We start from the raw sequence: 57,228 nt of genomic DNA on the forward strand, positions 1-57,228 counted from the left end.
TGAAAATTTCGTACCAATCAAATCTAGAGATAATGGCTCCTCAGCTCAGACGAGGAGTTGGTATGAAGAAGAGCCGGCTCCGCGATGATGCCGTCCCCCACTTCATCTGCGCGCGCGAACCCCATGTCTTAGGTATCGTCGAGTACCCCCTTGATCTATTTTTAACCTGAATGTCATTTTTCCCTCATTTTCAGACAAATGTCAGGATACGCTTTTTCCCTTACAATGAGACGCTCCATGGTTTCCGGTTGAGTACCTCATCATGCATCGAATTGGATTCTTTGTTTGCCGTGGCTACGATGCACTTGACCTCGCTGGGCCACTTTCGACCTTCAACCAGGTGGCTACGGCCGCCGGCCAAACTCCCTACGATCTCCATGTGATCTCGCAAGCGGGTGGGTTGGTTCGTAGCAATGCAGGGCTTCCAATTGAGACGAAGTCTGTCGGGCGGCGCGCATTTGACACCGTCATTTTCGTGGGTGGTGATATAGAGCCGATGCAGACAACGGAAAACGTGACTGTTGCCACGAAATTGGGCAAGAGAGCCTCGCGGGTGGCAAGCGTGTGTACCGGAGCGTTTTTGCTTGCGGAAACGGCCTTGCTGGACAATCGGAGAGCAACAACGCATTGGCGATATATCGCTCAATTACAGTCACGCTTCCCTCGCATCAGAGTCGAAGGCGATAGTATCTATATCGCGGACGATCACATTTGGACCTCGGCGGGCATCGCTTCTGGAATAGATCTGGCACTAGCAATGATCGAAACAGATATGGGTGCAGAAACTGCGCGCACTGTCTCTAGGCTTTTGGTCGTGGCGTATCGCCGACCAGGAGGGCAGTCTCAATTCTCGGCCATGTCACAAATGGAACCGGAATCGGACCGCATCCGCATTGCTCTGAACTTTGCCAGGGAACATTTAGCTGAAGCTCTACCTGTTGAGCGGCTCGCAGAGGCTGCAAGATTAAGTCCGCGGCAATTCGGACGGGCGTTTCGTCGAGAAACCGGTGAAACGCCCGCCAAGGCAGTTGAGCGCTTACGCGTTGAAGCAGCACGACTGCGCTTGCAAGATGGTAGCGAGCCGATCGAACAGATTGCCCTAGCCGTGGGATTCACTGATCCGGAGCGGATGCGGAGGGCTTTTGTCAAACTCCATGGACATCCGCCACAATCGATCCGTCGCGAGAGCCGATTCTTCGGCAGACGATAATCATTCGTTGGTCTGCGCCGAACAGTGCCCTTTCTGGAGGGGGGCGGCGAGAAACGTCGACGGTATCAAACGACACTGAGTCGTTATAGGGAATCCAATACTCTCTCCGCGTATCTGCGAGCGCTAGCAAGGCGTTGCTCAGTGATTACTAGTGCTCGCGCACGAACGTTACTCAAAACATCGGCAGATGCCCTCGCAGGAGAACCCGAAGCAAAAGGCGGCTGCGGGTCGTAGGCCATGTAGAGTTGCAGCTCTTTTGCTACCTGATCACCACGAAGAACTGCAGCTAGAATAAGCGACCCATCGATGCCTGATGTAACCCCCGCCGCACTCACATAATTACCGTCGATGACGACACGGTCGTCACAAGGGATGGCGCCATAGAACGGTAACGCTCCCATCGCCGTCCAGTGAGTCGTCGCCTTTCGGCCGTGCAGCAAACCAGCAGCGCCGCAGATGAGAGCTCCCGTACACACCGGGTAAACATACAAGGCGTGCTCGGCTTGCGCACGAATAAAAGCCAGAACCTCCTCGTCGACTTCGACTTCTTCCTGGCCATAACCTCCCGGAACGATTAGCACATCGAGTTGAGGGGCTTCCTTGAGTGACGTGTCGGGAACCAATTGCATACCTCGCATATCCCGCACAATGCATTTGTCTTTCCACAGTGTGAGGAACGTCGAGTTGGGAATGCCCGACAGCGCCTCAAAAGGACCAGTGAAATCACATTGATCCATATCGGGGAAGATCAGTCCGCCAATCATCAAGTGTCGTTCCTGAAAAATTTCCTGCCTGTCATTTCAATCGGTGAGCTATTTCGATAAAGGAATCAATATCGTCAAGCGGATGGCGCACGGTATCTGTAATGATCGAGACGTTCGCTTTGAAAGCTGAGCGACTGTTCGGGGAATAGCGATGCACTTCATACCCTTACGGGGCATAACTGCTCCACATATCACGATGCAACTTCCAGACGCCACCTTGCCTCAGGAAGATAAGCGTTTGCTTGGCATGGATTTGGAGCTTTCCACTATGATCGCGAACTTCGGCGTCCGAGACCTCAGCCACGGCCTGATCGTCGCCATAGAATTCATCGTTGCTGAATGATACTGAACCTGGCTGGGATCCGGCGTAGGCCTTGGCGAAGTATTCGGTAATCGCAAGCCTTCCCGTGACTCTGTCTCCCCCGGGCGGTAAGAGTGCACCATTTTCTGTATAGAGATGGCCTATCGCGTCGTAGTCCCCCCGGCCAAAGGCTTCCGCCCATCGTACATTCTCAGCCTTAATGGCCGCTTCGGTTTGAGGTGTCAGGCCATTCGCCGACGCGGACATGGAAAAAACGAAAGGAGAAAAGCAAACTGCAACGGCAGCAGCAAAAAAGCGAATCGGTCGCATCTTTTAGTTTCCTGTCAAATCATCTGGTGATGGAGGGGTACATCAGACTGGGCCAGTTCGCGCAGGCAACGCAGGTTGCGGCCTCATCGCAACCTGTTGATATTCTTTGCGCGTTGCCTGTGATCATTTCAGTGAAGGCCCGGAATCAAGGCGAGGCCTTTCGATGCGCCAGGCAATCTTTTGTCAACCATTGCGATGATTTCTGGCGGCGCGTCGCTAGGATCGCCGCAATGGAAGGGCGGCGCCGGGTCATAGGCGATCAAGAGTTGTGTGAATTCAGCAGCCTTGCGGCCGCGGAGCTTTTCTGCAACGCGTAGCGCGAAGTCGATTCCGGCAGTTACTCCACCTCCGCTCATGAATCGTCCATTGTCATCCTCTACGAAGCGCTCCGCGACAGGGATCGCACCGTATTTAGGCAACTCGTTAAGAAAGGCCCAATGGCACCCGCTGCGTTTGCCCTTGAGCACTCCCGTTGCGGCAAGCACAAGCGACCCATTACAAACTGACGTCACATACTTGGCGTTCTCAGCCAGTCGACGGATTTGCGCCTGATATGCCGGTCCCATCGGCGCAGTCAAGTCAGATCCACCGGGCACCAAGATCAAATCAGTTTTCTCAATATCGGCTAATCTTTCGGTATTCCCGTAGACGACCCCGAATTCGAGGGTTACGTTGCCACCATTGAGACTCGCATAGCGTATATTAGTATTCGGAAGCCGGTGAAAAATCTCGCTGGGTCCGGCGAAATCAAGGAGTGTGCCTCCGTCGTAATTCACGATCAAAATATTGAGCGGATCATTTTGATCCAGACTGCCCACCTTACTGCTGGTCTGCGCAAAGGCAGGAGTGGCGTGGCTAAGCAAAGCCCCACCTCCCACAACGGCTGCAAGAGCGGCGACACCTCCAAGCTTGATGGCATCGCGACGTGAATGACCGGCTTTGCTGAGCTGTTCGCCGTCATCGTCATTTTTTGGGTCGACCAAGATAAATTCTCCTTACACTTTGGCCCTCTACAAAAACAGCTAGATTGGGCCGAATTAAAGATCCACCACGCCGAAAAGCCTGATGATCTTTTTAGATATTGAATTACTAGCGGTTGAAATCCGGCGCCAATAACTTAAAGCTGTGAAGCTCCACCATCGACGATTATTTCAGTGCCGATAACATAAGAGGATTCGTCGCTCGCGAGATAAAGCGCTGCGTAGGCGATGTCCTCTGCCTTACCCATGTAACCCACCGGAATTGTTTTCGCCATTGCCTGCTTGCGCTCTCGAACAACTTCATCTGACAACCCCCACTTGCTTATCAAGGGGGTATCCATCGCGCCGGGAGCGATGGCGTTAAATCGGATTTTTCGGTCGAGAAACTCGTAAGACCAGCTTCGAGCAAGTGAACGCACAGCAGCCTTTGCGGCTGCTGTCAGTGAGATACCGTGCTTACCGGTTTGATCGACGAATGACGTATTGAGAATGACTGAGGCGCCCTCTCGCAAGTCCGCCAGCACCGCTTGAAGTGTGAACACTACGCCCTTGACGTTGATGTCCATGATCTCGTCATAAAGTTCGTCGTTGATGTCGTTGAGTGCAGTTGGGAAAGCCCAACCGGCGTTAGCGAACACGACGTCCAAGCCACCGAACTTCTCTTTTACTTTGGCGGAAATCGCCCGCATGTCTTTGATCGAACGCACGTCACCCTTGAGGACGAGCGCATTCTCTCCAAGCTCGGCCTTGACACGCTCGAACACGGCTTCATCGCGACCAGTTACCGCCACCTGAGCGCCTTCTGCAATGAAGAGCTTGGCAGTGGCAAGACCAATGCCACTTGTGCCTCCCGTGATCAACGCCGATTTGTTCTTAAGCCTCATTTCTATACTCCTATCTCTGCTTCACCATTGATCGAGTCAATGAATCAATGAACCAATGAACCAATGAACCAATGAACCAATGAACCAAGTGCGACCACACTTGACTCGACTTGACTTCGTCGGCAAATTATCGAGCATGCTGTAGGTGTCTCAAAGGACATATAACCCTTAAAAAACGTCACGCATCTCAGATCAACGAGCAAGGTATGCTCAGCGCTCTGAATCGCCCCGGAGTTGAACTGACCCCCGAGAGTTGGACACGACCTTGGAGGTTCCGTGAGGAAATTCGATGCAAAGTTTAAGGAGAAGGTGGTTCGCGAGTACCTTGCTGGCAAAGGGGGCTATAAGCTCCTTGCGGCGAAATTCGGTATTGCAGAAAGCATGGTGAGGCGATGGGTCGCGGCATATCGTCACCATGGTAACGCTGGGCTCGTCCGGCAGCGTGGTGCTTACACCATTGAGTTCAAGCTTGAGGTGGTGCACCGGGGCGTGGCCGAGAACCTTTCCTGTCGAGAGCTGGCTGCCATTTACAATATCGGCAATCCGCACAGCATCACGATGTGGCAACAACAGAAAGCACGGGGAGAGCTCCGTTCGCTAAAGAGCATGCGCCCGTCGGGACGGGATGTTTCGGTGCCAGCAAAGAAAAAGACCTCGAACGAGTCGTTGGAAGCTCCGCGATCTGATGAGTCGGACCAACTGCTGCGTGAGAATCAGCAGTTACGCGCGGAGGTCGCGTACCTAAAAAAATTCAATGCCTTGGTTCTAGCAAAGAAGTTGGCGCGGCAGAAATAGCCAAAATAGTGCTTGAACTGAGGCAGGAATTCCCCTTGACCGATCTTCTCCAGGCGGCGAGGTTGCCACGCAGTACGTACTACTATCGGGTCAAAACGTTGGCCACCCCAGACCGGCATGGTGGGCTCAAGGCGAAGATTCAGGCTGTCTATGCTGCACATCGCGGCTTGTATGGCTATCGACGCATCACCTTGACTATCCGCAGTGATGGCGAGCTAGTTAATCACAAGAAGGTGCAGCGCCTCATGAGCGAATTGGGAATCAGGTCGAGGGTGCGCCGGAAGAAGTTCCGGTCGTACCAGGGCGAGGTCGGCGAGGCCGCGCCGAACCTGCTCAATCGCGAATTCACCGCGTCGGGCCCAAACGAGAAGTGGGTTACCGATGTGACCGAGTTCCGGGTCGCGGGGAAAAAGCTGTACCTTTCTCCGGTCATGGACCTCTACAATGGGGAAATTGTTGCCTACGAGTCGAGCCATCGCCCCGACTTCCCGATGGTCATGGGCATGCTCAGGAAAGCTGTCAAGAAGCGCGGAAATGCGGCTACACCGATGCTTCATTCAGACCAGGGTTGGCACTATCGCATGCAACCGTACCGAGCGGCACTGGCGCGCTATGGAATGAAGCAAAGTATGTCGAGAAAAGAAAATTGCTTCGATAACGCGGCCATGGAGAGCTTCTTCGGCACTCTGAAGGCCGAGTACTTCCATCTCACGGACTTCGAAGACGTCGATGCATTACGGGTAGGCCTGAAGGGCTACATCGACTACTACAACCGGCACCGCATCAAATCGAAACTTGGTGGACTGAGTCCCGTGGAATATCGAATGCGAGCGGGAAAAAACTAACGCTTCAACGTCCAACTCTCGGGGGTCAGTTCAAGTTTGAGGAGGCTCCAACTCTTGAGAGAAATGGTATGGACGCATCCCTCCCGCATCGTGAGGCCCAGGCCTTCGACATGAGCGAGCGCATAGCGCAAGATGACATGGATCTTCACGGCGAAGCGGAGGCTAGCGATGAATCTGACACCAGTTGAAATCGACATTGCAAAGACTGCTTTCCAGGTGCATTACGTAGACCATGACACTGGCGAGGTCGTGAACAAGCCAATCAGACGCGCTGCGTTTCTCGAACATTTCGCGAACTTGTCCCCTTGCCTTATCGGAATGGAAGCGTGCGGCGGAGCGCATCACTGGGCACGCAAGCTGGTGCAGATGGGGCATCAGGTCAAGCTGATGCCAGGGGAATTCGTGAAGGCGTTCAACATCCGCAACAAGAACGACGCGGCGGATGCTCGAGCGATCTGGCTTGCTGTGCAGCAGCCCGGCAAGGCAGTCGCGGTAAAGACCGAAATGCAGCAAGCAATGCTGGCGCTGCATCGGGCACGGGCGCAACTGGTGAAGTTCCGGACAATGCAGATCAACGGCTTGCGCGGATTGTTAGCCGAGTATGGCGAAGTGTCGGCCAAGGGACGGGCTTCGCTTGACAAAGCGATACCCGAAATTCTTGCGCGAGTTGCGGAGCGTTTGCCCGCAGTGCTCATCGACACATTGCGTGAGCAGTGGGCCGGGCTGACGAAGCTTGATGAGCAGATCGCGGCGATCGAACGCCGAATGCGTGAATGGAAGAAAGATGACCATGCTGTGAAAGCGATCAGTGAGATTCCCGGCGTGGGATTGCTGACCGCGACTGCGGCAGTCGCAATGATGGGCGACGCAAAAGCGTTCAGATCTGGGCGCGAATTTGCAGCGTGGGCGGGACTGGTGCCAAGGCAGACTGGTTCGGGGGGCAAGGTGAATCTTCATGGCATCAGCAAGCGCGGTGACACCTATCTGCGCACACTACTGATTCACGGTGCCCGTAGTGTCTTGATTCATGCGAACGCCTCGGGTCCGTGGGTCGAGCAGTTGAAGAAGCGACGGCATCCGAACGTGGTCATCGTCGCGCTGGCAAACAAGATCGCACGCACAATTTGGGCGGTGCTTGCTCATGATCGACCGTACCAGAAGGGATACGTAAGCGTGAATCCAGTCGGAACGGCAAACATCTCCTGAGAGACTGGTTCTGTAAAGGTGGCACGTCGAAGGTTGCGTTGGGATCGAGAGTGGTGGCAACACAGGTCGGACCGTGGTCTGCGAAACCTGAATGGCTCCGAGAGCTACGAGCTCGTGAGAGAAATGAGGCGCGGATCAGCGGATTCCATAGTGGCCCGCAGCGAAACAACCGGCTGCAACAAGGCCGGATATAAAGCTGCGACCGTTCCTGTCACGTCAGAGTTCGAAATCCCTTGCAAACGGGAGGCGTCCATATAAATGGAGCCATGAACAAGAAATCGAGCAAGTTTTCCCCGGAAGTCCGGGAGCGCGCAGTGCGCCTGGTGCGCGAGCAGCGTAGCGAGCATCCTTCGCTGTGGGCGGCAGTCGAGTCGATTGCGCCGGTGATCGGCTGCACGCCGCAAACGCTGAACGATTGGGTCAAGCGCGACGAGATCGATAACGGCGAACGTGCCGGCCTGACCACGAGCGAGCGTGAGCGCCTGAAGGCGCTGGAGCGCGAGAACAAGGAATTGCGCAAGACCAACGAGATTCTCAAACTGGCCAGCGCGTTTTTCGCCCAGGCGGAGCTCGACCGCCGTATCAAGTCCTGAAAGCCTTCATCGATCAGCATCGCGACACCTTCGGGGTCGAGTCGATCTGCAAGGTTCTGCGGATTGCCCCGTCGGGTTACTGGCACCATGCTGCCCAGCTTCGCGATCCATCGAAGCGCTGCGCCCGAGTCAAGCGTGATGACGTGCTGTACCCGGAAATCCAGCGTGTCTGGCACGCCAACATGCGGGTCTACGGCGCAGACAAGGTCTGGAGGCAGATGAACCGGGAGCAAATCCGGGTGGCCCGCTGCACGATCGAGCGATTGATGCGGCGGCTGGGATTGCAAGGCGCGGTTCGCGGCAAACGGGTTCGCACGACGATTCCCGATGTCTCGGCACCCCGCCCGCTGGACCGGGTCAATCGCCAATTCAAAGCCGACCGGCCAAATCAGCTCTGGGTTTCCGATTTCACCTACGTTTCGACGTGTGGCAGGGCTGGCTGTACGTGGCGTTCGTCATCGACGTGTTTGCACGGCGCATCGTTGGCTGGCGGGTGAGTCGTACTATGCGCACCGACTTCGTACTCGATGCGCTTGAACAGGCGCTGTATGCCCGCCAACCGGGCGACGACGGGACGCTGATCCATCATTCCGACAGAGGATCGCAATATGTTTCCATTCGGTACCCCGACCGACTTGCCGAAGCGGGCATCGAACCATCGGTCGGCAGCCGCGGCGACAGTTATGACAACGCCCTGGCGGAAACGATCAACGGCCTGTACAAAACGGAACTGATTCACCGGCGCGCGCCTTGGAAAACAAGGGAATCCGTCGAGCTTGCAACTCTGGAATGGGGCGCTTGGTACAACCATCATCGGCTGATGGAACCGCTGGGCTTTATCCCGCCAGCCGAGGCTGAGGCAGATTACTACGGGCAACTCAGAATTACTGCTGAAGCGCCTGCATTAACTTAAACCAACCGGCCTCCACGATTCCCAGTGCGATTCAGATCCGCGTCTTCACGCGCTCTTTCTTCAGGCTACTAAAAAAACACAATGGCTGCGGCTTCTCTCTCTGGCGCGACAGACGGCTCACCGCCCGCCGGGCTCCGCAAGGTACGGCCCAATGCCCGTCGGATAACTTCCCGGGATGAGCATCGACGTGTCGAGACGCTCGATGCTCGTGCGACCGGTCAGCGCCATCGTCACGTCCATCTCCTTGGCAATGACCTCCAGCGCGCGACGCACGCCCGCCTCGCCCATCGCCCCCAGCCCGTACAGGAACGGTCGCCCGATCAACGTCCCCTTCGCGCCCAGCGCCATCGCCTTGATCACGTCCTGCCCGGAACGCACGCCGCCGTCGAGCCACACCTGCGTGTCGCGTCCCACCGCCGCGACAATGTCGGGCAGCGCCCGGATCGTCGAGATCGCCCCGTCGAGCTGACGCCCGCCGTGATTGCTCACCACGATCGCATCCGCCCCTGCGTCGCGCGCCGCGCGCGCATCGTCCGGATCGAGCACGCCCTTGAGCACGAGCTTGCCGCCCCAGCGCTTCTTGATCCACGCCACGTCGTCCCACGACAGGCGAGGGTCGAACTGCGCCGCCGACCACGCGGCGAGCGAGCCGATGTCGTCCACGCCCTTGGCATGCCCCACGATGTTGCCGAACGTGCGACGGCGCGTGCCCAGCATGCCCAGGCACCAGCGCGGCTTGGTCATCATGTTGGCAATGTTCGGCAGCGTGAGCTTCGGCGGCGCCGACAGGCCGTTCTTGATGTCGCGATGACGCTGGCCGCTGATCTGCAGATCCATCGTCACCATCAGCGCCGAGCACCCCGCCGCCTTGGCGCGATCGATCAGTCGCTCGATGAAGTCGCGATCGCGCATCACATACAACTGGAACCAGAACGGCGCCTTGGTATGCGCGGCCACATCCTCAAGGGAACAGATCGACACGGTCGAGAGTGTGAACGGCACGCCGAACGCCTCGGCCGCGCGCGCGGCGAGAATCTCGCCGTCCGCATGCAGCATGCCGGTCATGCCGGTGGGCGCCAACGCCACCGGCATGGCGACCGGCTCGCCCAACATCGTCGTGCGCGTGCTGCGATGCTCGATGTTGACCGCGACACGCTGGCGAAACGCGATCCCGCCAAAGTCCGCCGCATTCGCCCGATACGTCGACTCGGTCCATGAGCCGGAATCGACATACTCGTAAAACATGCGCGGCACGCGCCGCTGCGCGAGCACCCGCAAGTCCTCGATGGTGGTAATCACTGCCATGCTGCGTCTCTTCTTCCGGGAAGTCCCGACCGTCTTTCGGGAACTGGTGAATATCGTCGATATTTTTATTTCTGCTTCACCAGATCGACGAGCGACTGGGTTTGCTTGATTGTCTTGAGCACGATGTTCGATTGGATCGCCATGACCGCCGGCGCACGGTACAACTCGTTCACGATGAAATCCGAGTAATGCGCGAGATTCCGGGCCCTGACGGTCAAGATGTAATTGGCCGAGCCAGTGACGATGCGTGCGGTCACCACCTCAGGCCAATTCTGGACGCAAGCGAGAAATTTCTCGTGCCATTGATCGACATCGGGACGCAGCGAGATTTGCACCAGGGCTTCGAACTCGAGGCCGATATGCTGTGCGTCCACGATGCAGCGGTATCCGGAAATCACCCCGCGATCCTCAAGCAACTTCACCCGGCGAAGGCAGGCCGATGGCGACAGCCCAACGGCATCCGCCAACTCCTGGTTGGAGATGCGCCCGTTGAGTTCGAGATGGCGCAGGATACGCAGATCGGCAAGGTCAAGGTTCATTGGCAGAATCCATCAAGTTCCCCCGGATTCTGGCAGATCCTTCGAATCGCCGCCAGTTGTCCGCCGCAAATGGCCAGCAAATTCCATTTTTTGCGTTGAAATCGTAACGCCCGGCCAAGCTCGGGCACGGTGTGCTATCTGCGCCGTGAACGCCGTTTTCCGAGATTGCCGCTGTCGTGCCGCTATCGCGTTGCGACGTGCCTACCCACCCGACTTGCGTTGCTTGACGATGCGTTGCAGCAGGTATCGCGTCTGTTCGAGCACCGCCTCGCGCACCATCCGGTTGCGTTCGGGATTCGGCTCGCTGGCCCACCCCATCGAACTGTCGACGGAGCGGCGCATCACGCGAAACGCCATGCCCAGCGTGCTGATACACACGGCCCGAACCCGCATCGCCTCATCGTCGGGCGCCACGCCCGCGAGCCGCGTCACAATGTTCGCCCCTACTGCGGCGAGCCGGCTCGAAAAGCGCTCGTGGAACACCTTGAAACCCGCCTCGGGTCCAAGCCCTGCCTGCTCACGGGCCATGAACATGTGCCAACCCTCGATCTCCGGCACTTCCTCCATGAACCCCGCCTTGCGGTTCTGCAACTCGCAGAATGCGTCGATAAGCTGCTTGTCGGTCGCCTCCGGTTCGGCCACCACGCGCTCGGCCGCCTCGATCGCTTCGCCCATCTGCCCCATGACAAGACCCACGATGTACTCGACGCACGCCGTGTACACCCCCTCCTTGTTGTCGAAGTAGTACTGCAGCGCCGGTGCGTTCACACCGGCCTCGTTCGCGATGTCCCGCGTGGAGGCCCCCGCAAAACCGAACTCGCCAAAGCACTTGATCGCCGCCAGGATGATGCGCGCGCGCGTTTCCTCACCCCGTTGATACCCCGTGTCGACCGCATGCCGCGTTCGCACAGGCGTGCGCGGTGCCCGCCCGGCGCGTGAAATTCCTGTCATGTCTGTCCTTGCTTGCCAAAACTTTCGTCAAAAATATAACACTTGACACAAATCGATCAACTGGAATAATTTTGCCAAACGGAATAATTTGAAGGCCCCCTCATGTCAACCGCAGCACCGGTCAAACCGACAACCTCGACACCGCCGATCGCACGCCACGCCGACACCCCGACCGCCAGGACCGTGGAAGCCGCCGAAACCACGCAGACGCCGGCCAACCGTCGCCGCAAAACGATTCTGCTAGGTGCGCTGGCACTGGGCGTCGTCGCGGGTCTTGGCTGGGGCGCGCACTGGTGGTTCGTTGGGCGCTTCATCGAGTCGACCGACGATGCCTACCTGCAAGCCGACAGCATGACTGTCGCGCCGAAAGTGGGCGGCTACGTAACGGAAGTGTTAGTGCGTGACAACGAAACGGTGAGCGTTGGTCAGCCGCTCGTGCGGCTCGACGCGCGTCAATACCAGGCCGCCTTCGACGAGGCACAGGCAACCGTGCAGGCACGCGAAGCCGATGTCGCGCGCGCCGAGGCCGAACGCGCCCAGCACACCGCGACGATTGCGCAAGTGCGCGCCGAACTCGACGGTGCGCGAGCGGACGCGCGCTACACGGCGGGCCAGGTCAAACGCTATGCACCGCTCGTGGCCACCGGCGCGGAAACCGACGAGCGTCTTGCCGAGCTGCGCAATGCCAGCACCCGCGCCGACGCCACGCTCAAGAGCCATCAAGCCAGCGTTCAGGCGAGCGAGCGTCAGGCCGACACGCTCGACGCCGCGCTGGCGCAAGCCAAAGCGCAATTGACGGTCGCACAGGCCAGTGCGCGCAAGGCGGAACTCGATCTCGCCGACACCGTGGTCAAAAGCACGCTGGCCGGCCGCGTCGGCGATCGCGCCGTGCGCGTGGGCCAGTTCGCTCAGCCGGGCACGCGGTTGCTGACCGTCGTGCCGGTGCAGAACGTGTATCTGACGGCGAACTTCAAGGAAACGCAGGTGGGCCATATGCGGCCCGGCCAGCCGGTGACGGTTCACGTCGACGCCCTGCCGAGTCGGCCGATTCACGGCGTGGTCGATTCGCTCTCGCCGGGCACGGGCGCACAGTTCGCCTTGCTGCCCGCGCAGAATGCGACCGGGAACTTCACGAAGATCGTGCAGCGCGTGCCGGTGCGCATCCGGCTCGACGTGCCGGCATCGCTGCGCACGGTGCTGCTGCCGGGCCTGTCGGTGACGGCGGACGTCGACACGCATCGCCGCGATACGGCCGCCCCCGCCAAGCAGGCGAGTCGAGCGGATCAGGCAGATCGGGCGGGCGACCCCGTGGTACAGCTCGCGCTCAGCGCGCCACTGAACGCCCTCGTCGGCCCCGTCACCAGCGCGCCGTCGAACGCCGATGCCGCACCGTCATCGGCAAACGTTGGGGCGCAACATGGCTGAGCGTGGCACGATGGACACATCGTCGATCGCCTTGCCTTCGCCGTTCGCGTCGTCTTCGTCGCCCTTGCCCGTCGAGCTGACGCGCGACCAGGCGCGGAGTGCCGTGGCGGCCGGCAGCGGCGGGCATGGGGGACCTGGCGGACGCGGGGGACACCCAGGCGGTGGCGCCGCGAACGCCGCCACGCCGCGCAACGCGTCGGCGTCGGACTGGATCGCCGTGGCGGCCGGCGCACTGGGCGCCCTGCTGGCCACGCTCGACATCTCGATCACCAACTCCGCCCTGCCGCAAATACAGGGGCAGATCGGTGCGTCGGGCACCGAGGGCACCTGGATCTCGACCGGCTACCTGATGTCGGAAATCGTCATGATCCCGCTCGCCGCGTGGCTCACGCGCGTGCTCGGTCTACGGCGCTTCCTGATGCTCAACGCCGTCTTCTTCACGCTCTTCTCGATGATGTGCGGCGCATCGAGCAGTCTGGCCGAGATGATTGTCGGCCGCATCGGGCAGGGCTTTGCCGGCGGCGCCATGATTCCGACGGCGCAGATGATCATCCGCACGCGCCTGCCCCGCCACCAGATGCCCGTGGGCATGGCAATGTTCGGCCTGATCGTACTGCTCGGCCCACTGCTCGGCCCGGTGGTCGGTGGCTGGCTCACCGAGAATGCCAACTGGCGCTGGTGCTTCTTCCTGAACCTGCCGATCTCGGCGACTATCGTCACGTTGCTCATGCTCGGCCTGAAGCGCGAACCGACCCATCTGCAGGCGTTCTTCAAGGCAGACTGGCTGGGCATCGTGGGCTTGACCATCGGCCTGAGTACGCTGACCGTCGTGCTGGAGGAAGGACAGCGCGAACGCTGGTTCGACTCGCCGCTGATCGTCTGGCTCTCGATCGTGTCGGCCGTCGGCATCGCCATGATGCTGGTGGCGCAGTTCACGGCGGAGAAACCGATCGTCAAGCTCTCGCTGCTGGGTAACAGGAACTACGCGAGCGTGATCTACATCGTGTTCACGGTGGGCGCGGGACTCTATGGCGTGTCGTATCTGCTGCCGCAGTTTCTCGCGACGATCGCCGGCTACAACGCGCAGCAGTCGGGCAACATCATGCTGCTCTCGGGGTTACCTGCCTTTCTGATGATGCCGTTCCTGCCTCGTCTGATCAGCCGCGTGGACATTCGTCTGCTCGTGATTCTCGGGCTGCTGTGTTTCTTCGCCAGTTGCATGCTCGACATCGATCTGACCGCACAAAGCGTGGGGCATGACTTCACGATGTCGCAATTGCTGCGCGGCGTGGGACAGATGCTCGCGATGATGCCGCTCAACCAGGCGTCGATGGCGGCCGTCGAGGCGCAGGACGCGGGAGACGCCGCCGGTCTGTACAACATGGCCCGCAACTTGGGCGGGTCCGTCGGACTCGCGTTGCTCGGTACGCTGATCGACCGTCGCACCGCCTATCACGACGCCATGCTGCGCGAGACGATCACCGCCAACAGTTCGCTGGGTCAGGCGCATCTTGCCGCCAACGCGGCGAGCTTCTTCGCGCAGACGGGGGATAGCGTGCATGCGCAATTGCAGGCCACTGCACAGCTGGCCGCCGAGATCGCGCAGCAGGCGAGCGTGATGACCTTTTCCGAAACTTTCTATGCATTGGGGATCGCGCTGCTGCTTTGCGTGCCGCTGGCCCTGCTGCTCAAGCAACCGACCGGCTTCAGTTCGGGCGGACATTGAACGATCATGACGCTGCATTTCCGAACGATGGCCCTCGCGGCCGCCCTTCTCGTCACCGGCTGCACGGTTGGCCCCGATTATCGTGGCGCGCCCGAGGTGGCGGCCAATGCCCTGCGCACGGGCGCCACGTATGCGCATGCCGGAGACGGCATCGCGGCGCATACGCCGGAGGTCGCCCGATGGTGGACGACGCTTGGCGATGCGCAACTCACGGCGCTGATCGACGACGCCATCGCCCGTAGCCCGGATATCCGCGCGGCACAGGCGAAGGTGCGCCAGTCTCGCGCGAGCCTGCGCAATCATCGGGCCGACCTGCTGCCCAAGGCAGGCGTCGATCTCGCGACGCTGCGCACGCGCTCGCCCGATCTGAGCCTGCTTGGCGGCAATGGCGGCAGCGGCAGTGGTCGCGGCCCGCTCGACTTGTATGTCGCCGGGTTCGACGCGAGTTGGGAGATCGATCTGTTCGGCGGCACGCGACGCGCTGTCGAGGCCGCCAGCGCCGATGCCGATGCGGCGTCGGAGGATCTCGCGGACGCCCACGTACAACTCGCCGCCGAAGTCGCACAGGCCTACGTCGCCTTGCGCGATCAGCAGGCACGGCTGGCGCTGGTGCGCGACTCGGCGCAACTCGAAGGCGAGATGCTCGATCTCACCCGCCAGCGTCGCGCGGGGGGCGTCGCGTCGGAACTCGACGTCGAACGGCTCATCACGCAGGTGGAACAGACGCAATCGCGCGTGCTGCCGCTCGAAGCGGACGTCATCGAATCGCTCGATCAGTTGGCGCTGCTCACCGGCCGTGCGCCGGGTGCGTTGGACACCGAGCTGTCGGTCCCCAGGGCCTTGCCGAGCGTGCCGAAGACGGTCGCCATCGGCGATCCGTCCGCGTTGTTGCAGGCACGCCCGGACATCCGTGCGGCAGAACGTCGCCTGGCGTCGCAGAACGCCCAGATCGGCGTGCAGACGGCCAACTGGTTTCCGAAACTCTCGATCATGGGCGAACTCGGATATTCGGCGCTGGATCCGGGCCATCTGGTACGTAAAGACAACTTCAGTTGGATGACGCTGCCACGCCTGCAATGGAATGCGCTCGATTTTGGACGCGTGCAGGCGAGCGTTGACGGCGCGAAGGCCGGTCGCGATCAGGCGCAGGCGAAGTATGAAAGCGCCGTGCTCAGCGCGTTGCGCGATGCCGACGTGGCACTGGCACGTTACGGGCATCAGCGCGAAAACGTATACCGTCTGCGCAGTGTGGAGGCTTCGGCCACGCGGGCCGCAACGCTCACGCGTCAACGTTATCGCGCTGGCACCGCGAGCACGCTCGATTGGCTCGATGCCGAGCGCACGCGCTTTTCCGCCGAGCAGGACCGGGTCGCAGGCGATGCGCAACTGCTCAAGTCGTTCGTGACGCTACAGAAGGCGCTGGGTCTGGGATGGCAGGTGGGATCGACGCCGGGCTCGACGACGGGGTGAGGGGCACGCGATACGATGCATCGCCGAACAAGATGACATTCGCGCGGCGCGGTCATCTCGCTCGACGGCGCAGGCAAGACGGGCATCGCATGGCACCGTGCCTTTCGGCGGCGCCAATGAAAAAACGCTCCAGAAGCTTTCGCGTCTGGAGCGTTTTTACCAACTGAGTTGGTGCGGCTGGCAGGATTCGAACCCACGACCCCTTGGTTCGTAGCCAAGTACTCTATCCAACTGAGCTACAGCCGCATGTACTGCACGCGAGTCCCGATCAGACGATACTATCGCTGTCGGTTCGCCTTCTCATCGACGCGGGCCGAATGTACATGACATGCGGCGCGTCACTGGGAAGGACTCTCCCGAAAAACTAAGGGACTCCCGGTGAGGAGGCCCTCGAAATAAGTGGCGCGGCTGGCAGGATTCGAACCCACGACCCCTTGGTTCGTAGCCAAGTACTCTATCCAACTGAGCTACAGCCGCGTCGTGAGAACAGAATTATGTAAGAAACCCGCTTACCACGCAAGTGATTTTTGCAATTCTTTTGTCATAACTCCGATTTCCCTAATGTATCGCGCATTCCATGCGGGATTAGCGCGGAATCGTCCACGCTGGCAAGTCTTTGCGGCTAGAACAATTACTCCACGCAAACCCGCGCCAAATCAGGGCTTTCCATGTGCGCCTGCGCGAGACGGCACGGTATGCTACGGCTTTTTGCAGCGCGTCGAAGGGCGCGTTTGCCGCACGCGCGAGTTCGGATCGGCAAGACAATCGGTTCGGCACCCTCTCGCGCGCGGCACAAAGAAAATGCGATGAAACCACGCACCGCGCGCCCATGCTCTTCCCCCGGCGACGACGATGCGATAAAAACCATATTCAAGGAGGCGCTCATGGAAAAAGTCTGGCTCAAGAGCTATCCGCCCGGCGTGCCGGCCGAGATCGACGTCAACACGTATCGTTCGCTCAACGATCTGTTCCTGCAGAGCTGCCAAAAGTTTGCGGACCGCCCGTCCTTCACCAATCTCGGGGTGACGATGACATTCGCCGACCTCGAGCGCCAATCGCGCCACTTCGCCGCGTATCTGCAAAGCCTGCCCGGGCTGGAGCGCGGCTCGCGCGTGGCGATCATGTCGCCAAACCTGCTGCAATACCCGGTCGCCGTCTTCGGCATCCTGCGTGCGGGGATGGTCGTCGTGAACGTCAATCCGCTCTATACCGCAGGCGAACTCGAGCATCAACTCCAGGATGCTGGCTGCGGTGCCATCGTCGTGATCGAGAACTTTGCCGCCACGCTGCAAAAGGCCTTGCCCAACACGCCGGTCAAGCACGTCATCACGACCGCCATCGGCGACCTCGTGCCCGCGCCCAAGCGCTGGATCGTGAACTACGTCGTGCGCCATGTGAAGAAGATGGTGCCCGAGTGGCACATCCCGCACGCCGTGCCGTTCCGCACCGCGCTGGCGAACGGCGCGCGTGCCACGCATCAGGAAGTGCCCCTGGGTCACGACGACATCGCGTTCCTGCAATACACGGGCGGCACCACCGGCGTTGCCAAGGGCGCCATGCTCACGCATCGCAACATGATCGCCAACATGTTGCAGGCGCGCGCCTGGATCGGCGAGGGACTCGAGGAAGGCAAGGAAATCATCGTCACCGCCCTGCCGCTCTATCACATCTTCTGCCTGACGGCGAACTGCCTGGTGTTCCTGCAACTGGGCGCGCTGAACCTGCTGATCACCAACCCGCGCGACATGCCCGGCTTCGTGAAGGAATTGGGGAAGTGGCGGTTCACGTTCATGACCGGCGTCAACACGCTGTTCAACGGACTGCTCAATACCCCGGGCTTCGACCAGCTCGACTTCAGCGCACTCAAGTGCGCACTCGGCGGCGGGGCCGCCGTGCAACGGGCGGTGGCCGAGCGCTGGCAGAAGGTCACCGGCCATGCGCTGATCGAAGCCTACGGTCTGACCGAGACATCGCCCGCCGTGTGCATCAACCCGCTTGGCAGTGAGTTCAACGGCTCCATCGGCCTGCCGATCTCGTCGACGGAGGTGAGTATCCGCAACGATGCCAACGAAGCACTCGGCTTCGGGCAGGAAGGGGAAATTTGTGTTCGCGGCCCGCAAGTCATGAAGGGCTACTGGAACCGCCCGGACGAGACCGCCAAGACGGTCACGCCCGATGGCTGGCTGCGCACGGGCGATATCGGCACGATGGACGAACAAGGGTACGTGCGCATCACCGATCGCAAGAAAGACATGATCATCGTATCGGGATTCAACGTGTACCCGAACGAGGTCGAGAGCGTGTTGGCCATGTGCCCGGGCGTGCTCGAATCGGCAGTCGTCGGCGTGCCGAGCGAGCGCACCGGCGAAGCGGTGAAGGCCGTGATCGTCAAGAAGGCGCAAGACCTGACGGAGAAGGCCATCGTCGACTTCTGCCGCGAACACCTGACGAACTACAAGGTGCCGCACGTGATCGAGTTCCGCACGGAACTGCCCAAGACGCCGGTCGGCAAGGTGCTGCGCCGCGAACTGCGCTAACGATTCACGTCACCGGGTTGTCTCGTCATCCGTAACGACATTCAGAACCGTTGGCGCCGCGTTGACAATGGCCGGGACCCATCCCGGCCATTGTCATTTCAGACGGCGAAACGTCGCCCCCTCGGTCGAGAGGTCGGCCTTGATTCGTAACTTTTGGTTACAGACGTGACGCGCGCACCTTGGTACAACAGGTGCACGGCAGCGAAGCCTTCAGGCGACACCTATCGCGATTCGCTTCAAAACGTAAGCGGCGGCCGCCATGCCGAAGGTGGCCGTGACACACACGCTCGAGCCGAAACCGGCGCAGTTCAGGCCCTGCGGTCCCGCAACGGCATTCGCCCCTTCAATGGGGGCGCACGCCGCTTCCGGGTACTGCAACGGCTCATCCGAGTACACGGCGGGTACGTTGAACTTGGCTTTCGGCCCACGGACAAAACCATGTTGCTTGCGTAATTGCGCGCGCACTTTGGCCAACAGCGGATCCTGGATCGTGCGGGTGAGATCGTCGATACGGATGCGTGTCGGATCGAGCTGACCGCCGGCCCCGCCAACGGTGATCAGACGCTGCGCATGCGCCACGCACCACGCGATGAGTGCCGTCTTGACGCGGACGCTGTCGATGGCGTCGACGACCCAGTCGAAGCCACCACCCAGCATGGCGTCGAGGTTGTCCAGGGCAACGAAGTCCTCGACCAGCGTGAGTCGGCAGGCAGGATTGATGGCCAGGATTCGCTCGGCCATCGCGGTCACCTTCGGCTTGCCGAAGTTGCCGTCGAGGGCATGCACCTGACGATTGGCATTGCTTTCGGCGACGTTATCGAGATCGATGAGCGTGAGTTGGCCCACGGCGCTGCGCGCCAGTGCCTCGGCCACCCACGAGCCAACGCCGCCAATGCCGATGACGGCCACGTGCGCGTCACGCAAACGCGCGAGACCGTCGTCACCGTATAAACGCGCGACGCCGCCGAAACGGCGGCTGGCGTCAAAATCTGCCTCCGGCGGCGTGGTAAGCGCCGGAGCAACCATAATCGACGGGGTACTGTTCATGATGCGATGGGTAACGTCCTTGAAATGGCTGGCGATCACGATGGTCTCCATCGTGCTGGCATTCGCGGCGGTCATCACGTGGTTTGACTGGAACTACGCCCGGCCCTTCATCAACCGGGAGGTGAGCGCCGCGACCGGTCGTCCGTTCGACATCCGGGGTGACCTCTCGCTGCACTGGCTGGCCCCGAACGCCAATGCCCCGGGGCTGGGGCGCTGGCTGCCGCGGCCTCGCCTGATCGCGAATGATATCGTGTTAGGCAATGTTGCGTGGAGCCAGACGCCGAACATGATCACGCTGGGTCGGCTCACGTTCTCGCTTGAATGGTTGCCGCTCCTGGACAAGCGCGTGGTGCTGCCCGAAGTCGCCTTGTCCGCGCCGAAGGTGCTCATCGAGCAGCGGGCCGACGGGCAAAACAACTGGACCTTCACGAAGGGCGACGGCAAACCGTCGCCGTGGACGCTGCGCATCGGCCGCCTGATACTCGAAGACGGCGTGGTACACGCCAATCTCGTGCCGCAGCAACTCGATCTGAACGCGAACATCGCCACCATCGACGGCCAGGCGCCATACGGCATCGGCATCTCGATCAAAGGCACCTTCCGCAAGGTCGCCGTCACCGGCCACGCCCGCGCGGGCGACGTGCTCTCACTCGAAGATACCGGCGATCCCTACCCGCTCGATGCCGACGTGCGGATCGGACGCACGCAGATCGCCGCCAATGGCACGTTCACGAATCCGGCCACGCTCTCCGCGCTCGACATGCATCTGCGCCTGTCCGGGCCGACGATGGCCGACCTGTATCCGATTACCGGCGTGCTGCTGCCGCAAACCCCGGCCTACGAGACCAACGGTCATCTGCTGCATACCGCGGGCGTATGGCGTTATGAACGCTTCCAGGGCAAGGTCGGGCAGAGCGATCTGTCCGGCACCCTGGTCTTTCGCCAGCGGCAACCGCGCAATATCCTGCAGGGCGCCGTCGTGTCGAATCAACTGCGGCTGGTCGATCTCGGCCCGCTTGTCGGCGCACAGAACCCTTCCGGCGGCGGCGATCTGACGGGCAAACCGAAAGCGCCGCCGTCCGACAAGGTGCTGCCGGTCGACCCGTTCAAGACCGATCGCTGGCGTGCCATCGATGCCGATGTGCAGTTCACCGGCCGCAAGATCATCAAGGACAAACGCCTGCCGATCGACAACCTCGTCACCCATCTCGTGCTCGACGACGGCGTACTCTCGCTCCGGCCGCTGGAATTCGGCGTGGCCGGCGGACGCATCACCTCGACCCTTGTGCTCGACGGGCAGACCACGCCCATGAAAGTCGACTCGCAGGTCTCGCTCCGCCATCTGCAGGTGAAGCAGTTGCTGCCGGATGTCGACCTGATGAAAACGAGCGTCGGTGAGGTCAACGGCGATGCCGCGCTCACGGCGACCGGCAACTCGATTGCCGCACTGGCCGGTTCGTCGAATGGCGAGATCAAGACGCTGATCGACCGCGGCTCGATGAGCAAGCTGCTGCTGGAGTATCTGGGGCTCAACGTCGGCAATATCGTCGTCACCAAGCTCTTCGGCGACAAGCAGATCGAGATGCGATGCGCGGCCGCCGATTTTGCCGTGCGCGACGGTGTCATGGACGCGCGTACGTTCGTCATCGACACCGACGACACGAGCATTGGCGTTACCGGACAGGTCGATCTCAAGCGAGAGCACTTCAACCTGACCATCCGGCCCGAGCCGAAGCACTTCGGCCTCCTGTCCTTGCGCTCGCCGCTCTACGTGCGCGGCACCTTCAAGCATCCGGACGTCGGCGTGAATGTACCGACACTGATCGCCCGCGCCGGGGGCGCGATCGCGCTGGGCGTGCTCGCGCCATACACGGCCCTCGTGCCACTGCTCGAACTCGGCCCGGGCAAGGACAGCCCTTGCGGCGAACTGCTCGCCAGCCTGCAGCATCCGCCCAGCCGCCATCCGTCGGCGGTCAAGCCGGTGCCCGGCGCGAATGGCGGTCCAGCCGACGGCAAGCGCGACCCGCGCGCTTCGGCCACGGCCCCGACGTTCGGGCCGGGCCGGGAAACGCCCTGACCGCCCATGCCGATCACGTCCCCTTCGCTCAGCCAATGCAATGACCATGCCAACGTGAGGGAATTGTCGCTGCCGCGCCACGCAACGTCGCGGATGGCGGCAACAGGACCGCTAGTTACTTCACTCCTTAAATATCAAGCACATGGCGCGAGTCGCCCGTCCCACGGTGCATTCGGCGAATCGATGCGCCGGCAATGCGGCAAATCGTCTCTTGCACACGTCCGCCGACTCTTCGCTATACTGTGTCGCAACCCCAACCGCAACAGACCGACACCGATCGTCGTGACCCAGACGCTTTCTCTCGCGGACCTGCGCAAAAATTACGCCCTCGGCTCACTTTCCGAGACCGATGTCGCGCCCAGCCCGTTCGATCAATTCCGACGCTGGTTTGAGCAAGCGCTTGCGGCCCAACTGCTCGAGCCGAACGCAATGACGCTCGCCACCGTCACGCCTGACGGCCGACCCGACGCTCGCATCGTGCTCATCAAGGGTGCGGACGAAAGCGGGTTCACGTTCTTCACGAATTACGAGTCGCGCAAAGGCCGGGAACTGGCGGCCACGCCATACGGCTGCCTGCTGTTCCACTGGATCGAACTCGAGCGCCAGGTGCGCATCGAGGGCCGTGTCGAGAGGGTGAGCGAAGCGGAGAGCGACGCTTATTATCATTCGCGCCCGGTGGGCTCCCGCCTGGGGGCCTGGGCCTCGGTGCAGAGCGCCGAAGTGGCGGATCGCAGCATCATCGAGCAACGCGAGGCGGAATTCCGGCGCCAGTTCGGCGACGCTCCGCCGCGACCGCCCCATTGGGGGGGCTACCGGCTCGTGCCGGAGACCCTCGAATTCTGGCAGGGCCGCGAGTCGCGCCTGCACGATCGCATCAAATATTTCCAGCTTGCCGACGGATCCTGGCGCGTCGCGCGCCTGTCCCCGTAATCATGATGTCGGCGACGCCGACGCGGTATGCCTGCCTGCCCGTTTGACGAGGAGACGGCACTGCGCCGCGCGCTGCGGAATAAAGTTTTTTTGGTGACACTTGGAGCATATCCATGTTGTGGGAGAAAAAACTCGAAAACTGGGTCAGCGGCGTCAAGACATCCTCCAACCTGCCGATCCGCCTCGCGCTCTGGAATGGACAGCACTACGATTTCGGCGCGTTCGACAACCCCAGCGTAACGTTGCGCATCAATGGCCCCGCGGCCATGACGCGTCTGTTGAGTCCCAGCCTGGACAATCTCGGCGAGGCCTATGTGAAGGGCGAGATCGACGTCGAGGGCAAGCTCGTCGACGTCATCGACATGAGTTACGCCCTCGCCGGCAGCAGCCTCACCACGCTCGGCCCGCTGGAACGTGCGGTGCGCCACTACACGCACAGCAAGAAGTCCGACAAACGCTCGATCGAGTTCCACTACGACGTGTCGAACGAGTTCTACCAGTTCTGGCTGGACAAGAACATGGTCTATTCGTGCGCCTACTTCGAGAACGGCGACGAAGACCTCGACACGGCGCAAGAGAAGAAGATCGATCACATTCTCACCAAGATCGCCTTGCAGCCCGGGCAGACATTGCTCGATATCGGCTGCGGCTGGGGCGCCCTCGTGATTCGCGCCGCGCAGAAGTTCGGGGCGAAGTGTGTCGGCATCACGCTCTCGCAGAATCAGTTCGATCTGGCCACCGAACGGGTCAGGAAACTCGGCCTGACGGATCGGATCGAAATCCGCATCCAGGATTACCGCGACGTGGAAGGTCAGTTCGATCGCATCACGAGCGTGGGGATGTTCGAGCACGTTGGACGCAAGAACCTGAAAGACTACTTCGCCAAGATGGCGTCGCTGCTCAAGGACGACGGCGTCGCCATGAACCATGGCATCACCTCGACCGATCCGGACAGCGGCGAGACGGCGATGGGCGGCGGCGATTTCATCGACAAGTACGTGTTCCCGAATGGCGAGTTGCCGCACATCAGCCTCGCGCTCGAATCGATGCAGCGCGGCGGACTCGAAGCGAGCGATGTGGAAAGCTTGCGTCGTCACTACGCACGCACCCTCACGCTCTGGTCCGAGCGCTTTGAAGCGCACGCCCCGCGTCTGCGCGAACTGGCGGGCGAAGAGCGCTTCCGCGTCTGGCGCGTGTACCTGGCAGGCTGCGCTTACGCATTCGAGCACGATCACGTCTCGCTTTATCAGATCGTCTGCCGCAAGGCGGGTCAGTCCGCCACGCGCCTGCCCTGGTCGCGCCGTTACATGTACGAGAACCGATGAGCCAGTTCGATCTGTTTGGCACGGCGCCTGACGATCCCGCGACAGGCGGACGTGCCAGGCAGGTCGATGGCGACACCGCGGCGACGAAAAGCCAAGCCCCTCGCTCGGGTACGACGCGCCGCGGCGGTGTCGGTGCGGCCGACATTTCCTCTAGCCTGCACCGCGTGGGCGAGCGGTTGCCCGGCGCGATTCGATTGGGCACCTCGTCGTGGTCGTTCCCCGGCTGGAAAGGCATTGTCTGGGACGACGACTACAGCGACGCCAAGCTTTCCCGTCAGGGACTCGCGGCTTACGCGCGCCACCCGGTCCTGCGTTGCGTCGGGATCGACCGGTCGTTCTACAAGCCGATGTCGATCGTCGAATATCAGACGTATGCGCAGCAGGTGCCGGAAAACTTCCGCTTCCTGGTCAAGGCGCCGAGCGTCGTCACCGATGCGCTCGTGCGTGGGGAAAAGGGTGAGGCCCTGAGCACAAACCCCTGCTTTCTGGACGCGCGAATCGCTGCTGAGCAGTTCGTGACCCCGTGTCTGACCGGACTCGGGCCGAAAGCCGGCGTACTCGTGTTTCAAGTCTCGCCATTGCCCTCGGAACTGCTACGTGACATTCCTGCACTGATTCAGCGTATCGAAGCGTTCTTCGCGGCGCTGCCACCATTGCCGCAGGGTGGCACTACGGCCGACGGTCTGGCCGCCCCGGGGCCATGCTATGCACTGGAAATTCGCGACGGCGCGTTGCTCACGCCGCGTCTCATGCGGGCGCTGGGGCAACTGGGCGTGCGCTATTGCATCGGCCTGCACGCGCGGATGCCCCATGTGGAGCGTCAGGCCGCGGCACTGGCGATGCTCGACGAAGCGGGCGCCGGGCCGCTCGTGGTCCGCTGGAATCTGAACAGCGGCCATCGCTACGAGCAAGCCAAGGCGAAATATGCGCCGTTCGACAAGATCGTCGATCCCGACCCGGTCACGCGCGACGTGCTGGCCGCGCTGGCCACGCATTACGCCCTCGCCGGGCATCCCGTGTACGTGATCGTCAACAACAAGGCCGAAGGCTCTTCACCGCTGTCGTGCCGCGCGTTGGCCGAACGTATCGTCGAGTTGTCTTCGACACCGTCGCTCGCCAGCGCGGAGTGACGATGGCCTGCCCGATGCGACGACGGAACGACGCGACGACGCGGCAACGCGGCAACGCAACGCTCGGCGCGAAGACGTGAAGACACAACCACGCCACGCTCGGCACGCACCCCTCGCGAAAACGACGATGGCCCGAGCCGGCATCTGCGCCGAACTCGGGCCATCGTGATTGCACTGCGAAGCGGCTGAACGTCCCGCGAAGTGCTTGAACGCTCCCGGACGTCCTTTCGCTTTACGCCACGAGATGCGGAATCGGCACGTCCGGATTCACGTCGGCCTCGTAATCCACACCGTCGATCTCGAACCCGAACAAGCGCAGGAATTCGTGCTTGTAGCCGGCGAAATCCGTCAGATCGTACAGGTTCTCGTCGGTCACCTTGTCCCACAGTGCAGCGACTTCAGCTTGCACGTCGGGCGAAAGCTCCTTCTGATCGGTGCGCACACGGCCTTCGTCGTCGAGCTTCGGCGTCGCGCCATACAGGCTGTCCTTGTACAGGCCGTAGATTTGCTCGATGCAACCCTCGTGCGTGCCCTTCGCCTTCATCACCTTGAACAGCAGCGAGAGGTAGAGCGGCATCATCGGGATGGCCGAGCTGGCTTGCGTGACCAGCGCCTTGAGCACCGCGACGCGGGCGTCCCCGCCGCTGACCGCGAGTTTGGCGCGAAGGCCCAGCACTTTCTCGTCGAGATCCTTCTTGGCAGCGCCAATCGACCCGTTCCAGTAGATATCGTGCGTGAGCTTTTCGCCGAGATACGTGAACGCCGTGGTCTTGGCGCCCGGGGCGAGCACGCCCGCGTCGGCAAGCGCGTCGATCCACATCTGCCAGTCTTCTCCGCCCATGACGGCAACCGTGTTGTCGATCTCTTCCTGCGTGGCCGGCTCGAACACCGACGCCTTGACGACTTCCTTGTCGGTATCGATACCGCGCAGCGTCACCGACTTGCCCACCGGCTTGAGCACCGAGCTGAACACCTGCCCCGTTTCCGGATGCGTGCGGCGCGGCGAAGCCAGGCTGTAGACGACCAGATCGACCTGACCGAGATCTTGCTTGATCGTCTCGATGGTCTTGGCCTTGATTTCCTTGGAGAAGGCGTCGCCGTTGATGCTCTTCGCGTAAAGCCCCTTCTCGGTAGCGAACTTGTCGAACGCGGCCGTGTTGTACCAACCCGGCGTTCCCGGCTTGGTCTCGCTGCCCGCGCGCTCGAAGAACACGCCCAGCGTTGCGGCGTCGCTGCCGAAGGCGGCGGTAATGCGCGCAGCCAGGCCGTAGCCGGTCGACGCGCCGATCACGAGCACCTTCTTCGGGCCGTTCGCAATCGCACCCTGCGCCTGCACATACGCGATCTGTTGCTTGACGTTGGCTTCGCAGCCGACAGGATGGGTGGTGACGCAGATGAAGCCGCGCACGCGTGGCTTGATGATCATGGAAACCTCATTCACAAAAATCGGAGATGCCGGCTCACCCGGCAAACACCGCGCATTGTAAACGAGGTCGGGACCGACCCGGCATTTTGACGGGGCTTCTCTCACCCCATGCTTTGGCTTTCAGACACACGGCGAAGTCCGTTCGGACAACGCCGGACGGCTCGCGGCTTATTCGGGTGCGGCCACGGCCGAGCGATCATGTCGCTTGGGAAACTGAATCTGCCGGATACGACGCACCAGCAAGGCCGCGGCAATCGCCGCGATCCCGGTGAGCAGCACCCCGGCGTGGACGGCGTTCACGAGCGTCTGGCGAGCGGTTTCGACCAGCGGCATGCCGTCGATCCCCATGGCCCGCAGATCGGTCAACAGGTCGGCACGCAGGACCGGATCGATCAGAATGCGCGGGTCGAGCGCACGGCCGACGGCATGGGCCGCCGGCGTGCCGTCGTAGCCCGACACCACACCGGCCACCCCGTTGGCATACCAGTGATTGACCAGCGTGCCCACGATCGTCGTGCCGAGCATGCCGCCGACCATGCGCGTCGACTGCAGCAGCGCGGTGGTGATGCCGAAACGTTCGCGCCCGGCGATTTCCTGCCCGAACACATTCATGTTGTTCAGAATGAAGCCGATGCCGATGCCCGCACAGCCCATCATCAGCGCGATCATGCCGTGCGACGTCACGCGATGGGACAGCCCTACCCCGGCCGAGGCGACGGCCAGCAGACAGAACCCGAGGATCAGCATGTTCGTCGGCCGCGACAGACGCACCACGATCGGCGTATTGATGAAGCTGCCCAGCGCGATGCACGCGGCAAGCGGCGTCGCGATCAAGCCAGCGGCCTGCGGGCTGAGACCGAAGCCGCCCTGCAACAGCAATGGCGCGAAGAAGATCAGCGAGTACATCACGAAGCCGATCAGCACCGACAACGTGAAGAGCACCACGAGCTGCGGGTGACGGAACATGTCGAGCGGCACGATGGGATGAGTGGCCCGCCGTTCCGTACGCAGCAGTAGCCAGAAGCCGATCGCAACGCCGGCAATCAACAGCCCATTCCCGAGCGATGCGCCATGGGCCGGCAAGTTCTCGATGAACACCTGGAAGCCGCCGAGTACGACGGCGATCCACAGCGCGCCGCGCCAATCGACGCGCACGTCGCCCTGATGTGCCAACGGAAACCTGGGGAGATATCGCCAGACGAAATACAGCGCCGCCAGACCGACCGGCAGGTTCACGAAAAATGTGGAGCGCCAGCCGAAATGCTCGGAGAGCAGGCCGCCCAGCGATGGCCCCGCCGCCGTGCCGATGCCATAGGCCGTGGTGATCACGACCTGCCAGCGCACGCGCGAGCGAGCGTCCGGGAACAGATCGGGCACGGACGCAAAGGCGGTACCAACCATCATGCCGCCACCGATCCCCTGCAACCCGCGCGCGAAAACAAGGAACGGCATGTTGGGGGCCAGACCGCAAAGCACCGAGGCGACGGTAAAGGTCAGCACCGAGGCGATCACGAACCGGCGACGGCCGAAGTAATCGCCGAGTCGTCCGAACACCGGCACGGTCACGACGGAGGCCAGCAGGTAAATGCTCGCGATCCAGGCGTAATACTCGAAACCCTTGAGTTCTGCGACGATGGACGGCAGCGCAGTACTGACGACGGTCTGGTCGAGGGCGACCAGCATGTTGACGAGCGCGATGCCAATCATGGCCATCAACGCATCGCGAAAAGGCAGGGGGCGCACGGCGGGCTACCTGAAGACGACATGGAGGGGAGCCGCCATTTTACGTGAAAATTAATGAACATATGAACGGTTAGGCGCGGCGCGGCTTTCCGGGCGTTGACGCCCGCCACGCCCCACCGGGCGGAGATCCGACCGTGCGAAACCCACGATGGCAACTGCCTTCGAAGAAAATTCAACGGCAGACCGAGTCATATTCACGAACACGGCAACCGCCCCGCCGCGCGTCGCCTCCCTCGTTTCGCCAGAACGCGGTGTTGTCCGATACCTCTTTCGGAGACTCCTTTAGCCCAACGGCACACACACTCGGCATCATAAGTGCGTCCCGGTCGCTGACGGCCTTTGCCGATCATTGCCCGTCGTTGGCCCCCATCAGGAGATACGCCCATGAGACATCGCCCCGTGCGCAACGACTATCGACGCTGGCTGGAGACGCAGGCCGCTGCCGCGTCGGGCGACGCGCCGCACGCGACGCGCCCACCCCCAGCACTCCCCCCACTGCCCGCTGCGTTGCCATTTGCTGGCTATGTGGTTTGGTGCTACGGGAGCTTTACGTATCTAGACATTCGCTTCGATCACCATCGCTTCGAGATCGTCACGCAACAGGTACCGCGCGCCGCCGAAGCGTTCTACTTCGACAGCCTCGACGCCGCCTACGGGCATGCCTCCGACGTCGGCGAGCCTTGCCTGATATTGCTCGCCGAAACCGCAGACGCGCCCGTGCGTGTCGTTGGATGACACGCCAATGCGCTTCGACGGCGGGCCCGCCGAACGCCCGTCGAACGCCCGCGGTCCGGGTTAAGCCGCCGTCTTGAGCCGGCGCGCAAACTTCTCGCGGAATTTCTTGAGCTTCGGCGCCACGACATAAGCGCAGTACCCCTGATCGGGATGCTGACGGAAGTAGTTCTGGTGATACGCTTCGGCGGGCCAGAACGTCTGCGCGGGCACCACTTGGGTGACGACCGGATGCGCATAGGTCATCTCGGCCATCAACTCGGCGATGAGATGTTCCGCCGCCGTTTTCTGCGCCTCGTCCTGATAGAAGATGGCGGAGCGATATTGCGTGCCGATGTCGTTGCCCTGCCGATTGACGGTGGTCGGATCGTGGATCTGGAAGAACACGATCAGCAGTTCCTCGAACGTGACGACGCTGGGGTCGTACGTCAGCCGCACCACTTCCGCGTGACCGGTTTCGCCCTCGCAGACTTGCTCGTAGGTCGGGTTGTCGACATGACCGCCCTCGTAGCCCGAGACTACGGACTTGACGCCATCGAGCTGCTGGTAGCAGGCCTCGATGCACCAGAAACAACCACCGGCCAGCGTGGCAACTTCCATATGGGTATTGCTCAGGGAGTTCGTCTGCTCTGTCATCATGACCTCGCTTGTCGACTATGATTTTGCCGCGGCGCACCAAACCAATAGGGCGGGCGATCCATGTGCAGATCGCCCGCCCTATTGTCGCGCAGAAGTCCGGTGAACGGCGCAAATAACCCTATGCAGCCCGCATGTCGCGCCCGCGCACGACTATCGGCCTAGCCCTGAAATTGCGTGATAAGCGGATGCAGCAGACGCGCACCGACGCGGGCCGTGAGACCGTCGCGGTCGTACGTCGGGTTGTACTCGGCGATATCCGCCACGCGCAGCTTGCCCGAACGACGCACCACACCGATGAGCGCCTCGACCACTTCGAGCGCCACGCCATGGGCCGCCGGCGCCGATACCCCCGGCGCCTTCTCGCCCGGCAACACGTCCATGTCGATCGTCAGGTACACGTGGCTCACCTCGGCGAGCATCGCGTCGAGTCGTTCACACATCTCCGGCAGCCGATGCGCCAGCATGGCCTCGTCGAGCCAATAGTCCACCTGCAGCGCCGCCGCCCGCTCGAACAGCGCGTCGGTATTGCTGTAGCGGCTCACGCCGAGACACGCGTAGCGGAACGGCGCCTGACGGCCCGCGAGCCACTGCGAGATTTGCCAGAACGGTGTGCCCGAGCTGGCGGTCGGTTGGGCGCGCAAATCGAAGTGGGCGTCGAAGTTGAGGATCAGCATCGGCTCGTCGCGCAAACGGTCGCCAAAGTGCTCGGCCACGCCAAGGAATGTGCCGTAGGCGATCTCGTGTCCGCCCCCCAGCACTACCGGACGGGCGCCCGCCGCCAGCACCTCGGCCACGCGATGGCCGAGTGCGGCCTGCGCCGCTTCGAGCCGGCCGTCGGCACACACGATATTGCCGCCATCGAACACTGCGGGCGAGCCCTGCACGGGCAAGCTCGCCAGGGCGCGACGCAGCATGTCCGGGCCGGCGACGGCCCCCTGACGTCCGTGATTCCGGCGCACACCTTCGTCACTGCAAAACCCCAGCACAACGGCGCCCCCCGCGACCTGCGACGCGTCGTAGTCGCGCAGCATCTGATGCAGACGCAGGGTATGGCCGGCTTCACCGGTATCCACGCGGCCTTGCCAGACCGTTCGATCGATTGTCATACGTTTTGCCTGCCTTGCCTTACCGTGCAATAACCGCTTGCAGAAACTCCCGCGTACGCGCTTCGCGCGGCGCGGTGAAGATCTGCTCGGGCGACCCGGCTTCGATGATCCGGCCCTGGTCCATCACCACCACGACATCCGCCACTTCGCGTGCGAACCCCATTTCGTGCGTGACGACAAGCATCGTCATGCCATCGTTCGCCAGCGCCTTCATCACCTGCAGGACTTCTCCCACCAGTTCCGGATCGAGCGCCGACGTCGGCTCGTCGAACAACATGACCTGCGGTTGCATGGCCAGCGCGCGGGCTATCGCCACGCGCTGCTTCTGTCCGCCCGAGAGCGTGCCCGGGAAGACGTCCGCCTTCGCGGCCAGTCCCACCTTGGCGAGCAGTTCGCGCGCCAGCGTCTCGGCCTCGGCGCCCTTCATGCCGCGCAGCTTGCGCGGCGCGAGCGTAACGTTCTCGAGCACCGTCAAGTGCGGGAACAGATTGAACGACTGGAACACCATGCCCACTTGGGTGCGCAGATGATTGAGGGCGTTCTCGCCCATCATCTTGCCTTGATCGACGAGCTTATGGCCGACGATCTCGATAGTGCCCTGCTCGGCCGTCTCCAGCCCGTTGCAGCAGCGCAGGAACGTACTCTTGCCCGAGCCGCTCGGGCCGATGACGACAACCACCTGACGCGCATCGACTTCGAAATCGATGCCCTTGAGTACCTGAAGGCTGCCGTAAGCCTTGCCCAGTCCTTCGATCTTCAGGATCGGCGCGCCGAATTCCTTCTTCGCTTCGTTCATTGCACGGCACCTCCGGCACGCAGGGACTTCTCGGCGCGCTGCAGCAGCAGCGTGGTGGTGCCGGTCAGAATCAGATAGACAAACGCAATCGCCAGATACACTTCGAGCGAGCGGTACGACACGCTGATGATCTTCTGGCCTTCGTGCATCACGTCGTGAATCGTGAGCAGCGACACCAGCGCGGAGTTCTTGATCAGCGCGATGAATTCATTGCCCAGCGGCGGGATCATGCGCACGATCGCCTGCGGCAGAATCACCGAACGCATGGCCATGCCGTAAGGCATGCCGAGCGAGCGGGCGGCTTCCATCTGACCGCGTTCGATCGACTGGATGGCACCGCGCACGATTTCCGAGACGTAGGCGCCGCTATAGATGCCCAGGCCCAGCACACCGCACAGGAATGCCGGCAGCAGAATGTTGAACTGCGGCAGGCCGAAGAACAGGATGAAGAGTTGCACCAGCAGCGGCGTACCGCGAATGAATGTGACGTACGCGGTACAAATGCTGTAGCGAATGCGATATGCCGGGTTCAGGCGGCCCATGCCGATCAGCAAACCCAACACGCAGCCCAGCGCCAGCGCGCAGGCCGTTACCTCGACGGTCACGAGTGCGCCCCGCGCGAGGTCCTGCCAGTTGGCCCACACCGGCGAAAAATCGAGTTCCATGCGTACTCCGTCAGTAGCTCTACGGCTTTATTGCGTCGGCGGGCGCCGTCTCCCCACTCGGGGCGACGGTCGACCCGCCCGGTATTACGTTGGCATTACGTTGATGAAAAGCTTACTTCGCGGTACCGAAGTACTTGGCGACCAGCGCGGCGTAGGTGCCGTCGGCACGCACCTTCTCCAGCGCCTTGTTCATCTCGTTGGTCAGCTCGGTGTCGCCCTTGCGCACGGCGAAACCATAGCGCTCGACGGTCAGCGTCTTGTCGAGCACCTTCACGACCGGATTCGCCTTGGCGTACAACAGCGCCGCCGGCTTGCCGGTCACGGCGGCGTCGGCGCGGCCGATCTTCACGAGTTCGAACATCTGGTCGTTCTTCTCGACTTCCACGCGCTCGACCTTCGGGTAGCTTTCCTTCAGGAACTGCACCGACTTCGTGCCCACCTGGACCGACACCTTCTTGCCGTTCAGGTCGGCCGGTTCCTTGATGGCCGTGTTGTCAGCCTTGACCAGAATCGCCAGACCGCCGGTGTAGTACGGATGCGTGAAATTCACGACCTTCAGGCGCTCGTCGGTGATATAGATCGCCGATGCGGCCACGTCGGCACGTTTGGACAGCACGGCCGGGATCAGGCCCTTGAAGTCGATGTCGATCCACTCGATCTTCTTGCCCATGACCTTGCCGAGGGCTTCGATCATCTCGACGTCGAAGCCGGTACGCTTGCCGTTTTCCACGTATTCGAATGGCGGGAAGGTCGCATCGGTGGCGACACGCAGCACGTCGTCGGCCGCGAAAACCTTGCTCGAGCAGGTGATGGCCAGCGCCATCGTGAACAGGATGTGACGCAATTTCATCTGGGACTCCTTCGTGTAGTCTCGGTCGGATAACCGGTTAAAAGTATTGCAATCGATTCGAAATACGCTCGGCTGCCGCCAACGTGAGGCGAATCAGCTCGTCGTGGCGCTGAGCCACACGCACGGCCGGCGCCATCAAGGTGATGGTGCCTTCCAAACGCTCCTTGGCGGCGAACACCGGGGCCGACACGCCCCAGACGCCGAAGTCGACTTCGCTTTCGGACACCGCATACCGCTGCTTGCGGATCTCCTCGACCTGCGCGACCAGACGCTCCTGCGCCACCGGCTGGCCCGCCAGTTGTCGGCCGATCAAGCTCTCGCGGGTGGCTTGCGGCAGGAACGAGAGCAGTGCCTTGGCCGAAGCGCCATGCACGAGCGGGTGGGCACGCCCCTTCGCAAAGGAGCAGCGCAGCGATTGCTCGCTCTCGTGCATGTCGAGGCAAACGACCTGGCCATTCGCGGCGACCAGCAGGCCGACGGTCTCGCCAGTGCGCTGCACGAGGGCTTCGATTTCTTCGCGTGCCTGGGTGACAAGATGCGAGTTGTGGTCGAAACCCCACGCCAATTGCACGCCGACCGGGCCCGGTTCGTAGAGCGCCTCATGGGCGTGCTCCTGCACCAGGCCCCACTTCTTGAGCGGCACGAGGTGGCGGTAAACCGTAGAAAGCGGCAGGCTGGTTTGCGCGGCGATCTCGCGCGCTGCGATCGGTCGTCCATGACGTGCAACCGTCACCAGGACTTGCAACACGCGCTCTGAGACCGATTGCGCTTCGGTGGTGTCCATCGTCTTAAAAAGCCAAAGAAAGCAAAGAAATCAGCGGGCTATCCCGTTGATGACGACATGGGCGCTATCTTGCGACGCAATTCCCAAAGTAAAAAATTGAATTCCCACCGGATGGTAACAAACCGAAGGATTACGCATAGGGATTTTCCCTTGCGCATTACGCAAGCGGCGCATAAAAAAACGCCGAACCCCTTATGAAACAAGGGATTCGGCGTCTTTTCAGCGACAACCGGGTGATGTTTTTTATTATCGACCGAGCATCGACGTTCGCGATTCGGAGGCCGCCGATAGCCAGCCAATGAGAATCGGCTTCTGCACTTTCCCAAGGGCGCTCTTCGGCAGTGCGTCGACGATGACCACCCGTCGCGGTAATTTGAAGCGAGCGATGCGTGCGCCGAGGAAATCGAGCACGGACTGTTGCGTCGCGCTCGCCGATGAAGCGGACACGACGACGGCAACGGGCACCTCGCCCCATCGCTCATCCGGCACCCCGACGACAGCGGCCTCCAACACACCCGGACAGTCGACCAGCGCGTTTTCGATTTCTGCCGGATAGATGTTCTCGCCGCCCGAGATGATCATGTCCTTGCTGCGACCCACGACTTCGAAACAACCGTCGTCGCGCAACCGCGCCAGATCGCCGGAGTGAAACCAGCCGCCTTCAAATGAAGCGTGGTCCGGCGCGCGCCAGTACTCACGCATCACATTCGGCGCGCGCACGAGAATCTCGCCAACGTCTCCGGCGAGAACCGGCTGGCCCGCGGCATCGGTCAGGCGGACTTCCACGCCGGGGCACGGCCGGCCAACCGCGCCCGGATGCGCCTTCGCCTCGCCGAAGCGCAACGCGATCGAAACCGGACCGGTCTCCGTCGCGCCATAGACTTGCCCGAGCGGAATGCCGCGTGCATGGAAGGCGTCGATGGCCGACATCGGCACAACGCTCGATCCGGCCATCACGCCGCGCAACGAGGACAGATCGGTCGTCTGCCATAGCGGATGGCATTGCACCGCGCGCATTGTCGCGGGCACCATCAACGACAGCGTCGGGCGATGTTTCGCCACGTCGGTGAGCCAGGCGGCCGGATCGAAGCGCGGATGCAGCGTAACGCTCGCCCCGCGCAACAGCGCCGGTAACGTCTGGATGCACAAACCGCCGACGTGGAACATCGGCAAGGTCGAGAGGACGTGGTCGTCGGCACGCATCTCGTGCGCCCACCAACTGGCCTCGGCGTTGGCCAGCAGCCCGGCCTGCGTGTGCAATGCCCCCTTGGGTTCGCCCGTTGTGCCCGATGTATAGGCGAGCAACACGGGGGCATCGGCTGCGACGTCAGGGTAATCGACCGGCTTGATCGATGGCACCGCGATCAGCCCTTCGATCGACGCAATGGCGGGTGGCGGCAGGTCGGCGTCGCCGGTGGCTTCGAGCGCATCGCGAATCTGACGGGCCATGTCGCGATGTGTTGCATCGGACCAGAGCACGCGCACCCCGGCATGGCGCACGATGCCCGCCAGCTCGGGGACCGCGAGGCGGAAATTCAGCGGCAGGAAGATGGCGCCGGCACGTGCGCACGCGAACAGCAGCGCCAGTTGCAGCTCATCGTTTAAACCCAGGCATGCGACGCGCTCGCCGGGAGCGATCCGCCACGTGCCGCGCAGATGGCCGCCCACGCGTTCGATGCGGCGCCACAGTGCGGCGAAGTCGGTCTGCTGCGCTTCGTCGCCAACGCCGCAGCGCAGCGCCAGCCGCTGCGGCGTGGCACGTGCGTGACGGGCAAGCGCTTCTACAAAGGGCGTCAACTGATTCTCCGTGAAAAGAGAGACGGTGAGGCGTGAGTGCGTAGCTTACTCGTCGCGCTCGCCCGGTTCGTAAAGCGCCTCGCGGCCGATGCGATCGAGGCACAGCTCCGCGGTCCAGGGCAACATCAGCGCACCGCAACGCGAATCACGATACAGGCGTTCGAGCGGCAGCGTCTTGAGCATCGACTGTCCGCCGCACGTACGAATGGCCAGACGGCACAGCTCGTTGGCATTCTCCATGATCGTGTACTGCGCCGCATAGGCGCGCAGACGCGCCTCCTTGCCCGGGTCGGCCCGCCCGTCCTGCAACGCGCGCAGGAAAAGCGCGCGCGTCTGCTCAAGCATGATGTGCATCTGCGCGACAGCAATCTGCTTGGTCGGATACATGCGACGCTTGACCGGCGCCCCCATCCCCTCGGCTTCCCCGCGCAGATAGCGCACGGTGAAATCGTACGCTGCCTGCGCGATGCCCATGTACGTCGGGGCCAGCGTCATGAACATGTGCGGCCAACGACTGGCGGCCTGATAGTAGACGCCGCGCGGCATCAGCTGCAATTCGTCGGGAACGAACACGTCTTTGAAAAGCAGCGTGCGCGAGACGGTGCCGCGCATGCCGAGCGGATCCCAGTCGCCGGTCACGGTGACGCCAGGGGCGTCGCCGGGCACGGCGATATAGAACGTGTCCTTCATCGACAACTCGGGCTTGTCTTCGGTGCACAGCACGCCGTAGTAGTTCGCCGCCCCAGAGAGCGACGCGAAGATCTTGCGTCCATTGATCTTCCACCCGCCGTCGACTTTCGTCGCCGTGGTGCCGAACGGCGCCTTGCCCGCCGCGGCCGCGCTGCCCTCGGAGAACGGTTGCGCATAGATCGCCCCGTCCTGGATCACGCGCGCGAAGTGATGCTCACGATAACGCGCATGCTCGGCGCGTTGCTCGGGCGTCATGTCGAGATCGTCGGCGAGAATGCCGGTCCACATCATCGAACACGTGTGCATGTTGAACGTGAGCGCCGTCGCGCCGCAATGGCGGCCCAGTTCGGCGGAGACCATCATGTACGTGGCGAAATCGGCGCCCAGGCCGCCGTCCGATTCGGGAATGCACAACTTCAGCAAGCCGGCGGCGCGCATGTCGTCGTAGTTCTCGAACGGGAACGACGCTTCGCGATCCCAGCGGGCGGCACGCGGCGCGAGCGACTCGCGTCCTACCTGCTCGGCCAGCGCCAGCAGGCGCCGTTGCTTGTCCGTGAGCGGATGATGCTCGCCGACGATCGAAGGGGGCTGATAGGCCACGGTGGTCTCCTAGAGTGTTTCGAGGAAAGCGCGCACCTCGGCGTTGAATGCCGCCGGATGCGTCAGATTCATGAGATGCCCGGCGCCGGGCAGGCAGACATAGCGCGCCTCCGGGATGGATTCGGCCATGCGCTCCATGACTTTCGCCGGCGCGTTGGTGTCATGCTCACCGGCGACGAGCAGTACCGGCACGGCGAGACGCGCGAGTGCGGCGCGTTGTTCGAAACCGACCAAGGCCTGGAGCGCCGTGCGGTACGCTGCGGGCGTGAGCGCGCCCATCGCGTCGACGGCCAGTGCCTGCGCACTCGCTCGCGCGGCCGCGCAGGGTTCGCCGAGCATGCCCGGCACGATGGCTTCAGCCATCTCGCGCAAGGTCTTGCCTGCGTCGAGCGGGGCGGTGCGCTGCCGCACGAACTCGCGCTGAAAGTCGCCGTCGGGCTTGCCGAACGCAGGGGACGTGCCGCACAGGATCAGCGCGGCGATATCGTGCGAGAACGGCGCGCCGCGCGCCATCAGCTCCTGCGCGACCATGCCGCCCATGCTGTGACCGACGAGCACGAAGCGCGATGGCCCCAACGCATCGAGCAGCGTTCGCAAGCGGTCGGCCAGCGCCGCCATTGTCGGCTCGGCGGGCATGGCGCTCTCGCCGTAACCGGGCATGTCCCAGGCGGCCACGCGATAACCGGCCGCCACGAACGTCTCGAATTGCGCGGGCCACACGTGACGATTGCCGCCGATGCCATGCAGCAGCACGAGCGTGAGCGGACCGTCACCGGCGATGCGACAGGCGGGCACGAGGCGCGTCATGACGCGAACTCGCCTTGCAATTGCCCGTCGCGCACAACGACGTCGCCGTCGAGCGCGATCGTGCAACGCCGCAGCGGCAGGTCGAAGTGCCCGAGCGTGTGACGTCCCGCCACTTCGTTGGCACCGGTCGAGTACAGGAAGTTGCCGGCAAAGGCGCGCTGCTCGGTGCCGTTGCAATCGCGCTTGTCGTAACAGGCGAGTGCGTCCCAGCGGGCACGAGGGTTCAGGCCGAAGCCGACGTGCGAGACGGCATAGGCGTCGCGATCGCCCCACGCCGCGAAGTAGTCGCGCATGAGGTCGACGTCCACACCTTCGCCATCGATGGCGACAACATAGTCGTCTTCGACGGTGAGCGCGATGCGATCGCGCAGATATTGCTTGAATGTGAGGTTGATGTCGCCGGGGGCCAGCACGAGCTGTCCGTTCACGCTGTGCGCGGCGGGGAATGCCAGCGCCAGACCGCCCGGCCAGTGGGCCACCTGCCCCGGCTTGGCGCACCAGCCCCAGACACCGCCCACACGCGCATCGCGAAGCCCGATGCGCAGATCGGTACCGGCGGCGGAGGTGACGTGCATTTGGGCGGCCCCACGCAAACGCTTGATCGCGGCGCGCACTTTCGGCTCCAGCGCCGGGTCAGTCGCGCAGCGTTCCAGAATTTCGGGATGTTCGTTCGAGACCATCAACACGCGCGCACCCCCGCCGAGGATGTCGGGCAGTTCGGGGGCATGCAACAGGCCTTCGACCGTGCAGTCGACGACCAGCGTGGCCGCCTTGAGCGCGGCGACGACGGGCGCCAATCCCGCCAGCGCATCGCTTGCGCCGGTTGAGCGCACCGGCACCGGCGCACTCACGCGCGGACTCGGCACGACCAGCCGGAAAGGCGCGGCGCCAAGCGATTCGGCGGCAAGTTGCGCTAATTCCACGTTGACAGGCCGGGATTGCGTTTCGGCTACAATCGCCACCACATCACCGGGTCCGATGCCGCAGCGCCGCAAGGTCTCGGCAAATACGTCGATCCACTTATGCTCGATTCGCTCGATCAGCATGTCGTCTCCTGAGCGTTTGACCTTCTCGCCTGCCGGGGACATTCCCCTCTGGCACGCGGCTGGCCGTCATGCGTCTTGTCGATCTGTTGTTCGTGCCATAGTATATGAATATTCATACAAATCAACCCGATCAAATTTGCCGGACGGGAGTGCAGGGACAGTGAACGCCAAACGCGCCTCAGCGCCAGATTTCGACAACGCAGCCTTTCGTCATGCGCTCGGTCAATTCGCGACCGGGGTCACCGTGATCACCACGCGCGCCGACGACGGATCGCTTATCGGGATCACCGCCAGTTCGTTCAACTCGGTGTCGCTCACGCCGCCGCTCATTCTGTGGAGTCTTGCCACGCGCGCAGGCAGCATGCCGGTCTTTCGCGAGAACTCGCACTATGCCGTGAACGTGCTGGCGTCGGATCAACTCGACGTCTGCAAGCGTTTCGCCACGATGAAGGGCGACCGTTTTGCGGGCGTGCCCTATACGCTCTCGGCGTCGGGCACGCCGGTTCTCGACGGTGCGCTGGCCTGGTTCGAATGTCATAACCGCAGCCGCTACGACGAAGGCGATCACGTCATCTTTGTTGGCGAGGTCGAGCGTTGCGGCGTGCATGCCGACGTTGGCGAGCGCATGCCGCTGATCTTCCACGCCGGTGGCTTCCACAAGCCGCAGACGCTCGGCTGAGCCGCCTCATGCCTGCCGCCGGTGCACCGTTCGTCGACGACTACCTGGCGTACCTGCTCGCGCGCGCGAGCACGCTGGTGTCCGACGAATTTCACCGTGAAGTCGCGGCGGCCGGACTCGGCGTGACGGAGTGGCGCGTCCTTGCCACGCTCTCCGACGGCCGCGCGCGCACCATCAATCAACTGGCCGACATCGTGCTCGCCAAGCAGCCGACGCTCACCAAGATCGTCGACCGGCTCGAAGCGACCGGCGACGTCGTGCGCGGCGAGAGCGCCACGGACCGCCGCCAGTCGATGGTCTCGCTCACCGAGGCCGGACGTCAGCGCGTCACCCCGCTGCTCGCCAGCGCGCGCCGTCACGAAGCCGGCGTGCTCGCCCGCTTCGGTACAGAACAATCCACCTTGCTCAAAGCGACCCTGCGCCGATTGATCGACGAGATGACGCAGGGGACGTCGGGACCGTCTGGAACGTAAGGGACACAGCGGGCGCAACGCCCGTGTAGGCGCATTCCGATCACCGCGCGGCAGCGTCCGAAATCGCAGATCGCCTTGCGCGGCGAATCGTCGAATATTCGATCACCTCACAATATTGTCGAATATTCTTTCTTAAAATTAAGAAAATACGATTTTTTCGATCAATTTCACGCCTCGCCATCCCCGAATACGCAAGCACTTGCGAAGCGAATTCTTCTAAGATGCGCATATCGATTGACGATTTTGCGCACACCCATGACCGAACCCAGCCACTGCCCAGCCAACGCGCGCGACGAGCGCCGCGTGTGGGATATCAGCGCCCCGCTCTCGAGCGACACACCGGTCTGGCCCGGTGACACGCCGTTCTCGGAACAGTCGGTGTGGCAGATCGGACCGGGCTGCCCGGTCAACGTCGGGCGCATCACGTTGTCGCCACATACGGGCGCCCATGCCGACGCGCCGCGTCATTACGACGACGACGGCGCCTTTATCGGGGAAGTGGCGCTCGAGACTTATCTTGGACCGTGCAGGGTGATTCATTGCCTTGGCGCGTCGCCGGTCGTCACACCGGATCAGGTCGCGCCCTACCTGACGGACGTGCCGCCACGCGTGCTGTTGCGCACGTATGCACAGGCGCCCGTCGCTCGCTGGGACAGTGCGTTTTGCGCCGTGGCGCCCGAGACCATCGACCTGCTCGCGGCGCACGGGGTGAAGTTGGTCGGGATCGACACGCCGTCGCTCGATCCCCAGGAGAGCAAAACGATGGACGCCCACCACCGCATTCGGGCACATCGCATGGCGATCCTCGAGGGACTGGTGCTCGATGCCATTGCACCGTCCGATTACGAACTCATCGCATTGCCACTCAAGTTGATGCGGCTCGATGCGAGTCCGGTACGTGCAGTGCTGCGTTCGCTTTGAGCCGCGAGGGCTGCGCCAGGCTCATGCACCACGACATACGACTTCCCTTTTCCGCATAGCTTTCACTGACAAAACGCAAACCATGACGTCTTCTCGCAACGAATGTCTGGCCCTTGACGCGGCCGATCCGCTCGCCCCGCTGCGCGCCCAATTCGATCTGCCGCCCGGCGTGATCTATCTCGACGGCAACTCGCTGGGCGCGCGCCCGGTGGCCTCGGCCAAGCGTGCCCAGGAGGTGATCGCCGCCGAATGGGGCGTGGGTCTCATCCGCAGCTGGAACGAGGCCGACTGGTTCGCGCTGCCGCGCACGCTCGGCGACGCCCTGGCCCCGATCATCGGCGCAGGCAAAGGCGAAGTGGTGGTGACGGACACCACGTCGAGCAACCTCTTCAAAGTGATGGCCGCCGCCCTTGATGCGCAGCGCACCCTCGCGCCGCAACGCAAGGTGGTCGTCTCCGAGCGCAGCAACTTCCCGACCGACCTGTACATCGTGCAAGGCCTCACGCGCCTGCTCGACGACGGTTACTCGCTGCGCCTGATCGATTCGCCGGACGAGCTGCCCGCCGCGCTGGGCGATGACGTCGCCGTGGTGTTGCTCACGCATGTGAACTACCGCACCGGCGCCATGTACGACATGGCCGCGCGTACGGCCGAGATTCACGCGGCCGGTGCGCTGTGCGTGTGGGATCTGTGCCACTCCGCGGGTGCGGTGCCCGTCGATCTGAACGGCGCCAACGCCGACTATGCCGTGGGCTGCACGTACAAGTATCTGAATGGCGGCCCGGGTGCGCCCGCGTTCGTGTGGGTAAACAAGCGCCGTCTGAATACCTCACGGCAGCCGCTGTCGGGTTGGTGGGGCCATCGCACGCCGTTCGCGATGCAGCCGGAATACACGCCGGACAATGGCATCGGGCACTACTTGTGCGGCACGCAGCCGATCGTCTCGCTCTCGCTGGTGCAGTGCGGCCTGGACATTTTCGCGCAGACCTCGATGGACGCCCTGCGTCGTAAATCGCTGGCGCTGACGGATCTGTTCATCGAGCTGGTGGAAACGCGTTGCGCCGAATTCCCGCTCACGCTGGTGACGCCGCGCGATCACGCGGCGCGCGGGTCGCAGGTAAGCTTCGAGCATCCGGAGGGGTTCGCCGTGATTCAGGCGCTGATCGCGCGCGGCGTGATTGGCGACTATCGCGAGCCGCGCATCATGCGCTTCGGCATGACGCCGCTGTATACGAGTTTTGCCGATGTCTGGGATTCGGTCGAAATTCTGCGTGACGTGCTGACCACGGGTTCGTGGGACAAGCCCGAATTTCGTCGCCGCGGCGCGGTGACCTGAGAGAGGAATCAAAAGCATGAGCAAGACCCCTTCCAGCGCGCACGACCCGCAGACCACCCCACCCCAGGCCACGCCCGCATCGGGCGGGTGCCCGTTCGGCCATCAAGGCGCGGACGACGCGACGCCGGGCGTATCGACCGCACCGGCGGATGCCGCGACCGATGCCACGCAATGGCACGCGGCGAAGCTCGATTTTTCGAAGAGCATGAGCTACGGCGACTACCTGTCGCTCGATCCGATTCTGAATGCGCAGCATCCGCGCTCGACCGACCACAACGAGATGCTGTTCATCATCCAGCATCAGACGAGCGAGTTGTGGATGAAGCTGGCCCTCTACGAGTTGCAGGCGGCCCGTACGGCGGTGCACAACGACGACCTGCCCCCCGCGTTCAAAATGCTCGCCCGAGTGTCGCGCATTCTCGAGCAACTGGTGCAGGCGTGGAGCGTTCTGGCGACGATGACACCGTCGGAGTATTCGTCGATGCGCCCGTCGCTGGGCAGCTCATCGGGCTTTCAGTCGTATCAGTACCGCATTCTGGAATTCATGCTGGGCAACAAGAATGCGGCGATGTTGAAGCCCCATTCGCATCGCCCCGATGTCTTCGCGCAGGTGCAGGCCGCGCTGGGCGCCCCTTCGTTCTACGACGAGGTGGTGCGCCTTCTGGCACGGCGCGGATTTGCCATTGCCCCTGAACGCCTGGAGCGCGACTGGACGACGCCGACGCCGCACGACGCCACCGTCGAGGCCGCATGGCTTGAGGTGTATCGCAACCCATCGCAACACTGGGAACTGTACGAGATGGCCGAGGAGCTGGTCGATCTCGAAGACGCGTTCCGGCAATGGCGCTTCCGCCACGTCACGACGGTCGAGCGAATCATCGGCTTCAAACAAGGCACCGGTGGTACCAATGGCGCCCCCTACCTTCGGAAGATGCTCGACGTCGTGCTGTTCCCCGAGCTTTGGCATGTGCGGACGTTGCTCTGAGTTTTTTTCAGTGCTGTGACAACACCCTTCGCATAGATTCGCACGCAGCCCTGTCACATGCCCAGGGCTGCGGCGATTGCCCGTCCCCTGACTCCGCTCCAATGCCGGTTAAGTCGCTACGTCAGGGGACGGACAATCGCCGCCATCATGCGCCCCTATGTTTCCCCCTGCTCGTTCTTGTTCGTCTCTGCTCGTCGCTGCTGTAGTTACAGCGGTCGTCCTGGCTTTGTTGGTTGGGTCATGTTGGAGGGTGTCGTCGCATCGAGGGCGGTTGCGAATCGGGTTGGGGGCCGCCCGCGGTGCGACTTAACCGGCAATGGAGTGCCGCGGGCGGCCCCCAACCCGATGGACCACCGCCGTTTGCCGATTTTTTCAGATGTTTACCGACTTACACCTGCCCACTGAGGCGCGCGGCGAGTTGCTTCAATCGAGGTGCGATCTCCTCGCGGAAGACCGCATCCGGAATGGATGACGACGGGCCGCTGCAACTGATCGCCAGCCATCGGTTCTGTCTCACGTCGCGCAACGGCACCGCGACCGCGTTCACCCCTTCATGCCAATCGCGAAACGAATAGCAACACCCCTCGCGCCGGTACGTCTCGATGCCCTTGTCGACGCCCGACTGCAGCGCGTCCCACCCCACATTGCGCAGCGCCGCCGGATTGGCGTCATAGGCATCGTGCAGATCGGCCAGTAACGTCTCCCGCTCGACAGGCGTCATGGCCGCCAGGTAGACGCGCCCCATCGAACTCGTCAACATCGACAAGCGTGATCCTGCCGTCAGGCCCAGCGTGAGATGCGCCGAATCGCTGCGGATGGTCTCGAGATACATCATGTCGATGCCCTCCCGGCAACCAAGCGAAATAGAACACCCCATTTCCTTGGCCAGCGCGCGCATATGCGGACGTGCCAGCGTCAGCATGTCGGTGCCGTTCAGGAACGCATATCCCAGCGCCAGCACGCCGGCGTCGAGCGCGTACTTGCCCAGATCGGCGTCGTAACGCAAATAGCCCAACTCGGTGAGCGTATAGGCCAGCCGGCTGACGGTCGCCTTCGGCAGCCCGGTGCGTGCGGCGAAGTCGCGATTGCCCAACAGGACGTCGTCAGGCCCAAAGGCACGCAACAGCTCAAGACCACGCGCCAGCGCCGTGACGAACTTGCGCTCGTCATGTGACGGCGGCACACCATGTGCCGGCGCACCGGCAAAGGCAGACAGGGATGTTTTGACCACAACCATCGCGCGCTCCGCATCAAAAAGGGGCGACCCATGCAACAACTGACCGTTGCCGAGCCAAAAATTTTAGTGTTAAACTAACTTCAGTTTTGGAACATTGTTCCGCATTGCGGAACTTTAGTCAAGTCGGAGCACGTTACGGGTTCGAGCGGCCGCGAGGTACGCCGGCCCGTCGAGCGGGGCCGACGAGAATTGTGTCAGCGCATTTTTCGAGAACATCGGAGGAGATAGGTCATGGCAGGCAATGCACAGTTTCATTGGGAAGATCCGCTGTTGCTCGATGCGCAGCTCACCAGCGAGGAGCGCATGATTCGCGACGCGGCAGCCGCCTACGCGAACGACAAGCTCGCACCGCGCGTACTCGAGGCGTTTCGTCACGAGCGCACCGACGCGGCCATCTTCCGCGAGATGGGTGAGATCGGCCTGCTCGGTCCGACGATTCCTGAAGCCTACGGTGGCCCGGGCTTGAACTATGTGGCTTACGGTCTGATTGCGCGTGAAGTCGAACGCGTGGATTCGGGCTATCGTTCGATGATGTCGGTGCAGTCGTCGCTCGTCATGGTGCCGATCTTCGAATTCGGCAGCGAAGCGCAGAAGCAGAAGTACCTGCCGAAGCTGGTCAGCGGCGAATGGATCGGTTGCTTTGGCCTGACGGAACCCAACCATGGTTCCGACCCCGCCGGCATGACCACGCGCGCCAAAAAGATCGCCGGTGGCTATGAGTTGAGCGGCAGCAAGATGTGGATCACCAACTCACCGATCGCTGACGTCTTCGTCGTCTGGGGCAAGCTCGCCGACGAGAATGGCGAGGAGAAGATTCGCGGCTTTATTCTGGAAAAGGGCTGGAAGGGTCTCTCCGCCCCGGCGATTCACGGCAAGGTCGGTCTGCGGGCGTCGATCACCGGCGAGATCGTGATGGACCAGGTGTTCGTGCCCGAAGAGAATCTGATGCCGGGTGTCTCTGGCCTGAAGGGTCCGTTCACCTGCCTGAACTCGGCCCGCTACGGCATCGCCTGGGGGGCGCTGGGTGCCGCCGAATTCTGCTGGCACATGGCACGCCAGTATGTGCTCGACCGTCAGCAGTTCGGTCGCCCGCTCGCCGCCAATCAGTTGATCCAAAAGAAACTGGCCGACATGCAGACGGAAATTACGCTGGGCCTTCAAGGCTGCCTGCGTCTGGGGCGCATGAAGGACGAGGGCACCGCCGCCGTCGAGATTACGTCGATCATGAAGCGCAACTCGTGCGGCAAGGCCCTTGATGTTGCCCGTCTCGCGCGCGACATGCTCGGTGGCAACGGCATCTCCGATGAGTTCGGCATCGCCCGCCATTTGGTGAACCTCGAAGTGGTCAACACTTACGAAGGCACACACGATATTCACGCCCTGATCCTCGGGCGCGCACAGACCGGCATCCAGGCGTTCTTCTGATTGTCGGCGCATCGCATCCAATCGATCGAATCGATCGATTGGAGGGGTTCGATGCCCTACACCGCGCGCCGCTCGCGCGGTGTAGGGCACTTGTCTGGTACGCGTCGTTTCTCAGGCCGCAAGTCGCGGGCCGTCAATCCCCCGAGCGACGGCGCGTACCAAACAACAATGCCAGCGCTCTCGCGCTGGCATTTTCCGTTTCTGCGGCCGTCGAACAACGTCGACATCCGTCGACATCATAGTGACGCGTGACCCAGATTACTTGTTCGGCTGCGGCGTGAGACGCAGGTACGGACGCACGACCTTGTACCCCTTCGGGAATTTCTCCTTCAGCACGGCTTCGTCCTTGATCGACGGGACAATCACGACGTCTTCGCCATCCTTCCAGTTACCCGGCGTCGCCACCGAGTAGTTATCGGTCAGTTGCAGCGAGTCGATCACGCGCAGGATCTCGTCGAAGTTGCGCCCCGTGCTGGCCGGATACGTGATGATCAGGCGCACCTTCTTCTTCGGATCGATCACGAACAGCGAGCGAACGGTCACAGTTTCGCTGGCGTTCGGATGGATCATGTCATAGAGCTGCGACACCTTGCGATCGCCGTCGGCCAGGATCGGGAAGTTGACCGTCGTGTGCTGCGTTTCGTTGATGTCGTTGATCCAGCCTTTGTGCGACTCGGCATCGTCCACCGACAACGCAATAGCCTTTACGTTGCGCTTTTCGAACTCACCCTTGAGTTTGGCGGTCAGACCCAGTTCGGTCGTGCACACCGGCGTGTAATCGGCCGGGTGTGAGAAGAGTACCCCCCAGCTGTCGCCGAGAAATTCGTGAAACTTGATTTTGCCAACCGACGAGTCTTGCTCGAAATCGGGGGCAATGTCACCCAAACGCAATGTCATTTACAGTCTCCTTGAGATCCGTCAACTCAGTGGGGTAAAGACTAAAGGATGCTAACCTTTGCCAGAACGAATAAAAAATTTGGTGCAAATAATTATTCGAAATATAAGGCCGTTGGGACGTTGTTTTCTGGCAACGACGCATTGAACGCGTTACGATGTGACTCATATCCCTCTCGCATTTTCCTCCCAAAATCGGGTAATGACCATGTCGCAAGTACCTACCAACAAGGAGAAGTTCATGACCGATATCAAATCCGTATTGGCCGACGCCGAAGATCTGCTCAAGCAAGCTGCCAACACGACCGGTGAGCGCGCCTCCGAACTGAGCGACAAGGCCCTGGCACTGCTCAAGCAAGCCAAGGAAAAGGCCTCCGACGTGCAGGTTGTCGTCGTCGAGAAGAGCAAGCAGGCGGCGCGCGTGACCGACGACTACGTTCACGACCATCCGTGGCAAGCCGTGGGCATTGCCGCCGGCATCGGCGTGGTGATCGGCCTCCTGCTCAACCGCAAGTAAGCTACGCCGACGCAAGTCACTTCCTCGCCAACTCTGCCCAAGGCGGAGCCCGCCTGACCGGCGCGACGGGTCAGGTGGGCCGCCAAGCCCACCCCATGACCGACAATGACCGCACGACCCCGCCGCGGCCTTCGCTGCGGCGCCTCGCCGGTGCGATGCTCGAGATCGTACAGTCGCGCATCGAACTGATCGGCATCGAGTTGACCGAGGAGAAGGAACGCCTGATGGGCGTGGCTTTCCTCGGCCTGGCCGCGATGCTCTTCGGCGTGCTCGCCCTGGTGTCGCTGACTGCGCTGGTGATCGTGATTTTCTGGGACACCTACCGTCTTCAGGCCATGACCGGCATCTTCGCCGTGTATCTGGTGCTGGCGGGGTGGTGCGCCGTGCGGGCGCGCAACATTCTGCGCGATGCGCCGATGCCGTTCGAGGCCACGCTGGCCGAGTTCGAAAAGGATCGCGACGCACTGCGTCCGGACTGAAGGAGATCTGCCCGTGCCGCTCGAACCGAACCGCCCTCGCCGCCCGCGACCGTCACGACGCTCGCGCCACGATCTCCTCGCCATTCGCAAGGAGCTGGTGCTCACGCGTATCGCCGTCGAGCGCGCCGAACTGATCCAGGCCGCGCACGTGACGCGCGAGCGTCTGCGCAATTTCCGTTGGGTGCGCTACCTGTTGCCGGGCGGCCTCGCGAAGTTCTCCGGACTTGGGGGCCTCGCGAACTCCGGACTCAAACTCGGCGGTCTGCTCGAGCGCTACCCCCTGGTCAGCTCGGTGGCCTCTCTTGCGCTCACCGGTTTGTCGCATACCCCCGTCGGACGCGTTGTTCGTCGCGGTCTCAAGTGGGGCGGCCTCGGCGTGCTCGCATGGCAAGGCATCAAGCTCTGGCAGGACTCGACGAAGCCGTCGGCGCCGCAAGCCGATGAACCCAACGCGGCACGCGGCACTGCCGCGTCTGCCACGAACAGCACCCACGCCAACGCGAACGACGCCGGCATCCCCCCCGTCATGTAATTGGCACGCCCCCCCTTATGCCTCGGGACATGGCGGCAACACCACTTCTCGACGCCACGGCCGCATGACTGCATGACGGCGCGCGTTGATGGCATCAGCGCGGCGCGGCGGCGCACCGACGTGCCACGCGGGCGCGGCCATAGGCATTGATCGTGATGCAGATGCGCCGCTCATTTCCCTCGATCCGCACCGTACCCGAGAGCCATTTATCGCGATCGGCTCGCATGAAGCCGCTTTCCGCGAATGCCAGCCCTTCCGTGTAGTACAGCGCCCAGTCCGCTTCGATGTGTACTCCCGGTGGTAATGGCGCATGTCGTCCCAGCAATTGATCTCCCGCGTCGAAGCGATTGTTCCGATTCTCGTCCACGAACGTCACCCAGCCGCTGCTCAGCGCCCCGCCATCGTGCGGCGCTATCGCCACGCGCCGGTGGCGCGCCAGGGCTTCCGCTCGCGCGGCCTGCATCGACGCCAGGAATGCGCGCGCCGTGATATCCACCCCCACCCGGCGGCGAACGGCCTCGATGGAAGGCGCGACCGCCAGCAGCGCCACGGCAAGCACCGCCACCGCGACGACACACTCCAGCAACGTGACGCCCGACATCGCCCGCGGATCACGATGCATCGCAAGACTCGCGCTGGGCGCCGTGCGTGGGCTGCCCCACGGCATCGTCGTGCCACGTCACCACCTCGCGCCAACTCAATGCGCGCGACGAATACGACGAACGCGAAGTGTCCGATCCGCTGCCCCCACCGGGACGAACCTCCTGCTCGCGACGACGGACCTCATAGATCGCCTGCAGGTAGACACGCGTCCCGGGCAAGTCGCCACATCCCATCGCACTGACCCGATAGCGTCGCACCGACGCGTCGCGCTTTGCCGCGTCGTCTGTCCAATAGGCGGACAACGCGATGCGCTCGATAAAGTAGCTTGCCTTATGCCGTTTGACGACCGCTCCACTGCCCCCCCACTCGACCGTCCGCCATCGCGGCACGCGTTTTGGATACCAGACGTCGCCCCGATGGCTCGCCGCCAGCACCCCATATGGCCCGGCGTCGAACGCCGACATCCTCGCGATCTCCGCGGCCTGCGCGTCGTCGGTGAGCCAGCCGCGCGCCTCGGCAAGCGCCTTGTCGGCCGCGGCAAACGCCCCGACACGATCGTTCGTGTACGCGACGAAACGGTTCGCCAATTGACGATGCTGCATGCCGGAGGCGGCCAGCGCCATCAGGGCGGCCAACCACATCACGATGAAGACGCCAACCATTCGGCCTCCTCCCCCACGCCGCCATCGTTGCGACGATAGGCCACCGCATTGAACACATGTAAATGGACGTCGCCGGCGTTGCCCAGTCGCTTGAACTCACGACCACCGGTCGCCGCGTCGAACACTTCGATCACGCTCACTGCCCGCGGCTTGCCACCGCGACGCGGCGCCCCGCGCATCACCAACGAAAACGCGACCGCTGCCACGTTCTCCCATCCCCGCTCGCCGGCCGGCGGGCGCGCCGGTCGGTTCCGCATTCGCGTGGCCGGTGCGACCCAACGCAATCCCCCGGCCCCTCGGTCGCGCATTCCCAAGCGGATGTACATGGCCTCCACCCCGATGACCAGCACTTCCGGGCGGCGCAGATCGGTCGCCACCCCCTGACGCTCTCCGAAGCGGCAAAAAAGCGAGGGAATCGCGTCTTCCCCCTTGTCGACATAGAAGATGCTGAGTTGACGTTCGTCCAACCGCCCCGTGGCTTTCACGCGGCGCCCGCCACAGTTGTGCACAGCCCCATTGCCCGCCGAAAAGCCCGCCCCGTGAAATTGCACCTCCAGCAGCGCACTGCCCTGCCAGCCAAACCGCGAACAGTTGTCGGCCGTGAGCGCACACTCGGCACCGACACGCAGCGACGGCCAGTCTCTCACCCCTTGCCCGGGCAATCGGATCGCGCCTTCCATCGGGTCCCAGTTGCGATATCCGGCCATACCGACGGCGCGCGTGAGCTGCGTCAGCGCAAAGATGGCCCGCTCGTTGACGTCGTATCGCTCGGCCTGCACTCGCCACAAGCGAATGCCCGCGAGATAGATCGCCGTCGCCGCCATGACGACCAGCAAGCCCAGCGGCATGGCCAGTACCACCTCGAGCAACGTGAAACCGGCCATGCGACGTTTGCGCCAACCATCGCCCGAATCGCGGCGCGGCGCGCTCATGGTTGACCGAGCACGAGCCAGGCATCGCCCGCCGCTGGGGCGCGCGACTGTGCCGCCCCCCGCGCAGGCAAGGCCATCATCGTCACGCTCGGCGTCGATGCGAGTTCGGCGGACGACATCCCCCCGGCGGCCTGCCATCGCGCAAAGCCCTGCGCACCGGCCGTCAGCGCCAGCACGGCAAACATGACGTCGAGCAATGTCGCGCCCCGTGCCAACACCCTGCGCCGCACACCGCACTGCGGCGGCACCGTGGCACGGGGGGGCCGCGGCCACCGCCGCCGGCTTCGGCCCGCGTCGAGCGGCGGCATACCGTGATCTCGTCCCGAGCGCGTTCGTGCGCGATGGGTCAGCGCATCGCGAAGCGTATGCCGGTTGGTAAAGCGCATGGGGTGTCGGCGATCCTGTCTCATGGTTCGATACCTCGTCTCGTTGATGACGCGTCCATCGTCGCGCACGGTCGACAACACGCCAATCGGACACCGCCGCAAAACCCGCCCCGTCATGCGCCACCTCACTTCTCATACGCAACGCATCGCCCCCCATCACGCAAACGCCCATAAAAAAACGGCGACCGAAGTCGCCGTCTGCTGGCGTGTCGTACTGACGGGACTCGACGCCGCTTCATCGCCTCGTCGCCGCCCCCCCGGCAACCTTATCCCTTCAACTCATCGACAAGTGCGACATACGCTTCCTGCGCTTCTTCTTTCGACTTGCCCTTGAGCATCTCCCAAGCGTCGAACTTGGCACGCCCGACGAAATCCGTGATGCCGGGACGCGCACCGGACACGTCGCCTTCTGTGCCTTGTTTGAAGAGCGCATAGATCCGCAGCAATGTGAAATTGTCGGGGCGCTCGGGTAGCGCCTTGGATTGGGCTACGGCCTCGTCGAAGCGGGCTTGAAGATCGCTCATGGTGTCTCTCCCTGGAAAAACAGTCAGCTTATAAGTGACCCGCGCGTCGCGGCGGCAACGTCATGCAAACGCTCGCGTCGACGCTCGGGGTGTTGCGAATACAACGCGAACTAGGATATCGACGAAGCGGTATGCCAGGTAGGGGCGAGCGTAGAACCCAGCGTCTAAACCTCTCGGGAACTGAGCTTGTTCACCGCGAAATACGATGCCCAAACGTAAAACGCCCGGCGTATTGCCGGGCGTCTCGATCGTCAAGCCTTGCACTGTCGCGAGACATTTGCGCGGCTCATACCGCGCGCCTGCCTCGCGACACGATCACGATGCGGGTGCCGCCGGTGCCGATGCCGCCCCCGCGTTGGCTGGCGCCGTGTGCTCTTCCCAACCGCCGCCGAGCGCCTTGTACAGCGTAACGAGGTTGGTCCAGCGCGACAGGCGCGTAGCGATCAGTGTCTGCTGCGCCGAATACAGCGAGCGTTGCGAGACGAGCGCGTTCAGGTAACTGTCCACGCCGTTGCGATACCGCAGGTCCGAGAGTTTGTAGCTCTCGTCGCTCGCTTTGACGAGCGACTCCTGCGCGGCGATCTGATCGTCGAGCGTGCCGCGTGCGGCCAGCCCGTCGGACACTTCGCGGAACGCCGTCTGAATCGCCTTCTCGTAGTTGGCGATCTCGATGCGCTTTTTCACCTTGGCCAGATCGAGGTTGGCCAGGTTCTGCCCACCCGCGAAAATCGGCAACGTGATGGTCGGTGCGAACGACCATGCGCCCTGCCCGCCCTTGAACAGATTACCCAGCGACGCGCTCGCCGTCCCCGCACTCGCCGTGAGCGAGATCGACGGGAAGAACGCGGCACGCGCCGCGCCGATGTTCGCGTTGGCGCCCTTGAGCGTGTGCTCGGCCGCCGTCACGTCAGGGCGACGCAGCAGCAAATCGGACGGCAGCCCCGCGGGGAGATCGGTGAGCAGGCCTTGCCCGTCGAGCGGACGCCCCGGCGGTAAATCCGCCGGTAACGGCTGACCGATGAGCAGCGCGAGCGCGTTCTCGTCCTGCGCGACCTGGCGCGTGTACTGCGCCAGATTCGCCCGTGCTGCATCGACCGGCGTTTGCGCCTGACGCAGATCGAGCCCCGAGGCCGTCCCCACGTCGAAGCTGCGCTTGGTCAGCTGATACGACGACTCCTGGCTCTTGAGCGTGTCGGCCGTCAGTTTGAGCAGATCCTGATCGGCCAACCAGGTGAGGTAGGCCGTCGCCACTTCCGAGATCAGCGTGATGTGGGCCGTCTTGGCCGTGTCCTCGCTGGCCAGATACGTCTCCAATGCCTGATCCTTCAGGCTCTGGATACGACCGAACAGATCGAGTTCGTACGACGTAAAGCCCACGCCCACCTGGTAGCTGCGGCTGATGCTGGCCCGCCCGGAGGACGTCAGGTCCCCCGGCGTGCGCTGGACCGACCCCTGTCCCGCCACGCCCACCGAGGGCAGCAACGCGGAGCGCTGGATCTGATACTGCGCACGCGCGGCTTCCACGTTGAGCATCGAGACGCGCAGATCGCGGTTGTTCTGCAGCGCGATCTCGATCAACTTCTGCAGGCGGGGATCGGTAAAGAAATCGCGCCAGCCCAGATCGGCCGCCGCCACGCTATTGCTGCCCGCGGTGCCGTTCTGGTTGGCCGCCCCCGGCGTCTTGTAGGCCGGGCCACTGGGGAACGTCGTGGCGACCGGCGCCTCGGGCCGCTCATAATGCGGCGCCAGGGTACAGCCTGCCAGGGACGCTGCCGCCAAGGCAATCGACAATGCTTTGTGCTTCATAGCTCAGTTTCCTTCCTTGGCGGGGCCTTCGGTGGCGTCCGGGTTCGGCTTGCGCGCTTCCGGATGCTCCACGGTGTCCAGGTCTTCATGTGCGAAGCGCTTGCGCACCAGCACGAAGAACACCGGCACGTAGTAGATCGCAAGGAACGTCGCCGCCAGCATACCGCCGATCACGCCCGTCCCGATCGCGTGCTGAGATGCCGAGCCCGCGCCGTTGGAGATCGCCAGCGGCAACACGCCGAGCACGAACGCCATCGACGTCATCAGGATCGGTCGCAGACGCAGACGCACCGCCTCCATTGTCGCTTCCATCAGGGTGCGGCCCTGCTCCTGGAGGTCCTTGGCGAATTCCACGATCAGAATCGCGTTCTTCGCCGACAGCCCCACCGTGGTCAGCAGACCCACCTGGAAGTATACGTCGTTGGACAACCCGCGCAGGGTCGCGGCGAGCAGCGCCCCCAACACACCCAACGGCACCACCAGAATCACCGAGAACGGGATCGACCAGCTTTCGTACAACGCCGCCAGACACAGGAACACGATCAGGATGGAGATGGCGTAGAGCGCCGGTGCCTGCGAGCCGGAAATGCGCTCTTCGAACGACAGCCCCGTCCACTCCAGACCGATGCCCGACGGGAGCTGCTTCGCGATTTCCTCGATCGCCTTCATGGCGTCGCCCGACGACTTGCCCGGTGCCGGCATGCCCTGAATTTCCACGGCAGGCACCCCGTTGTAACGCTCCAGACGCGGCGAGCCATAAACCCACTGCCCCGTGGCGAAGGCCGAGAACGGCACCATGGTCCCGCTCGAGTTACGCACGTAAAGCTTGTTGATGTCCTGCGGCAGCATGCGATCCTTCGCTTCCGCCATCACGTACACCTTCTTCACGCGACCGCGATCGATAAAGTCGTTCACGTACGACGAGCCCCACGACGCCGAGAGCGTGTTGTACACGTCGGCAATCGACAACCCCAGCGCCGCGGCCTTTTCTTCGTCGACGTCCACCTTGTACTGCGGCGTATCGTCGAGTCCGTTCGGACGCATGTTCGCGAGGTTCGGGTTCTTCGCCGCCATCCCGAGCAACTGGTTACGAGCGGCCATGAGCGCGTCGTGGCCGAGACCCGCGCGATCCTGCAACTCGAAGTCGATACCGCCCGCGTTACCGAGTTCCGGCACCGACGGCGGGTTGATCGCGAAGACCATCGCGTCCTTCATGCCGGCGAACGCCCGATACGCCCGTGCGATCACCGACTGCACCTTGAGATCGGCCGACTGACGCTCATCCCACGGCTTCATCATCGTGAACGCGAGACCCACGTTCTGACCGCGGCCGTTGAAGCCGAAGCCCGTCACCGTGAAGATCGAACGCACGGCGTCCTTTTCATTCTCCAGATAGTGCTTCTCGACCTGCTTCATCACGTCGAGCGTACGCTCCTGCGTCGCGCCCGGCGGCAATTGCACGAGGTTGAAGAAGTAACCCTGGTCTTCGTCCGGCAAGAACGCGGTCGGCATGCGCACGAACAGGAAGCCCACGACGGCCACGATCACCACGTAGACGATCAGGAACGGCGTGCTGCGCTTGAGAATGCGCTCCACCTGGCTCTGGTACTTTTTCGAGCCGCTGTCGAAGGTGCGGTTGAACCAGCCGAAGAAGCCGCGTTTCTCATGCACTTCGCCCTTCTTGATGGGCTTGAGAATCGTGGCGCACATCGCCGGCGTGAGCACGATGGCCACGAGCACCGACAGTGCCATGGCCGCCACGATGGTCAGCGAGAACTGGCGATAGATGGCGCCGGTCGAGCCGCCGAAGAACGCCATCGGCACGAACACCGCGGAGAGCACGAGCGCCACCCCCACCAGCGCACCGACGATCTGGCCCATGGCCTTCTTCGTCGCTTCCTTCGGACTCAGCCCCTCTTCGGACATCACCCGCTCGACGTTTTCCACCACCACGATCGCATCGTCCACCAACAAACCGATGGCGAGCACCAGCCCGAACATCGACAGCGTGTTGATGGAGAAACCCGCCGCGCCCATGATGCCGAACGTACCGAGCAACACCACCGGCACGGCAATCGTCGGAATGATCGTCGCCCGCAAGTTCTGCAGGAACAGATACATCACGAGGAACACGAGCACGATACCTTCGATGAGGGTCTTGATCACTTCTTCGATCGAGATCTTCACGAACGGCGTGGTGTCGTACGGGAAGTCGGCCTTCATGCCCGTCGGGAAATACTGCGCGAGGTCAGCCACCTTCTGCTTGACGGCCGTGGCCGTTTGCAGCGCGTTGGCGCCCGTGGCCAGCGTGACCGCGAGACCCGCCGCCGGCTTGCCGTTATAGCGAGCGACCACCTGGTACGATTCGCCGCCCAGCTCCACGCGGGCGACATCGCCCAGACGCACTTGCGAGCCGTCCTTGTTGACCTTGAGCAGAATCTTGCGGAACTGCTCCGGCGTCTGCAAGCGGCTCTGCGCCATCACCGTGGCGTTGAGCTGCTGCCCCTTCACCGCCGGCGCGCCGCCCAGCTCCCCCGCCGAGACCTGCACGTTTTGCGCCTGAATGGCGCTCGAGACGTCGAGGATCGTCAGGTTGTAGCCGTTGAGCTTCTGCGGATCGACCCACACACGCATGGCGTACTGCGCACCGAAGAGCTGGACCTGACCGACGCCGTTCACACGGCTGATCGGATCCTGCACGTTGGCGGCGAGATAGTTCGCGAGGTCGATGTCGGTCAGTTTGCCGTCGTCGGAATACGCGCCGATCACCAGCAGGAAGTTCTTGGTCGCCTTGGCGACCTTGATCCCCTGCTGCTGCACCTGCTGCGGAAGCAGCGGCGTGGCGAGCTGCAGCTTGTTCTGCACCTGCACCTGCGCGATGTCCGGATTCGTGCCTTGCGCGAAGGTCAGCGTGATCTGAGCGGTACCCGAACCGTCGGAGGTCGACGACATGTACTCGAGGTTGTCGATACCGTTCATCTGCTGCTCGATCACCTGCGTGACCGTATCCTGCACCGTCTGTGCGGAAGCGCCCGGATAGACGGCGGTGATCTGAACGGACGGCGGGGCGATCGGCGGGTACTGCGAAACCGGCAGCTTCAGGATCGAAAGCGCACCGGCCAGCATGATGACGATCGCGATCACCCAAGCAAAGATCGGGCGATCGATAAAAAACTTTGCCATGAAAGAGGCTCCGCGTTATTGAGCTTTGGCGCCCGAGGCGGGGGCGGCAGCGGCCGCTGCCGGTGCGCTGGCACCTGCAGGCGCCTCAGCCCCCGGCAACTGCGCCGGAACCGCCTTCGCCGGCGCGCCCGGGCGCACCTTTTGAAGACCCGACACGATCACCTGATCGCCGGCGGCCAGACCCGCACTCACCAGCCACATGTTGCCGATCGCGCGATCGGTGACAAGCTGACGCAACTCGACCTTGCCTTCCTTGTTCACGATCAGCGCTGTCGGCTGGCCCTTCTGATCACGCGTGACCCCCTGCTGCGGCACGAGCAGACCGCCTTCCTTCACGCCTTCCTGGAGCTTCGCGTGCACGAACATGCCGGGCAACAACTCGCGGTTCGGGTTCGGGAAGATGGCACGCACGGTCACCGAGCCGGTCGTCTGATCGACGGTAATGTCGGAGAACTGCAGCTTGCCTTCGAGCGGGTACGTCGTGCCGTCTTCCAGGGTCAGTTCCACCTTGGCGGCGTTCTTGCCCGCGCTTTGCAGCTTGCCCTCGGCCAGCGCACGACGCAGGCGCAACCCTTGCGCCGCCGATTGCGTCACGTTTACATACATCGGATCGATCTGCTGAACGGTCGTCATCAGCGTGGCGGCCCCTGCCTGCACGTAGGCGCCTTCCGTGACCTGCGACAACCCCGT

51 protein-coding genes, 2 tRNA genes, 1 pseudogene and 1 other annotated feature (1 of these 55 only partly in view) are annotated in these 57,228 nt (G+C 62.7%); of the genes and pseudogenes, 22 read left to right on the forward strand and 32 right to left on the reverse strand.

All coding sequences use genetic code 11. The features are described 5' to 3' along the window. The first annotated feature begins 262 nt into the window (after positions 1-262). Positions 263-1,210, forward strand: a complete 948-nt coding sequence (locus PSO31014_RS19080) for a GlxA family transcriptional regulator (protein ID WP_150553058.1) — start codon at positions 263-265, stop codon at positions 1,208-1,210. Positions 1,211-1,293: 83 nt separating this feature from the next. On the opposite strand, the gene PSO31014_RS19085 is transcribed toward PSO31014_RS19080, so the two are convergent. From PSO31014_RS19085 to PSO31014_RS19100, 4 genes are all read right to left on the reverse strand, one after another. Further along, positions 1,294-1,974 carry a DJ-1/PfpI family protein gene (locus PSO31014_RS19085; protein ID WP_150553059.1) on the reverse strand — a complete coding sequence of 227 codons (681 nt, stop codon included), beginning with the start codon at positions 1,972-1,974 and terminating at the stop codon, positions 1,294-1,296. Between the two features lie 166 nt (positions 1,975-2,140). Then, positions 2,141-2,605 (reverse strand): YybH family protein, encoded by a 465-nt coding sequence (locus PSO31014_RS19090; RefSeq protein ID WP_150553060.1) that lies wholly within the window; start codon positions 2,603-2,605, stop codon positions 2,141-2,143. Between the two features lie 128 nt (positions 2,606-2,733). Beyond that, entirely contained in the window at positions 2,734-3,588 is an 855-nt protein-coding gene (locus PSO31014_RS19095; RefSeq protein WP_246176836.1) for a DJ-1/PfpI family protein, read from the reverse strand. Between the two features lie 134 nt (positions 3,589-3,722). After that, positions 3,723-4,469 (reverse strand): SDR family oxidoreductase, encoded by a 747-nt coding sequence (locus PSO31014_RS19100; RefSeq protein WP_150553062.1) that lies wholly within the window; start codon positions 4,467-4,469, stop codon positions 3,723-3,725. Between the two features lie 276 nt (positions 4,470-4,745). Between PSO31014_RS19100 and PSO31014_RS19105 the strand changes: the two genes are divergently transcribed. The 3 genes and pseudogenes from PSO31014_RS19105 to PSO31014_RS19115 all read left to right on the forward strand — a co-directional run bounded on the left by PSO31014_RS19105 (position 4,746) and on the right by PSO31014_RS19115 (position 8,821). Then, positions 4,746-6,109, forward strand: a protein-coding gene (locus PSO31014_RS19105; protein WP_150553063.1) for an IS3 family transposase whose coding sequence is annotated in 2 segments (ribosomal slippage) — positions 4,746-5,220 and positions 5,220-6,109 — 1,365 coding nt in all. Because the reading frame shifts where the segments join, the coding sequence is not laid out codon by codon here. A gap of 168 nt (positions 6,110-6,277) precedes the next feature. Continuing rightward, the gene (locus tag PSO31014_RS19110) at positions 6,278-7,315 is read left to right on the forward strand and encodes an IS110 family RNA-guided transposase (RefSeq protein ID WP_150553064.1); all 1,038 of its coding nucleotides are present in this window, start codon (positions 6,278-6,280) and stop codon (positions 7,313-7,315) included. Positions 7,316-7,581: 266 nt separating this feature from the next. Further along, positions 7,582-8,821, forward strand: a pseudogene (locus PSO31014_RS19115) (IS3 family transposase). Then, positions 7,863-7,979, forward strand: a sequence feature (AL1L pseudoknot). (Overlaps the previous pseudogene by 117 nt.) A 117-nt stretch (positions 8,822-8,938) precedes the next feature. Here PSO31014_RS19115 and PSO31014_RS19120 read toward each other — a convergent pair. From PSO31014_RS19120 to PSO31014_RS19130, 3 genes are all read right to left on the reverse strand, one after another. Then, positions 8,939-10,126 carry an alpha-hydroxy acid oxidase gene (locus PSO31014_RS19120; RefSeq protein WP_150553065.1) on the reverse strand — a complete coding sequence of 396 codons (1,188 nt, stop codon included), beginning with the start codon at positions 10,124-10,126 and terminating at the stop codon, positions 8,939-8,941. Positions 10,127-10,191: 65 nt separating this feature from the next. Next, positions 10,192-10,665, reverse strand: a complete 474-nt coding sequence (locus PSO31014_RS19125) for an Lrp/AsnC family transcriptional regulator (protein WP_017235024.1) — start codon at positions 10,663-10,665, stop codon at positions 10,192-10,194. Positions 10,666-10,866: 201 nt separating this feature from the next. Continuing rightward, the gene (locus tag PSO31014_RS19130; protein WP_150553066.1) at positions 10,867-11,616 is read right to left on the reverse strand and encodes a CerR family C-terminal domain-containing protein; all 750 of its coding nucleotides are present in this window, start codon (positions 11,614-11,616) and stop codon (positions 10,867-10,869) included. A 102-nt stretch (positions 11,617-11,718) separates the two neighbouring features. Here PSO31014_RS19130 and PSO31014_RS19135 point away from each other — a divergent pair, with 102 nt between their 5' ends. The 3 genes from PSO31014_RS19135 to PSO31014_RS19145 are packed head-to-tail and all read left to right on the forward strand — an operon-like array spanning position 11,719 to position 16,237. Continuing rightward, the gene (locus tag PSO31014_RS19135) at positions 11,719-13,041 is read left to right on the forward strand and encodes an HlyD family secretion protein (RefSeq protein WP_150553067.1); all 1,323 of its coding nucleotides are present in this window, start codon (positions 11,719-11,721) and stop codon (positions 13,039-13,041) included. After that, on the forward strand, positions 13,034-14,767 hold the full coding sequence (locus PSO31014_RS19140; RefSeq protein ID WP_246176848.1) for a DHA2 family efflux MFS transporter permease subunit: 1,734 nt from the start codon (positions 13,034-13,036) through the stop codon (positions 14,765-14,767). The genes PSO31014_RS19135 and PSO31014_RS19140 overlap by 8 nt, the downstream gene beginning before the upstream one ends. A gap of 6 nt (positions 14,768-14,773) precedes the next feature. Further along, positions 14,774-16,237, forward strand: coding sequence for an efflux transporter outer membrane subunit (locus PSO31014_RS19145; protein ID WP_150553068.1), 1,464 nt, complete (start codon positions 14,774-14,776; stop codon positions 16,235-16,237). A 169-nt stretch (positions 16,238-16,406) separates the two neighbouring features. Here the strand turns inward: PSO31014_RS19145 and PSO31014_RS19150 are convergent. Both PSO31014_RS19150 and PSO31014_RS19155 read right to left on the reverse strand, forming a co-directional pair. Beyond that, positions 16,407-16,483 (reverse strand) — tRNA-Arg (locus PSO31014_RS19150). A 154-nt stretch (positions 16,484-16,637) separates the two neighbouring features. After that, positions 16,638-16,714, reverse strand: a tRNA-Arg gene (locus PSO31014_RS19155). A 407-nt stretch (positions 16,715-17,121) separates the two neighbouring features. On the opposite strand from PSO31014_RS19155, the gene PSO31014_RS19160 reads away from it, so the two are divergent. Then, positions 17,122-18,774, forward strand: coding sequence for an AMP-binding protein (locus PSO31014_RS19160; protein WP_150553069.1), 1,653 nt, complete (start codon positions 17,122-17,124; stop codon positions 18,772-18,774). 210 nt (positions 18,775-18,984) lie between these two features. Here the strand turns inward: PSO31014_RS19160 and PSO31014_RS19165 are convergent, their stop codons facing one another. Beyond that, on the reverse strand, positions 18,985-19,821 hold the full coding sequence (locus PSO31014_RS19165; protein WP_150553070.1) for a tRNA threonylcarbamoyladenosine dehydratase: 837 nt from the start codon (positions 19,819-19,821) through the stop codon (positions 18,985-18,987). A 40-nt stretch (positions 19,822-19,861) separates the two neighbouring features. Here PSO31014_RS19165 and PSO31014_RS19170 point away from each other — a divergent pair, with 40 nt between their 5' ends. From PSO31014_RS19170 to PSO31014_RS19185, 4 genes are all read left to right on the forward strand, one after another. Beyond that, entirely contained in the window at positions 19,862-21,898 is a 2,037-nt protein-coding gene (locus tag PSO31014_RS19170; protein ID WP_246176856.1) for an AsmA family protein, read from the forward strand. Between the two features lie 282 nt (positions 21,899-22,180). Next, on the forward strand, positions 22,181-22,828 hold the full coding sequence (gene pdxH / locus PSO31014_RS19175) for a pyridoxamine 5'-phosphate oxidase (protein ID WP_150553119.1): 648 nt from the start codon (positions 22,181-22,183) through the stop codon (positions 22,826-22,828). A gap of 113 nt (positions 22,829-22,941) precedes the next feature. Next, positions 22,942-24,153: an SAM-dependent methyltransferase gene (locus PSO31014_RS19180; RefSeq protein WP_150553071.1), complete on the forward strand. Its 1,212-nt coding sequence runs from the start codon at positions 22,942-22,944 to the stop codon at positions 24,151-24,153. Then, a complete protein-coding gene (locus PSO31014_RS19185) occupies positions 24,150-25,283 on the forward strand; it encodes a DUF72 domain-containing protein (protein ID WP_150553072.1) in 1,134 nt (377 codons plus the stop codon). The genes PSO31014_RS19180 and PSO31014_RS19185 overlap by 4 nt, the downstream gene beginning before the upstream one ends. Before the next feature lie 232 nt (positions 25,284-25,515). On the opposite strand, the gene fabV is transcribed toward PSO31014_RS19185, so the two are convergent. Together fabV and PSO31014_RS19195 are read right to left on the reverse strand one after the other, a co-directional pair. Continuing rightward, complete coding sequence (fabV, locus tag PSO31014_RS19190) at positions 25,516-26,709, reverse strand: enoyl-ACP reductase FabV (protein WP_150553073.1); 1,194 nt, start codon at positions 26,707-26,709, stop codon at positions 25,516-25,518. A gap of 168 nt (positions 26,710-26,877) precedes the next feature. Next, positions 26,878-28,416, reverse strand: coding sequence for an MFS transporter (locus PSO31014_RS19195; RefSeq protein WP_150553120.1), 1,539 nt, complete (start codon positions 28,414-28,416; stop codon positions 26,878-26,880). Positions 28,417-28,836: 420 nt separating this feature from the next. Between PSO31014_RS19195 and PSO31014_RS19200 the strand changes: the two genes are divergently transcribed. Further along, positions 28,837-29,187, forward strand: a complete 351-nt coding sequence (locus PSO31014_RS19200) for a hypothetical protein (RefSeq protein WP_150553074.1) — start codon at positions 28,837-28,839, stop codon at positions 29,185-29,187. A gap of 60 nt (positions 29,188-29,247) precedes the next feature. Here the strand turns inward: PSO31014_RS19200 and msrA are convergent, their stop codons facing one another. The 10 genes from msrA to PSO31014_RS19250 all read right to left on the reverse strand — a co-directional run bounded on the left by msrA (position 29,248) and on the right by PSO31014_RS19250 (position 38,964). Then, positions 29,248-29,823 carry a peptide-methionine (S)-S-oxide reductase MsrA gene (gene msrA, locus PSO31014_RS19205; protein WP_246176866.1) on the reverse strand — a complete coding sequence of 192 codons (576 nt, stop codon included), beginning with the start codon at positions 29,821-29,823 and terminating at the stop codon, positions 29,248-29,250. A gap of 158 nt (positions 29,824-29,981) precedes the next feature. Further along, the gene (gene hutG, locus PSO31014_RS19210; protein ID WP_150553075.1) at positions 29,982-30,929 is read right to left on the reverse strand and encodes a formimidoylglutamase; all 948 of its coding nucleotides are present in this window, start codon (positions 30,927-30,929) and stop codon (positions 29,982-29,984) included. Between the two features lie 19 nt (positions 30,930-30,948). Next, entirely contained in the window at positions 30,949-31,725 is a 777-nt protein-coding gene (locus tag PSO31014_RS19215) for an amino acid ABC transporter ATP-binding protein (protein ID WP_150553076.1), read from the reverse strand. After that, a complete protein-coding gene (locus PSO31014_RS19220; RefSeq protein WP_150553077.1) occupies positions 31,722-32,390 on the reverse strand; it encodes an amino acid ABC transporter permease in 669 nt (222 codons plus the stop codon). Before PSO31014_RS19220 ends, PSO31014_RS19215 begins: the two co-directional genes overlap by 4 nt. A gap of 112 nt (positions 32,391-32,502) precedes the next feature. Further along, the gene (locus PSO31014_RS19225) at positions 32,503-33,240 is read right to left on the reverse strand and encodes a transporter substrate-binding domain-containing protein (protein WP_150553078.1); all 738 of its coding nucleotides are present in this window, start codon (positions 33,238-33,240) and stop codon (positions 32,503-32,505) included. A gap of 37 nt (positions 33,241-33,277) precedes the next feature. Next, the gene (locus PSO31014_RS19230) at positions 33,278-34,024 is read right to left on the reverse strand and encodes an IclR family transcriptional regulator (RefSeq protein WP_150553079.1); all 747 of its coding nucleotides are present in this window, start codon (positions 34,022-34,024) and stop codon (positions 33,278-33,280) included. 246 nt (positions 34,025-34,270) lie between these two features. Next, positions 34,271-35,821 carry a class I adenylate-forming enzyme family protein gene (locus PSO31014_RS19235; protein WP_150553080.1) on the reverse strand — a complete coding sequence of 517 codons (1,551 nt, stop codon included), beginning with the start codon at positions 35,819-35,821 and terminating at the stop codon, positions 34,271-34,273. Positions 35,822-35,866: 45 nt separating this feature from the next. Further along, positions 35,867-37,111, reverse strand: a complete 1,245-nt coding sequence (locus PSO31014_RS19240; RefSeq protein ID WP_017235003.1) for an acyl-CoA dehydrogenase family protein — start codon at positions 37,109-37,111, stop codon at positions 35,867-35,869. Between the two features lie 9 nt (positions 37,112-37,120). Continuing rightward, on the reverse strand, positions 37,121-37,918 hold the full coding sequence (locus PSO31014_RS19245) for an alpha/beta fold hydrolase (RefSeq protein WP_150553081.1): 798 nt from the start codon (positions 37,916-37,918) through the stop codon (positions 37,121-37,123). Then, a complete protein-coding gene (locus PSO31014_RS19250) occupies positions 37,915-38,964 on the reverse strand; it encodes a 2,5-dihydroxypyridine 5,6-dioxygenase NicX family protein (protein ID WP_150553082.1) in 1,050 nt (349 codons plus the stop codon). The genes PSO31014_RS19245 and PSO31014_RS19250 overlap by 4 nt, the downstream gene beginning before the upstream one ends. 160 nt (positions 38,965-39,124) lie before the next feature. Between PSO31014_RS19250 and PSO31014_RS19255 the strand changes: the two genes are divergently transcribed. From PSO31014_RS19255 to kynA, 5 genes are all read left to right on the forward strand, one after another. Next, positions 39,125-39,643, forward strand: coding sequence for a flavin reductase family protein (locus PSO31014_RS19255; protein WP_150553083.1), 519 nt, complete (start codon positions 39,125-39,127; stop codon positions 39,641-39,643). A gap of 8 nt (positions 39,644-39,651) precedes the next feature. Next, a complete protein-coding gene (locus PSO31014_RS19260; RefSeq protein ID WP_150553084.1) occupies positions 39,652-40,116 on the forward strand; it encodes a MarR family winged helix-turn-helix transcriptional regulator in 465 nt (154 codons plus the stop codon). Positions 40,117-40,371: 255 nt separating this feature from the next. Further along, positions 40,372-41,037, forward strand: a complete 666-nt coding sequence (kynB, locus tag PSO31014_RS19265) for an arylformamidase (protein WP_150553085.1) — start codon at positions 40,372-40,374, stop codon at positions 41,035-41,037. Positions 41,038-41,119: 82 nt separating this feature from the next. Continuing rightward, positions 41,120-42,373 (forward strand): kynureninase, encoded by a 1,254-nt coding sequence (kynU, locus tag PSO31014_RS19270; RefSeq protein WP_150553086.1) that lies wholly within the window; start codon positions 41,120-41,122, stop codon positions 42,371-42,373. 16 nt (positions 42,374-42,389) lie between these two features. Further along, a complete protein-coding gene (gene kynA / locus PSO31014_RS19275; RefSeq protein ID WP_150553087.1) occupies positions 42,390-43,358 on the forward strand; it encodes a tryptophan 2,3-dioxygenase in 969 nt (322 codons plus the stop codon). Between the two features lie 388 nt (positions 43,359-43,746). Here kynA and PSO31014_RS19280 read toward each other — a convergent pair whose 3' ends face one another. Continuing rightward, positions 43,747-44,595: an IclR family transcriptional regulator gene (locus PSO31014_RS19280; protein WP_246176868.1), complete on the reverse strand. Its 849-nt coding sequence runs from the start codon at positions 44,593-44,595 to the stop codon at positions 43,747-43,749. A gap of 231 nt (positions 44,596-44,826) precedes the next feature. Here PSO31014_RS19280 and PSO31014_RS19285 point away from each other — a divergent pair, with 231 nt between their 5' ends. Then, the gene (locus PSO31014_RS19285) at positions 44,827-46,020 is read left to right on the forward strand and encodes an acyl-CoA dehydrogenase (protein ID WP_150553088.1); all 1,194 of its coding nucleotides are present in this window, start codon (positions 44,827-44,829) and stop codon (positions 46,018-46,020) included. 258 nt (positions 46,021-46,278) lie between these two features. On the opposite strand, the gene PSO31014_RS19290 is transcribed toward PSO31014_RS19285, so the two are convergent. Continuing rightward, a complete protein-coding gene (locus PSO31014_RS19290; protein WP_130026658.1) occupies positions 46,279-46,917 on the reverse strand; it encodes a peroxiredoxin in 639 nt (212 codons plus the stop codon). Positions 46,918-47,122: 205 nt separating this feature from the next. On the opposite strand from PSO31014_RS19290, the gene PSO31014_RS19295 reads away from it, so the two are divergent. The 3 genes from PSO31014_RS19295 (at position 47,123) to PSO31014_RS19305 (ending at position 48,442) form a co-directional block, all read left to right on the forward strand. After that, entirely contained in the window at positions 47,123-47,431 is a 309-nt protein-coding gene (locus tag PSO31014_RS19295) for an ElaB/YgaM/YqjD family protein (protein ID WP_026131540.1), read from the forward strand. 95 nt (positions 47,432-47,526) lie between these two features. After that, positions 47,527-47,910 carry a phage holin family protein gene (locus tag PSO31014_RS19300; RefSeq protein WP_150553089.1) on the forward strand — a complete coding sequence of 128 codons (384 nt, stop codon included), beginning with the start codon at positions 47,527-47,529 and terminating at the stop codon, positions 47,908-47,910. A 13-nt stretch (positions 47,911-47,923) separates the two neighbouring features. Next, the gene (locus PSO31014_RS19305; RefSeq protein WP_174976586.1) at positions 47,924-48,442 is read left to right on the forward strand and encodes a DUF3318 domain-containing protein; all 519 of its coding nucleotides are present in this window, start codon (positions 47,924-47,926) and stop codon (positions 48,440-48,442) included. 94 nt (positions 48,443-48,536) lie between these two features. Here PSO31014_RS19305 and PSO31014_RS19310 read toward each other — a convergent pair whose 3' ends face one another. From PSO31014_RS19310 to PSO31014_RS19340, 8 genes are all read right to left on the reverse strand, one after another. Beyond that, positions 48,537-49,064 carry a GspH/FimT family protein gene (locus PSO31014_RS19310; protein ID WP_174976587.1) on the reverse strand — a complete coding sequence of 176 codons (528 nt, stop codon included), beginning with the start codon at positions 49,062-49,064 and terminating at the stop codon, positions 48,537-48,539. Then, the gene (locus PSO31014_RS19315; protein ID WP_150553092.1) at positions 49,054-49,707 is read right to left on the reverse strand and encodes a pilus assembly protein; all 654 of its coding nucleotides are present in this window, start codon (positions 49,705-49,707) and stop codon (positions 49,054-49,056) included. The genes PSO31014_RS19310 and PSO31014_RS19315 overlap by 11 nt, the downstream gene beginning before the upstream one ends. Then, positions 49,686-50,639 carry a PilW family protein gene (locus tag PSO31014_RS19320; protein ID WP_174976588.1) on the reverse strand — a complete coding sequence of 318 codons (954 nt, stop codon included), beginning with the start codon at positions 50,637-50,639 and terminating at the stop codon, positions 49,686-49,688. The genes PSO31014_RS19315 and PSO31014_RS19320 overlap by 22 nt, the downstream gene beginning before the upstream one ends. Continuing rightward, a complete protein-coding gene (locus tag PSO31014_RS22470; protein ID WP_174976589.1) occupies positions 50,636-51,025 on the reverse strand; it encodes a hypothetical protein in 390 nt (129 codons plus the stop codon). The genes PSO31014_RS19320 and PSO31014_RS22470 overlap by 4 nt, the downstream gene beginning before the upstream one ends. A gap of 266 nt (positions 51,026-51,291) precedes the next feature. Then, the gene (locus PSO31014_RS19325) at positions 51,292-51,549 is read right to left on the reverse strand and encodes an acyl-CoA-binding protein (protein WP_150553094.1); all 258 of its coding nucleotides are present in this window, start codon (positions 51,547-51,549) and stop codon (positions 51,292-51,294) included. Positions 51,550-51,864: 315 nt separating this feature from the next. Further along, the gene (adeC, locus tag PSO31014_RS19330; protein ID WP_150553095.1) at positions 51,865-53,355 is read right to left on the reverse strand and encodes an AdeC/AdeK/OprM family multidrug efflux complex outer membrane factor; all 1,491 of its coding nucleotides are present in this window, start codon (positions 53,353-53,355) and stop codon (positions 51,865-51,867) included. A 3-nt stretch (positions 53,356-53,358) separates the two neighbouring features. Continuing rightward, positions 53,359-56,538, reverse strand: a complete 3,180-nt coding sequence (locus PSO31014_RS19335; protein WP_150553096.1) for an efflux RND transporter permease subunit — start codon at positions 56,536-56,538, stop codon at positions 53,359-53,361. 15 nt (positions 56,539-56,553) lie between these two features. Further along, positions 56,554-57,228: the 3' portion of an efflux RND transporter periplasmic adaptor subunit gene (locus tag PSO31014_RS19340; protein ID WP_150553097.1), read on the reverse strand. The gene runs 543 nt beyond the window's last position; the window shows 675 of its 1,218 coding nt (coding positions 544-1,218); its start codon lies off the right edge, out of view — the gene reads right to left on this strand; its stop codon occupies positions 56,554-56,556.

The organism is Pandoraea soli (genome assembly GCF_902459595.1).
Classification (GTDB): domain Bacteria; phylum Pseudomonadota; class Gammaproteobacteria; order Burkholderiales; family Burkholderiaceae; genus Pandoraea; species Pandoraea cepalis.

Excerpts from the sequence above, each read along its gene's own strand:
- PSO31014_RS19080 (WP_150553058.1), top strand. The coding sequence starts at position 263 with ATGCATCGAATTGGATTCTTTGTTTGCCGTGGCTACGATGCACTTGAC.
- PSO31014_RS19085 (WP_150553059.1), bottom strand. The coding sequence starts at position 1,974 with ATGATTGGCGGACTGATCTTCCCCGATATGGATCAATGTGATTTCACT.
- PSO31014_RS19090 (WP_150553060.1), bottom strand. The coding sequence starts at position 2,605 with ATGCGACCGATTCGCTTTTTTGCTGCTGCCGTTGCAGTTTGCTTTTCT.
- PSO31014_RS19100 (WP_150553062.1), bottom strand. The coding sequence starts at position 4,469 with ATGAGGCTTAAGAACAAATCGGCGTTGATCACGGGAGGCACAAGTGGC.
- PSO31014_RS19110 (WP_150553064.1), top strand. The coding sequence starts at position 6,278 with ATGAATCTGACACCAGTTGAAATCGACATTGCAAAGACTGCTTTCCAG.
- PSO31014_RS19120 (WP_150553065.1), bottom strand. The coding sequence starts at position 10,126 with ATGGCAGTGATTACCACCATCGAGGACTTGCGGGTGCTCGCGCAGCGG.
- PSO31014_RS19125 (WP_017235024.1), bottom strand. The coding sequence starts at position 10,665 with ATGAACCTTGACCTTGCCGATCTGCGTATCCTGCGCCATCTCGAACTC.
- PSO31014_RS19130 (WP_150553066.1), bottom strand. The coding sequence starts at position 11,616 with ATGACAGGAATTTCACGCGCCGGGCGGGCACCGCGCACGCCTGTGCGA.
- PSO31014_RS19135 (WP_150553067.1), top strand. The coding sequence starts at position 11,719 with ATGTCAACCGCAGCACCGGTCAAACCGACAACCTCGACACCGCCGATC.
- PSO31014_RS19140 (WP_246176848.1), top strand. The coding sequence starts at position 13,034 with ATGGCTGAGCGTGGCACGATGGACACATCGTCGATCGCCTTGCCTTCG.
- PSO31014_RS19145 (WP_150553068.1), top strand. The coding sequence starts at position 14,774 with ATGACGCTGCATTTCCGAACGATGGCCCTCGCGGCCGCCCTTCTCGTC.
- PSO31014_RS19160 (WP_150553069.1), top strand. The coding sequence starts at position 17,122 with ATGGAAAAAGTCTGGCTCAAGAGCTATCCGCCCGGCGTGCCGGCCGAG.
- PSO31014_RS19165 (WP_150553070.1), bottom strand. The coding sequence starts at position 19,821 with ATGAACAGTACCCCGTCGATTATGGTTGCTCCGGCGCTTACCACGCCG.
- PSO31014_RS19170 (WP_246176856.1), top strand. The coding sequence starts at position 19,862 with ATGGTCTCCATCGTGCTGGCATTCGCGGCGGTCATCACGTGGTTTGAC.
- PSO31014_RS19180 (WP_150553071.1), top strand. The coding sequence starts at position 22,942 with ATGTTGTGGGAGAAAAAACTCGAAAACTGGGTCAGCGGCGTCAAGACA.
- PSO31014_RS19185 (WP_150553072.1), top strand. The coding sequence starts at position 24,150 with ATGAGCCAGTTCGATCTGTTTGGCACGGCGCCTGACGATCCCGCGACA.
- fabV (WP_150553073.1), bottom strand. The coding sequence starts at position 26,709 with ATGATCATCAAGCCACGCGTGCGCGGCTTCATCTGCGTCACCACCCAT.
- PSO31014_RS19195 (WP_150553120.1), bottom strand. The coding sequence starts at position 28,416 with ATGATTGGCATCGCGCTCGTCAACATGCTGGTCGCCCTCGACCAGACC.
- PSO31014_RS19200 (WP_150553074.1), top strand. The coding sequence starts at position 28,837 with ATGAGACATCGCCCCGTGCGCAACGACTATCGACGCTGGCTGGAGACG.
- msrA (WP_246176866.1), bottom strand. The coding sequence starts at position 29,823 with ATGATGACAGAGCAGACGAACTCCCTGAGCAATACCCATATGGAAGTT.
- hutG (WP_150553075.1), bottom strand. The coding sequence starts at position 30,929 with ATGACAATCGATCGAACGGTCTGGCAAGGCCGCGTGGATACCGGTGAA.
- PSO31014_RS19215 (WP_150553076.1), bottom strand. The coding sequence starts at position 31,725 with ATGAACGAAGCGAAGAAGGAATTCGGCGCGCCGATCCTGAAGATCGAA.
- PSO31014_RS19220 (WP_150553077.1), bottom strand. The coding sequence starts at position 32,390 with ATGGAACTCGATTTTTCGCCGGTGTGGGCCAACTGGCAGGACCTCGCG.
- PSO31014_RS19225 (WP_150553078.1), bottom strand. The coding sequence starts at position 33,240 with ATGAAATTGCGTCACATCCTGTTCACGATGGCGCTGGCCATCACCTGC.
- PSO31014_RS19230 (WP_150553079.1), bottom strand. The coding sequence starts at position 34,024 with ATGGACACCACCGAAGCGCAATCGGTCTCAGAGCGCGTGTTGCAAGTC.
- PSO31014_RS19245 (WP_150553081.1), bottom strand. The coding sequence starts at position 37,918 with ATGACGCGCCTCGTGCCCGCCTGTCGCATCGCCGGTGACGGTCCGCTC.
- PSO31014_RS19250 (WP_150553082.1), bottom strand. The coding sequence starts at position 38,964 with ATGCTGATCGAGCGAATCGAGCATAAGTGGATCGACGTATTTGCCGAG.
- PSO31014_RS19260 (WP_150553084.1), top strand. The coding sequence starts at position 39,652 with ATGCCTGCCGCCGGTGCACCGTTCGTCGACGACTACCTGGCGTACCTG.
- kynB (WP_150553085.1), top strand. The coding sequence starts at position 40,372 with ATGACCGAACCCAGCCACTGCCCAGCCAACGCGCGCGACGAGCGCCGC.
- kynU (WP_150553086.1), top strand. The coding sequence starts at position 41,120 with ATGACGTCTTCTCGCAACGAATGTCTGGCCCTTGACGCGGCCGATCCG.
- kynA (WP_150553087.1), top strand. The coding sequence starts at position 42,390 with ATGAGCAAGACCCCTTCCAGCGCGCACGACCCGCAGACCACCCCACCC.
- PSO31014_RS19280 (WP_246176868.1), bottom strand. The coding sequence starts at position 44,595 with ATGGTTGTGGTCAAAACATCCCTGTCTGCCTTTGCCGGTGCGCCGGCA.
- PSO31014_RS19285 (WP_150553088.1), top strand. The coding sequence starts at position 44,827 with ATGGCAGGCAATGCACAGTTTCATTGGGAAGATCCGCTGTTGCTCGAT.
- PSO31014_RS19290 (WP_130026658.1), bottom strand. The coding sequence starts at position 46,917 with ATGACATTGCGTTTGGGTGACATTGCCCCCGATTTCGAGCAAGACTCG.
- PSO31014_RS19295 (WP_026131540.1), top strand. The coding sequence starts at position 47,123 with ATGTCGCAAGTACCTACCAACAAGGAGAAGTTCATGACCGATATCAAA.
- PSO31014_RS19300 (WP_150553089.1), top strand. The coding sequence starts at position 47,527 with ATGACCGACAATGACCGCACGACCCCGCCGCGGCCTTCGCTGCGGCGC.
- PSO31014_RS19310 (WP_174976587.1), bottom strand. The coding sequence starts at position 49,064 with ATGCATCGTGATCCGCGGGCGATGTCGGGCGTCACGTTGCTGGAGTGT.
- PSO31014_RS19315 (WP_150553092.1), bottom strand. The coding sequence starts at position 49,707 with ATGGTTGGCGTCTTCATCGTGATGTGGTTGGCCGCCCTGATGGCGCTG.
- PSO31014_RS19320 (WP_174976588.1), bottom strand. The coding sequence starts at position 50,639 with ATGAGCGCGCCGCGCCGCGATTCGGGCGATGGTTGGCGCAAACGTCGC.
- PSO31014_RS22470 (WP_174976589.1), bottom strand. The coding sequence starts at position 51,025 with ATGCGCTTTACCAACCGGCATACGCTTCGCGATGCGCTGACCCATCGC.
- PSO31014_RS19325 (WP_150553094.1), bottom strand. The coding sequence starts at position 51,549 with ATGAGCGATCTTCAAGCCCGCTTCGACGAGGCCGTAGCCCAATCCAAG.
- adeC (WP_150553095.1), bottom strand. The coding sequence starts at position 53,355 with ATGAAGCACAAAGCATTGTCGATTGCCTTGGCGGCAGCGTCCCTGGCA.
- PSO31014_RS19335 (WP_150553096.1), bottom strand. The coding sequence starts at position 56,538 with ATGGCAAAGTTTTTTATCGATCGCCCGATCTTTGCTTGGGTGATCGCG.